The organism is uncultured Chitinophaga sp. (assembly GCF_937898475.1).
Taxonomy (GTDB): domain Bacteria; phylum Bacteroidota; class Bacteroidia; order Chitinophagales; family Chitinophagaceae; genus Chitinophaga.
This window is the reverse complement of the sequence record NZ_CALEJS010000025.1, coordinates 1-57,671: the sequence shown is the minus strand read 5'-3', so window position 1 is coordinate 57,671 and position 57,671 is coordinate 1. Positions and strand designations below refer to the sequence as shown.

Genomic DNA, 57,671 nt, shown 5'->3' with positions numbered 1-57,671 from the left:
AGGCCTTACTCATTTGGAGGCATCCTCGCTGCAACAATTGCAACAAAATAGTGAACAGGCTTTGGCAATGCTCATGAGGCATTATTATGCTGATCTCTATAATTATGCTGCAAGATTTGCCCGGGATGAGCCCCTGATAAAGGATTGCATTCAGGAAGTATTTATAAGCCTCTGGCAACGAAGAGAAACTGCAGGCTCCATCTTTTCACTGCGGTATTATCTCCTGCGGGCCGTTAAAAATAAGGTGCTCAAAGCCCTCTATTATAATGACCGCAAAACCGGCCTGGCCAACTTCCGGGATGATTATGACTTTTTCCATGAATTCTCCATTGAACGTATCATTATTGAAAGACAGATCTCCGAGGAAAAAGCCGAAAAGCTGAAACGCACCCTCGCTTTGCTTACCAAAAGGCAAAAGGAGGTGATCTACCTGAAATTTTACCAGCACCTGGACCATGGACAAATTGCCGAGCTGATGAGTGTCAGCCGCCAGTCTGTTTACAACCTGCTCCATGAGGCCATCCAGAAGCTCAGAAACCTCTGGCATACAGAGTTTATAACCCGCTGAGCACTTTCCGCAAAAAAATATTTTCAGATTAACCAGTAGATTCTGCCCGCCGGCGGAACATATATATGTAACAAGGCGCCATGAAAGATTTCCGGTTGTTCGATATTACCGACTTTGTACTTGACGAGGATTTTATACGCTGGGTGTATGAAAAAAAGGAAGAGGATGAGATCTTCTGGAATAACTGGCTGCGCCAGCATCCGGGTAAGCATCTTGTTATAGCAGAAGCCCGGCGGATACTGGAATCGCTTAAAACAGCAGAATTTGCCATTCCGGATCATGTGGTATCCCAGGAAGTGGACAGGCTGCTGCAAACCATCCGGGATCAACATGAACCAGCGCAGCTTACTGCCCGGCGCCGCCATACCTGGCGGTATGCAGCGGCGGCCGCCATCGCCATACTATTAACTGTAGCAAGTGTAAAATACATCTCCTTTGGTGGAAAAACAGGTTCGACCAGGATGTCATATGCATCGCTCACGGCCGACAGGCGCCTGATAGAAAATGTAAATACATCCAACACCCCCGTTCACCTTTCACTGCCGGATGGCAGCAGTATCGAACTGGCGCCCGGGAGCCGCATCGGTTATGTCCGCAACTTTGACAGCAGCGGTTCCAGGGACGTTTACCTCTCCGGCGAAGCCTTTTTCGACGTAGCCCGCATTCCTAACCGCCCCTTCCGGGTGTTTGCTAACGATATCGTTACAAAAGTGTTAGGCACCAGCTTCAGTGTCCGCTCTTTTGAAGCCGATACTACCATACAGGTGATCGTCAGAACAGGAAAGGTCAGCGTATCCGCCTACAATGAAAATCCGGACCATACCCCCGCAGACGCATCAGGCAGTCCCGACGAAGTGATACTGGCGCCCAACCAGCGCCTGGTATATGAAAAGACCGCACAAAAATTCCAGAAAGTGCTGCTCGAAAACCCGGTGATGACCCTGTCTGCAGAAGCAGACCGTAATATGGTATACGATGAAGCGCCCCTTGAAAAGGTATTCAGCGCCATCGCAAAGGCCTACGATATTACCATTGTATACGACACTGAACTATTACAACATTGTACCGTAACGGCAGACCTCCGGCATGAACCTTTTTACCGGAAACTGGACCTGGTGTGCAGAGCGATAGGCGCCAGCTATGAAGTGATTGACGCACAGGTAGTGATACAAGCCGGGGCCTGCGATTGAAGGCAGAAACTTGTTAAACTCGTAAACTATTTGATATGAATAACACATTCACATAATCACCTTTTGCCATTTCGTTAAAAAAAGAACCGGTATTGCTGCGAACAATACCGGCTCTGTAAGATTGCCCCCGGCGGCTAACCAGCGGGGCAAAACGTCTGTTAAAACTGATTGCTTTAATCAAACATTCCAAAGTTATGAAAAAAAGGAGACCCACTAACTTGTTATTCTACCGGGTTATGAGACTAGGGCTACTTCCATTGATACTGATACTTTGCCTCACAGGAATTATCTACGCCAAGCCGACCAGTGGCCAGGAGGTGCTGGACAGGAAAATTAACCTGATTGCAGACCAGCAACCTGTAAAATCTGTACTGGGCGAGATCAGCAAACTGGCAGACATCAGGTTTGTATACAGCGTGCAAAAGATTCCCGCCAATAAAAAGGTGTCGCTCACTGCACACGATCAGCGGCTGGGCGCCGTGCTGGATCAGCTGCTGCAACCGCTGGCTATCAACTATTATGTGTCTGGCGACCAGATCGTACTTACCTGTCAGAACAATGGTGGAGGAAACCTGCTGTCACTGCGCATTGAACCTGATAAAATGATCCCCGAAGCTTATGTGGTAAAGGTAGTCACCGGTAAGATCACCGATGAAGCCGGCGCTCCCCTGGGCGGCGTATCCATACAGGTAAAAGGTACCAACAGGGGTACCGCTACAGATGCCAACGGAAATTTTTCCATCAGTGCAGACCCCGGTGAAACACTGGAGTTTACCATGATCGGGTATAAAACATATGCTGTAAAAGTAGGAGCGGAAGCTACCCTGAACATCCGCATGGAACCTGATGTAGCCCTGCTGGAACAGGTAGTGGTAGTGGGCTACGGTACGCAAAAGAGAAGTACGCTCACCGGCGCTATTGCTTCCGTTAATTCCAAAACCATCTCTGAACTGCCGGTAGCCAGTGTTGAACAGGCGCTGCAAGGCAGGGTGGCCGGTCTTACCGTTACCAATAACGGCTCTCCCGGTACATCGGCCCTGGTAAGGATCAGGGGTATTAGCTCCATCAGCTTTGCTTCAGATCCGCTGTATGTGATAGATGGTTTTCCCACAGGTAACCTTTCCAACTTTGATACCCGCGATATAGAAGGCGTTGAAGTGCTGAAAGACGCCAGCGCCGCCGCCATCTACGGTTCACGCGCTACCAACGGCGTGATCATCATCTCAACAAAGAAAGGCAGAAGGGATGGCGGGCTGAAAGTATCTCTCGACTCTTATGTTGGTACACAAAGCGCCTGGAAGAAAATAGACCTGTTGAATACACAGCAGTACCTGCAATATGAAAGAGCGCTCAACGGCGCAGCAGGCATCGCTTTACCGCCCCGCCTGGAGCCGGCTAACTTCAACCAGCCTATCTATGAAGGTACTACCCAAACCTATGCGCAAACCAATACCGACTGGCAGGATGCTTATTTCAAAAGCGGCATCATCACCCAGCACAACCTGGCGGTGAGTGGCGGTAATGAAAGATCAAGGTTCTATTCTTCAGCCGGTTATTTCAAACAGGATGGTATTGCACAGGGCGTGGACTATGAAAGAGGAAATTTCCGTATCAACTCTGATCACAACATCAGCAAGCTCTTTACTTTCGGGCAGAGCCTGTACTTCTCGTATTCTGATCAGCGTTATGACAATACCTCCGGCAACCGTACCCGCCTGGTAAATGTAGTGCGCAGCATGCCTTATCTGCCGGTGTATGACCCTACTACCAAAGGCGGTTACCGTGGTGCAGAGAATAGTGTGGATGGGGCGGACCCTACCAACCCGATAGAGGACGCCGTTCTCCTGGGTGATGCCCATAACAAAACTTTCAAGTTGCTGGGTACCGCCTTTGTGGAACTGAATTTCACTTCCTGGTTAAAGTTCCGTTCCACCTTCGGTGTGGATTATGTAAGTCTTTATCAGCACCAGTTCGCGCCTATATATGATGATAAAGGAAGGAACTCTCCGGTAGCTGTTATTACAGACATGCGTAATAATACCACCACCAAATTGTATACGCAGCAGCTCACGTTCGATAAAACATTCGGCAAACACCATGTAAATGCAGTCGCTGTTTTTGAAACACAGGGATCAAAATATTACCAGGAAAATGCTTCCGGCAACCAGAACTCTAATGATATTGAAACCTTTGATGGCGCCAGTAACATCAGCTTTAAGTCCATCAGGGCAGAGAACTTCCTGATGTCCTACATTGGCCGCATCAGCTATGAGTTTGGAGAAAAGTACCTGTTGAGCGCTGCCATACGCCGTGACGGATTGTCTATATGGGCGCCGGGCAGAAAATATGCTGCTTTCCCCTCTGCTTCTGTTGGCTGGAAAATAGACCGTGAGCCTTTTATGAAGAATATTCCTGCCATCTCCGAACTGAAAATAAGAGCAGGTTATGGAGAAACAGGCCTGGATGCTACCAACGCTTTCTACAATGTAACCACAGGCGGTGTGTATTATCCCTGGCAGGTGGTGGTGCGTGCCAATGGCGCTACTTATCCCTTTGGAAATAACAATACCACCGGCAACGCATCCTATTACAATACACTCAGCAACCCGGACCTGGAATGGGAAAAGACCAAACAGATCAACATCGGTTTAGACCTGGGCCTGTTGGATAACAGGATCACGCTTACAGCCGAATATTTCCGCCGTAAGACAGACAACCTGATATTGAACGTACCCACACCTGGCTCTTTTGGCTTCAACGGCACAGGTTCTTATATCAACGCTGCCTCCATGCAGAATAAAGGCTTTGAGTTCCAGGCAGGCTATAATAAAACAAAAGGCGACTTTACCTGGAATGCTACCGGTAACATTACTTTCATCCGCAACAAAGTGCTGAAGATGAATACGCCGAATGCTACTATAGACCAGGGCGGCGATGCAGACTTTGGCGGTGGCGCCGCCATCACGCGTACGGCAGCCGGTCAGCCTATCCAGTCTTATTACGGCTATATAGTGGAAGGTATCTTCCAGAGCGAAGATGAGGTGCAGAGAAGTCCGGTACAGGTGCCGGGTAATTTACCCGCCAAGAGAACAGCCGCGGGAGACCTGAAATTCAGAGACCTGAACGGAGACGGTAAGATCACCGATGCCGACCGCACCTACCTTGGCAGCTATATTCCAGACTTCAGTTATGCGTTGAACCTGGGCGCTAACTATAAGAATTTCGATCTTTCCCTGTTCTTCCAGGGTGTACAAGGCAACGAGATATTCAATGCAGCCAGGGTGATCACTGAAGGGATGGCCCGCCTGTTCAACTCAGGTACTGCAGTGCTGAATGCATGGACGCCATCTAACACCAATACGGATATACCCCGTGCCATCAGCGAAGATCCCAATCAGAACGTTCGCCCCTCTACCCGTTGGATAGAAGACGGCTCTTACCTGCGCCTGAAGAACGTGATACTCGGATACAATATACCCGGCCCCAGGTTAAAAACACTCTCCGGGGGGGCTATCAGCAGCTTCAGGGTATATGTTTCTTCTCAGAACCTGTTAACATTTACCGGCTATAAAGGCTGGGATCCGGAGATCGGGTCCAAGAACACCACGCTGACCAACGGCGTTGATTATGGCCAGTACCCGGCCGCCAGATCATTCCAGGTTGGCGTGCAGGTGGGGTTTTAATGTTAACTGAAAACTTAAAAGAATCGATATGCAATACTCAAATTTCTATAAATCGCTGGCAGGGGTTGTGATGATAACGGGCACTGTTTTCCTGGCCTGTAATAAACAGCTGGATAAAACAGACCCCAGTCACCCTACACTCGAAACATTCTTTAAGAACAGTGCTGAACTGGTGGGCGGCACCAATGCCATCTATTCTATTTTTCACAGCGGCTCACTGGTGGGCAGAGAATGGTTCTTTGTGCATGATCTCAGGAGTGACGATGTGGCCAGCGGCGGTAGCCAGCTGGAACAGCCCAGGGGCCAGATATTGAATGGCGCCACCGCTACTGATAATACGCTGGTGAAAGATGTGTGGAACGGCCTGTATACCATTGTTCATCGCGCCAATACCGTGATCGATAACGGCCCGAATGTGACAGACAATACCGAGCTGCGCGATCGTTGTGTAGGAGAAGCGAAATTCTTCCGTGCATGGGCCTATTTTGAACTGGTCACCAACTGGGGAGCCGTACCGATATATACTACACAGGTAACCGCACCAGATCAGTTCCAGCCCAGGAGATCAGAAGAGGAAGTATATACCCAGATCATCACCGATCTGACAGATGCCATCACCGCACTACCCGCTACTACAGATGATCAGGGCCGCGCAACCAAGGGCGCCGCGCACGCTTTACTTGGCAGGGTACACATGCAGAAAGGAGATTATGCAGCCGCCAAAACTGCATTGCAGGCAGTGATCAGCTCTGGTTTATATAGTCTCGTGCCTAACTATACTTATAATTTCGATGAAGAGCACGAGTTCAATGCAGAATCAATCCTGGAAGCAGTGTTCTTTGACCGCGGCGATAATAACTTTAACTGGGGATACACCGGCGATGATCAGCCAAATGCTCAACCGCAAAGTACGGTGCGCAACCAGGAATATTCTCCCATCGCATGGCGTAACCTCATTCCGTCCAACCGCTACCTGAACGAATTCGAATTCCAGGATGCCGCCGCCGGAATACCGAAGACAGATCCCCGCTTCGGTATGTCTGTATACCAGACAGGAGATAAATATTTCAATAATACGTTAACATTGACAGACGCCGCCCAGAATGGTAACGCTTCTGTGGTAAATGGCGTTACCAAAAAGATCAGCTGGCGCAAATACATGCTGATCTATAAGGATAACAGCACCTTCCATCCCGGCGGTATCAACCAGCGCATTATCCGCTATGCAGATGTGCTGCTGATGATGGCGGAATGCGAAACAGAATTGGGCAGCGCCGCCGCTGTTGTTACCGGCTACCTGAACCAGGTACGCGACAGGCCCGGAGTTGAAATGCCGCATTATCCCACAGCTAAATATCCCTGCAACAGCAAGGCAGAACTGATAAGGGCCATTATGCACGAAAGGACCGTTGAGCTGGGAGATGAAGAAGTGCGCAACCGCGATATCCTCCGCTGGAGAAGAAAGGGATATTTTACAACCGATCCGCTTTCTTATTTCAGGCCTGACCGCGATGAACTGTTACCTATTCCACAGTCAGAAATAGATAACAATCCTGAACTGGGCGCGGGCGGCATCAACAAGCAGAATCCGGGTTATTGATAAACATGAACATCCGCATATTATTGATCTTCGCTGTGCTGGCTGCCGCATGTAAGCAGTCAGCACAGCATGCTTTATTTACCGCCTTACCTTCCGCTCAGTCGGGCATCCGCTTCAGCAACGTTATAAAGGAAGACGATACCTCCGCCTCATTTATCAACGAGTTTGGCTATATGGGCGGCGGCGTAGGGATAGGGGATTTTAACAACGACGGACTGAAAGATATTTTCTTTGCAGGTAACCAGGTAAGCTGCCGGCTTTATCTTAATAAAGGCCATCTTCAGTTTGAAGATATTACGGAGAAAGCAGGTGTTGGCACTGCGGTATGGGCCACCGGCGTAAGCATTGCAGATGTGAACAATGATGGCTACGATGATATATTTGTCTGCACCTTTGGTAAAGACCTGCAGCAACGCGCGCATACCTTGCTGTTCATCAATCAGCACGATCTTACTTTCAGAGAGTCTGCCCGCGAATACGGGCTGGCAGACAGCAGCTATTCTACCCAGGCGGCATTCTTTGACTATGATAAGGATGGCGATCTGGATATGTATCTGCTTAACTACATGCTCAATGGTCCCAATGCCAATACCATCTTTCCCAAAGATCTCAGCGGTCATTCTCCTGCCAATGATAAGCTGTACCGTAATGAAGGCACACCGCCCGGCGCCACGCATCCGGTGTTCAAAGATGTAACGCTGGAAGCGGGCATCAGGGAAGATGGTTACGGTTTAGGCATAGTGATCAGCGATCTGAATAACGATGGCTGGCCGGATATTTATGTGGCCAATGATTTTCTTTCAAACGACCTGCTCTGGCTGAATAATCATGACGGCACTTTTACCAACAGTATTGCGCGGTCTGTCAGGCACCAGAGCTACTCCAGCATGGGCGCCGATGTAGCAGACATCAACAACGACGGCCTTCCTGACATAGCAACCCTTGACATGATGCCCGAACACAACGGGCGCAAAAAACTCATGTATTCCTTCATGAATTATGACCGCTATGAAGCGGAACGCGCCATGGGCTATGAGCCTTCCTTTATGCGCAATATGCTGCAGCTGAACAACGGCGTTTATCCCGGCAGCCAGGTGCCTTTCTTCAGTGAGATTGGCCAGCTGGCAGGTGTTTCAGAAACAGACTGGAGCTGGAGTGTGCTGATGACGGATTTTGACAACGATGGCTGGAAAGACATGCACATCACCAACGGCATAGGCCGTGACTTCATCAATGCAGACTTTCTTGATTTTACCAATAACCTGGGCAACATCCGCGATAAACAGGAACAACGTAAACGCATACGCGACAAATTGGTTTCCCTGGATCACATCAGGCTCAGTAACTACCTGTATCTTAACAACGGCGACTATACGTTTACAGACGCGTCTGCCAAAGCTGCCATCAACCAGCCATCCATGTCTAACGGCGCCGCCTGGGCAGATTTGGATAATGATGGCGATCCTGACCTGGTGATCAACAATATCAACGATCCCGCTTTTGTTTTCATTAACAATGCCCGCCATCATTACCTGGGCATTGAGCTGAAAGGCTCACCCGCCAACCTGCGCGGCTTTGGCGCAAAAGTGTGGGTATATCGCAGGGGCGCCGCCTGTATGCAGGAGCAAAGCCCGGTGCGCGGTTACTGCTCTTCTGTAGACCAGCGCCTGCTGTTTGGCCTGGGAGATGACGATCATGCAGACTCCGTATTGATAACCTGGCCCGATAACAGCCGCCAAACGCTGCGAAACATCCGCGCAGATACGGTGCTGACCCTTTACGCAAAAGATGCGGCGCCAGGAGCGCCTGCCCTCCACTATCAGCCGCTTACCATGATGGATGATGTTACAACCGCCATAAAGGCCCTTTACAGGCACGTAGATCATCCGGTTAATGATTTTAATACCCAGCGCCTGCTGCCTCAGAAATACTCGCAGCAGGGGCCTTATATTGCAACCGGGGATCTGAACGGAGACGGGCGTACGGACTTTTTCCTGGGCGGTGCATTTAACTTTTCCGGGCAGGTGTTCCTGCAGCAGCCGGATGGTACCTTTGCAGGTAAGCCGCTGGCCGACAGCACTAAACGCCAGGAAGATACCGACTGCCTGCTGCTGGATGCAGACGGCGATAAAGACCTTGACCTGCTCATTGCCAGTGGAGATACCCGCTACCCCGAAGGTTCTCCTTATTATCGTCCCCGCCTGTATCTCAATGACGGCAAAGGCCATTTTACCCTGCAGGCGAACGCCATTCCCCCGGGAATCAGTACCATCACCGCCTGTGTAAGTGCCGGAGATTACGACGGCGATGGCGACCCGGACCTGTTCATAGGAGGGAGGGTGTCTGCCGTTTACCCATTGGCCCCCGCCAGCTATATTCTCCGCAACGATAAGGGCATCTTTACAGATGTTACGGCCGCCGTTTGCCCTGCTTTGCAACGCGCCGGGATGATCACATCTGCCATCTGGACAGACCTGGATAATGATCATCAGCCCGACCTGGTCATTGCGGGCGACTGGATGCCGCTGCGCTTTTTCCGCAATGAGCATGGCCGCCTGAAAGAGTTCAGCACCGGGCTTTCACAGGTAAACGGCATGTGGCGCAGCCTTGCTGCAGCCGATATTGACAACGACGGCGATATGGACCTGATAGCCGGTAACTACGGCCTTAATTGCGTATACCGTGCGGATTCCGCTCATCCCATGCAGCTGTTTGCCGCAGACCTGGATGGTAACGGTAGTATTGATCCCATACCTTTTTACTATATCATGGGGGATGACGGCCAGCGGCGCCCTTACCCGGCCATTAACCGCGGACAATTATCAGAACAGGTCCCCGGCGTTAAAAAGAAATTCCTCTACCACCGCAATTATGCCCGCGCCACTTTTGATGACCTTTTCAAAGGCAGGGAAGAAGGCCTGCTCAAATTCACCTGTGATGAAACCCGCAGCTGTTTCCTGGAAAACCTGGGTAATGGCAGGTTCAGGAAACATCCGCTCCCCATTGAAGCGCAGTTTGCCCCTGTAAACGCCATCCTCTGCACCGACATAGATAAGGACGGCTATACAGACCTGCTGCTGGCTGGTAATGAATACCAGGCAGACGTAATGACCGGGCGTTATGATGCCCTCTATGGCTGCCTGCTGATAGGCAGTAAGGAAAAAACATTCAGGGCAGTGCCCCCTGTAGCAAGTGGTTTTATACTGAACGGGGACGTGAAAGACCTGGCATTGATAGCCTCCCCCGCTGGCGGAAATGTAGTGCTGGCAGCAGTTAACAACGACTCTCTCAAAGCCTTTAGACTAAACCACAAAATCCAAAATCCAAATACCAAATCCCAAAATCCAAATTCCAGGCTGTAAGGTAAGCCCCTCTGCGCGCTGGAATCTGGATTTCGGGATTTGGAATTTGGAATTTGTAATCTGGATTTTTACTTCTTATTGATAGCCAGTATCACCCTTGAATACCTGGCATAGCTGATCTCTACCTCGGTACCTGCCCGGTAACCGTCCAGGGCGCCGCGGGTCCAGTAAAACAACCTTTTCCGCTTTGTATCGGGCAGCTGTACCATGAAGTTGGTCTGGGTGTTGTTATTCTCATGATAAACCGCTTCCAGCGGGGCGTTGATCAGGCCCTTCTGCAGCTTGATCAGGTCTTTGCGGATGGTAAAGTAGCGTACTTCCGTTACTTTGATCAGCGCGAAGATCAATGCTATAACAAAAGACAACAGCCAGATCCAGAACCAGCCGTTCTTATAGGAGAACATGGAGGTTTCTGCTTCATCTGTGGTGCTGTTTCTAAGGAAGATCTGTGGTATTACTACAGCTAACACCATCAGGAAAAGGCCAATAAATACGAACTTGATGACTTGCTTTTTATTCTTTTTAAGAGCATCCTGCAATAAGAAATGCTCTTCCGTGGTCATAAAAGAAAAATCTTGCATAGGAAGGTACGGGTTTTCTTATAGCTAATATATATATAAATCAGTAATTATTTTGATTTAATATATGATATTTTCTTTTTTTTAGTATATTACGCGCTTACTCGAACATGCCGTTTGTTCCCGGCGTTTTAATATCCTTCCCCTTGATCAGCATGGCTTTCTCTACTGCGGAGTGGAACATATCCAGGTACTGCCGGCGGCGGTCGTCTGTACGGTAACGCTCAAAATCGTTCATGGAGGCGAAAGACAGGACATGGATCTCGTCCGGCACCTCGGTTTCATCGGCCTTTTTATCTGTCTTCAGGCGTAATTCCAGCATACCGTTGAAGGAGGGAAGCAGCGGAAGCACTTTTCTTTCATAATCTTGGAAGGTCTCGTATTGGCCAGGTTTTACGTATACCAGTAGGGTAAAGTAGATTCTTTCGGTGTTCATAACATGGAATCGATAAATTGTCCTTTATAAATATACCCAAAATAAATGTGCCACCACGGCAGCCCGTGATGGCACATTGTTATAAAGATGTTAATGACTGAAAGGTTGTTCAGGCTTCTGCTTCTGCATAGGCGCTAACCGGCTCGCAGGTACATATCAGGTTCCTGTCGCCATGCGTATTGTTTACACGGCTTACAGAAGGCCAGAATTTGTTCAGCTTCACATACTCCAGCGGGTAGGCTGCCTGCTGGCGGCTATACGCAAAAGGCCATTCATCGGCAGTGATCACAAACTGTGTATGCGGTGCATTTTTCAGCACGTTGTGCTGTTTGTCTGCCTTGCCTTCTTCAATGGCTCTGATCTCTTCACGGATGGCCAGGAGGGCATCACAGAAACGGTCCAGTTCAGCTTTATCCTCACTTTCAGTAGGTTCTATCATGATAGTGCCCGGTACAGGGAAGCTCATGGTAGGCGCATGGAAACCGTAGTCCATCAGGCGTTTAGCCACGTCTTCTGCTTCGATACCGGCGCCGGCCTTGAAGGGGCGCAGGTCTACGATGAATTCATGTGCGCAGGTGCCGTTCACACCTGTATACAGAATGTCATATGCCTTTTCCAATCTTGCCTTCATGTAATTGGCATTCAGGATCGCGTATTCAGAGGCCTGTTTAACGCCATTGGCGCCCAGCAAACGGATATAGGCATATGAAATAAGCAGGATGCTGGCAGAACCGTAAGGTGCGGCGGAAACAGCCTGCGCTTTTTCTTTTCCGTTCAGGGATACGTGACCCGGCAGGAAAGGCGTAAGGTGTTTTGCCACGCAGATGGGGCCCATTCCGGGACCGCCACCGCCGTGCGGAATGGCAAAGGTCTTATGCAGGTTCAGGTGACAAACATCCGCGCCAATAAGGCCCGGTGCTGTTAAACCTACCTGTGCGTTCATATTGGCGCCATCCATATATACCTGTCCGCCAAATTCGTGTATAGTGCTGCAGATCTCTTTCACACTTTCTTCATATACACCGTAAGTGGAAGGATAAGTGATCATGATACCGGCGAGATCTTTTGCATGGGCGGCTGCCTTTGCTTTCAGATCCGCTACGTCTATATAGCCGTTCTCCAGCGCCTTTACAACCACCACCTTGAAGCCGGCCATTACGGCGGATGCAGGGTTGGTACCGTGAGCGGAGATGGGGATCAGCATTACGTTGCGGTGGCCTTCGCCGCGGCTTTCGTGGTAAGCTTTGATCACCAGCAGGCCGGCGTATTCGCCTTGTGCGCCGCTGTTGGGTTGCAGGCTGCAGGCATCAAACCCGGTGATCTGGCTGAGGTATTCGCTCAGTTCATCGGTGAGCTGTTGATAGCCGCCGGTTTGTGAAGCCGGTGCAAAGGGATGGATCTTGCTCCAGTGGGCCCAGCTGAGGGGGATCATCTCGGTAGCTGCATTCAGTTTCATGGTGCAGGATCCGAGGGAGATCATGGAAGTGTTCAGCGAGAGGTCTTTATTTTCCAGCAGCTTGATGTAACGCATCATCTCCGTTTCGCTGTGGTGGGTGTTGAACACCGGGTGCAGCAGGTAAGGAGAGGTACGCTCCAGCGATGCAGGAATATTGCCTTTCGCTTCAATGCTGGCAGACAGCTGACCTGCATCAAAGATCTGCAGTATATCGTTCACATCCTGGATGGTAGTGGTTTCGTCCAGTGAAATACCGATACGGTCATCACCATAGTAGCGGAAGTTAATGCCTGCTGCTTCAGCCTTGGTTTTAATGGCAGCTACCGAAGCGGAGCTTACCACCACGGTATCAAAGAACTGGTCTGCTTTCAGTGTAAGGCCTTTTGCTTTCAGCTTTTCTGCCAGTGCGCCTGCCAGCAGGTGGATCCTGGTGGCGATGTTCTGCAGGCCTTTAGGTCCGTGGAACACGGCATACATGGCGGCCATATTGGCCAGCAATGCCTGGGCGGTACAGATATTGGAAGTGGCTTTTTCGCGTTTGATGTGCTGCTCGCGTGTTTGCAGGGCCATGCGCAATGCGCGGTTCCCCTGTGCGTCAATGCTTACGCCGATAATACGACCGGGGATGGCGCGTTTGAAATCATCTTTCACTGCAAAGAATGCGGCGTGCGGACCGCCAAAGCCCAATGGAACGCCAAAGCGCTGGGCAGAACCCAGGGCGGCATCGGCGCCCAGCTCACCCGGAGGGGTCAGCAGGGTGAGGGCCAGCAGGTCGGTAGCCATGGCTACATAAGCACCGGTAGCATGTACCTTATCAATGAAAGCGCGGTAGTCTTCCACAGCGCCCAGGTCATTAGGATATTGCAGCAGTGCGCCAAAGTAAGACGCATCTGGTTGTGCAGTATGATAATCGCCTACCACCACCTCAATGTGCAGGGGAGTAGCGCGGGTAAAGATCACGTCTTTAGTCTGCGGGAACACGCTGTTGTCTACAAAGAACTTAGGACGGGCAATATGCTCATGGTCGCGGTTCAGCGCATTGAAGAACATGGTCATGGCTTCTGCCGCTGCCGTTGCTTCATCCAGCAGGGAAGCGTTGGCGATGGGTAAGGCGGTCAGGTCAGACACCATGGTCTGGAAGTTCAGCAGGCTCTCCAGGCGGCCCTGGGAGATCTCTGCCTGGTAGGGAGTATATTGGGTATACCATCCCGGGTTCTCAAAAATGTTGCGTAAAATAACGCTGGGTGTAATGGTATCGTAATACCCCTGCCCGATACAGTTGCGGAATACTTTGTTCTTCAGCGACACTTCCTTCAGGTGGCGCAGGTAGTCACTCTCGCTCATGGCAGCCGGTATGGCCAGCGGTCCCTGCATACGAATGCTGCCTGGTACCGTCTTGCTCACTAAGGCCTCCAGGGATGATTCGCCGACAGTATCCAGCATCTGGTTGGTTTCAGATTCGTTCGGCCCGATGTGACGGGAAACGAATTCATTTTGTTGAATATCAAAAAGATTCATGATATGAAGCAGGTAAATTGAAATGAATGTGCAAAGCTATATTGTTTTTGAGCAACCGCCAAACCGGTACGGGGAGTGTGGAAACTGTGGTGATAATTCTGCCGGTTGCAGGGGCCTGATTGTCATAAAATTGTCCACGTTGAAAGTCCATGGTCTATAGTCCAGGTCCATAGCCTGTGCTGTCTGTACTTTCCTTACCTTTGCGTGCACATGGACCATCCGTTATTACAGAACTGGGAGCAGAAGGCCAGGGAAAAGCAGAAGGCCAACAAACAATTCCTGCAGAAATTACAGACCAAAAGGGGCAAAGGGGTAGAAAAGCTCCTGCCCAGGCTGCATGATGAGGCCTTTAGCCATATTGACTGTTTGCAATGCGCCGGTTGCTGTAAAACGATCAGCCCCCGCTTTAAAACACCGGATATTAAACGCATTTCCAGGCACCTGGGTATGAAGGAGTCTGTATTCATCGAAACCTACCTGCGGCTGGACGAGGATGGCGATTATGTAGTGAAAAGAACGCCCTGCCCCTTCCTGGGAGCAGATAACTACTGCAGTATTTACGATGTAAGGCCCGGCGACTGTGAGAACTATCCTTATACAGACAGCTACGACTTCTTCAAGCGCCCTAATACCACCTACCTGAACAGTACCATTTGTCCGGCGGTTTATTATGTGCTGGAAAAATTAAAAGATGTAATGAAATAGCTACGCCCGCAGGTCCAGCTTTCTCATAGCCGGCGATATAATATAAGTGGTGATCACTACGCCCAGCGTCACGCATCCGCCAAACACCACTGAAGGCACCAATCCCATCAGGCGGGCGGCAAACCCGCTTTCAAATGCGCCCAGCTCATTGGAAGAGCCCACAAACATAGAACTAACGGAAGCTACCCGGCCCCGCATATCATCCGGCGTTTTCAGCTGCAGGATGGTTTGCCGGGTAATTACACTGATGCCGTCCAGCATGCCGCTGATGAGCAGCGCGAAAAATGAAAGGTAGAAACTCTTTGAGATACCGAAAACGATGATGCACAGCCCGAAACCGAATACTGCTGCCAGGAGCTTGATACCTGGTTTGGTGACCAGCGGCCGGTAGGCCAGTATGAACATAGTGGTAAGCGAACCTACGGCCACTGCCGCACGCAGGAAACCAAATTCCAGCGAGCCCACATGCAGCACGTCTGTTGCAAAGGCGGGCAGCATGGCAGTAGCCCCGCCAAAAAGTACTGCAAACATATCAAGTGCCATGGCATTCAGCACCACCTTAGTCTGCCATACAAAACGCATCCCCCTGGTAAGCCCAGCAATAAAGCCTTCTCCCTGCGATTTATAATGGATAGGTTTGGGCTTGATCTGCAGCAGGCTGTATAGCGGCGCCAGGAAAATGAGCACTACTATCAGCATAGACCAATGCACACCGAACAGGTGTATGAAAACTCCGCCCAGTGCAGGTCCGGCCATAGCCCCGATCTGCCAGGCGCTGCTGCTCCAGGTAGATGCGTTGGCATACAGCTGTCGGGGTACCAGCAGGGCCATCATCGTAAAGTTAGACGGACTGGTAAAGGCTCTTACAATACCTCCCATGAACACCAGGGCATAGATGAGGTTCAACACCCAGGCGGTTGGCAATCCCTGTACAGCGCGGTCCCAGGTGAGCAGGAAAAGACCCGTACCTAAAACAATATAGGAACTGATGCAAGCCAGCAGCATACCGCGCTTCTCCCGCTGGTCTACCAGGTGCCCCGCAAAAGGGGCCAGCAGTACAGCCGGGATCACTTCTGCCAATCCTATCAGGCCAAGCGAAAAAGGATCGCGCGACAACTCATATACTTTCCATTCTATAATGGTGAACTGCATGGTCAGCGCAAAGATGGTCGCAAAACGGATAACGAGGTAGTAATTGAATTCCGGAATGCGCAGCGAAGCGTAAGGGTCGTTCCTGGTAGGTGCCGAAGAGTCCAATCTGATGAGTTTTGATGAGCGTTACAAAGGTAATAAAGATAAGGGGTTAGTTGGTAGCCCCTAGCCGCCGGTACTCAGCGTAAAGATGCTTATATTGTGTCAAACGGTATTCAACATCTCCATAAGATGATTATTTTTATAGTCAATCACAGACAACCTTATGAATGCATTTCGTTTATTGATAGCCGTTCCTGTACTGGCCGCTGCCCTGGTATGCCAGTCAGCCATGCTTATAAAAGACCCGCCCGCCCGTAAAGCCCGTTTGCAACTGATCACCAGCGACATACTCTCACCGGTAGCACTGGGTGTGCCCGGCGATGGCAGCAACCGCCAGTTCATCTGCCAGAAAGAAGGGAAAGTATGGATTATTCAGAACGGGAAACTGGTATCCCGGCCCTTCCTGGATGTAAGCGGAGAAATGGTCAGGATCAATCCTGCCTACGATGAACGTGGCCTGCTGGGCATTGCCTTTCATCCCCAGTTCAAAAAGAACCGAAAGTTTTACGTGTACTACAGCGTGCCTTCAGATGCAAAAGGCAGCAATCACAAAAGCCGTATATCTGAATTTACCGTATCTGCAGCCAATCCCAACCAGGCAGATCCTGCCTCTAAACGGATAGTGATGGAAATAGAACAGCCACAGTCCAATCATAACGGGGGCGACATCGTTTTCGGTCCGGACGGCTACCTCTACATTGCCCTGGGAGACGGCGGCGGCGGCGGTGATAAACACGGATCCACTGGCAACGGGCAGGATCTGAATACCCTGCTGGGTAAGATCATCCGGATTGATGTGAACGGCAATCCCTATTCGGTGCCTAAAGACAATCCTTTTGTAGGGCGTAACGGCGTTCGCCCCGAGATCTGGGCCTACGGGCTGCGCAACCCCTGGCGGATCTCGTTTGACAAGGCCACCAAACAGCTTTTTGCGGGAGATGTGGGCCAGAACAAATACGAAGAGGTAGACATTATTGTTAAAGGCGGTAACTACGGCTGGCGTATCATGGAAGGCCACCACGAATACAATGTGCCCGACGGCGCCGATAAAAGCAAGCTGATAGCCCCTATTGACGAATATGATCACGACCTGGGCATCAGTATAACAGGCGGTTATGTCTACCATGGAAAGGCCATCCCTGCACTGAAAGGATTATACGTGTTCGGCGATTATAATGGTAAGTCCTGGGTGCTGCAAAAGCAGGGCAATCGCTGGGAACGGGCAGACCTCCAGCTGGAAGGCCGTCCTGCAGAGGCGTTACAGATCCTGAGCTGGGGCGAAGACGAAGCCGGGGAACTATATATGCTTACCAGCTCATCTACCAGCCAGGGATTTAAAGGCGGTGTCTATAAATTGGTAGGATTTTAGTAGTAGCAATAGCGTAATATTTTGTTAAACAAGAGTGAGTCTGAGACTACAGGTGCTATTTTTGATTTAAATTTGATAAAGCTCAATTGGATCTATATGAGAAGAATGAAAGTGATTATACCGGTTTTACTCATAGTAATATCCGGAGGTGTTCTGGCTTTCAGCAAGTTAGGCAGGGCCGAAGATCCCCCGGGACGTTATGAGATTATAATGAACCTGGTAGGACAAATACTGAAAGAAGGACATTATCAACCTAAGGCGATTGACGACGCTTTCTCCAAAGAAGTGTTCACCAAATACCTGAAAAGCTTGGACAGCGAGAAGAAATTTTTCTTTAAATCGGATATTGATAAGCTGACAGCCCTCTCCACCCACATAGACGACGAGTTGCAGGGCGCTCCGCTGGATTGCTTTAATACCCTTAACAGCTTGATCAAACAGCGGGTGAGCGAAGCGGCGCTTATTTATCCTGCCCTGCTGGCGCAGCCTTTCGACTTCAGCAAGGACGAAAAGGTGGTGCTTGATCCTGATAAGATCGACTTCCCCGCAGACGAAGCGGCACGTAAGGAAGCCTGGCGCAAGGTATTGAAATACCGTACCCTGGAAAAGCTTTCGGATCTGCAGGAAACACGCGAGAAAGAAAAAGGTAAACCCGACTTTAAAGCCAAAACAGATGCTGAGCTGGAAGCGGAAGCACGCGCTAAAGTAAAACAGCTGTACGACCGTTATTTTGACCGCCTGAAAACAAAGCAGAATGATAACGACCGCTTCAGCATGTATGTAAATGCCATCACCACCACCATGGATCCGCATACCGACTTTATGCCGCCTGCTGAGAAAAGGTACTTTGAAGAGCAGATGGCAGGTAAATTCTTTGGTATCGGCGCCCAGCTGAAAGAAGAAGATGGTAAGGTGAAAATCGCCAGCATCGTTACCGGTAGCCCCAGCTGGAAGCAGGGACTGCTGAAACCCAATGATGCCATCCTGAAAGTGGGCGAAGGCAATAAAGAAGCGGTAGACATTACCGGCTATGCAGTAGAAGATGCCGTGAAGCTGATCAGGGGCGCTAAAGGTACCACTGTTCGCCTCACCGTAAAGAGCGTGGATGGCACTATGAAAGACATTGCCATTGTTCGCGATGAGATAGTGCTGGAAGACACCTTTGCAAAATCTGCCATTATCAATGGCCAGCATAAAATAGGTTACATCTACCTGCCGGAGTTCTATGCCGATTTCCAGGACAGGAACGGCGCCCGCTCTGCTGTAGACGTGGCCAAAGAGATCCAGAAGCTGAAAGCCGAGAAAGTGGAAGGCATCATCCTCGATCTGCGCTTTAACGGCGGCGGCTCCCTGCAGGATGTAGTGCAGATGGCAGGCCTGTTTGTACCCGATGGACCTATTGTGCAGGTACGCTCCCGCGGCGGCGATAAAATAGTGCTGCCCGACCGTGACAAGAATGTACAGTATGATGGTCCCCTGGCCATCATGGTGAACGAATACAGCGCTTCTGCTTCTGAGATCATGGCAGCTGCCATGCAGGATTACAAACGTGCAGTGATCATCGGCAGTGCATCTACCTTTGGTAAAGGCACCGTACAGCGCATGTACAACCTGGACGATTTCTTCCCCACTAAACCGGAGATCGGCCCCCTGGGTGCACTGAAGCTCACGGTACAGAAGTTCTACCGTGCAAACGGCGGCTCTACCCAGTTAAAGGGTGTCAGCTCAGACATCGTACTGCCGGATCCTTACTATGAAGTAGGAGAGAAGAAAGATGAAGATGCCCTGGCATGGGATGAAATACCTAAAGCCAACTATAACGTATGGTATGATCCCGTGAACGTAGACGTGCTGAAGAAGAACAGCGCGCAAAGGGTGAGTAAGAGCGAAGCCTTCAAGATAATGACAGATAACATCACCACTATCAAGAACCTGGATAAACAGGAGTCTTATTCGCTGAACCTGCAAACCTTCAAATCAGAACAGAAAACCAATGCTGCCGCATTGAAGAAATACGATGCGGTGAACGATAAAGTAAAAGAGCTGAACATCACCAACCTGAAAACAGACCTCGACAAAATGGGTTCAGACACTGTGAAGCTGGCGCGTAACAAGGATTGGCTGCGGTTCCGTGCTAAAGACGTTTACCTGGATGAGGCCGTGAATGTGATGAATGACCTGATCGTAATGTCTTATCCTAAAATGAAAGGCAAACAAGAGAATTAAAGAATACAAGTAATAAATAAAAAGGCGCGGAGATCATCTCCGCGCCTTTTTATTTATTACTTGTTACATTAGTCAAGCATGTTGATGAGATTCTGCAATTCTTCAAACTTGTACCGTTCTTTGTCTTCCTGATAGCATTTTGACAGCTCTTCCAGCAGGAACCGGATGATCTGTTTATTGGACTGCGGCTTGTAGTAAGCCGGTACGGAAGGAACAGATACTCTTTTCAGGTAGGTCTCTACATCCTGGTGGGAATAGATCTGGCCCTGCATAGGATCTATAAAGAAGAGGATGCGGTAATCGTCTGGTTTGGGCGGTTCTGCAAAATCATAGAAAGAATCGAAGTAGGCCAGGATGAACTGGCGTGGAATATTCACGGCATACACCGGGAGGTCCAGCATGGCGCAGAGGCTCTGGTAGATAATGCCGTTGGTGATGGGGTTGCCTCTTTTGGCTTCTATCACCTGGTTAATAAAGAACTGGTTCTTACGCATGTACGCTACTTCTTCTCCTTTCAGGCCAAAGTAGTTATAGATCATGCTGTTCAGCACATTGATCTGTTCCAGCGGCGTGAGGTAATTGTTCAGCTCCAGCCATATATTACGCTTGATCCGTTCGATCTCTGTCATCACCGGGTTGGGTTGCATGTCCGGGAACTGGTAGCGGGCCACCAGTATGGCGCCCTGCAGCAGGTCGGGGCTTTCGGCCCGTATCCATTGTTGCATGGCTACCTGCAGGTCCTGGTAGTGCACGCGGTGGATCAGCTGTTCTATCCTTTCCTGGATCGATTCATCCACTGTATTTTCCCACAGGTGTTCCAGGTTAGGAATGATTTCCTTTCCGTATAACAAGATCTTGTTGGCTACCGTATCAAATACCTCCTGATCCGGGTCGTCCAGCAAATGGAATAAAGCATTAATTTCTTTTGTTTCATTCATACGCTACAATGTGCTAATGTGTCCCGTCTCTCAAAAGGGAATTACTCTTATTCCGTTTTTTTCTTCCTGGCCGGCGCTCTTTTCTTTGGCGGGTTGGCCTTGACATCTTCAATAATAGCTTTAGCCTCTTCCACAGTTATGTCGGCAGCATTGTCTATCTTTTCCTTGGGAATTTTGTAGTTCTTCAATCCCTGTTTAATGTACGGGCCATACGGGCCTTTTAATATCTGTATCTTCTCTTTCTCGAAAACCTTGATAGTACGTTCGTCTTTGGCGGCGCGTTTCTCAACGATCAGCGGCGCGATCTCATCCAGTTCTACTGTATAAGGATCCATTTCCTTTTTAAGGGAATAGAATTTCTTGTCATGCTGCGCATAGGGGCCAAAGCGTCCTATGTTCACGGTTACGTCTGTGCCTTCAAACAGTCCCAGGTTCCTGGGCAGTCTGAACAGCTCCATGGCTTCCTGCATGCTGATGGTCTCAATGCTTTGTGTGGCCTTCAGCTTGGCAAAACGGGGTTTTTCCTCGTCTTCTGCCTTGCCTATCTGGATCATGGGGCCGTAACGTCCCATGCGGGCAACCACCGGCTTGCCGGTTTCCGGGTCATCGCCCAGGAAGCGTTCGCCCTTCACTCTTTCAGCATTCTCCAGCGTATTGGCTACATCTTTATGGAAAGGCTCATAGAAGTCGTTCAGCATCTTGTTCCACACCTTCTTTCCATGAGCTATTTCGTCAAACTCTTCTTCGATTTTGGCGGTAAAGCCATAGTCCATCACAGAGTCAAAGTACTGGTTCAGGAAGTCTGTTACGATCATTCCGAGGTCTGTTGGGAACAGTTTGGACTTTTCCGCACCGGTATTCTCCGTATCAGTCAGTTTATTGATCTTGTCGCTTTTCAGCACCAGTATGCGGAACTCTCTTTTTACACCTTCTTTGTCTCTTTTCTCTACATAATTGCGCTTCTGGATGGTGGTAATGGTAGGCGCATAGGTAGACGGGCGGCCGATACCCAGTTCTTCCAGCTTTTTTACCAGGCTGGCCTCCGTGTAGCGGGGCGCAGGACGGGTAAATCTTTCTGTGGCCTTCATCTCTTTCAGGTCTACCACCTGTTTTACCTGCAGCGGAGGCAGTACGCCTTCCTGGTCTTCTTCGTCAGCTATATCCTCATCATCGCGGCTTTCCATATATACCTTGAGGAAGCCGTCAAACTTCAGTACTTCACCACTGGCCGTCAGCTCTTCGTGATTGGTGGATATATCTATTTTGGCGATCGTCTTTTCCAGTTCTGCATCGGCCATCTGGCTGGCGATGGTGCGCTTCCAGATCAGCTCATATAATTTTCTGGAATCGCTATCCTCTACTGTGGAGTTCTCCATATAAGTAGGGCGGATGGCTTCGTGCGCTTCCTGCGCCGATTCGTTCTTATTCTTAAACTTACGGTGCTGATGGTATTTTTCGCCATAGTTCTTGTCTATAGCTTGTTTGATATCTGTCAGCGCTGTATCGGAGAGGTTCACGGAGTCAGTACGCATGTACGTGATCTTTCCACTCTCGTACAATTTTTGGGCCAGCAGCATGGTCTTCGAAACGCTGTAACCCAGCTTGCGGCTGGCTTCCTGCTGCAGGGTAGAAGTGGTAAAAGGCGCGGCGGGCGATTTCTTGCCGGGTTTTACCTGTATATCCTTTACCGTATAGGCGGCGCCAATACATTGTGTCAGGAACTTTTCCGCATCTTCTACACTTTTGAACCTGGAAGGCCCTTCCGCTTTGAAAGACATGGATTTGCCCTGGGCGTCCTTGGCGGTAAAGAAGGCTTCGACCTTAAAGCTGCTTACGGCGGTAAACTGGTTGATCTCACGCTCTCTTTCCACGATGAGCCTCACCGCTACAGATTGTACGCGGCCGGCAGACAAAGAGTTGCGCATGCTCATCTTGCGCCAGAGCACCGGCGACAGTTCAAAGCCCACAATCCGGTCAAGGATACGCCTGGCCTGCTGTGCATTTACCAGGTTCATATCCAGCAGGCGGGGCTGTTGCACCGCTTTTTCTATCGCAGGTTTAGTGATCTCATGGAAAACAATGCGTTTGGTGGTATGTGGATCCAGGCCCAATACCTCACATAAATGCCAGGAAATGGCCTCCCCCTCACGGTCCTCATCCGTTGCCAGCCATACTTCGTCAGTATCTTTCGCCAGTTTTTTTAACTCCTTAACAATCTTCTCTTTATCTTCCGGAACGGCATATTTAGGTTTAAAGTTATTCTGTATGTCGATACCCATATCGTCCTTTTCCAGGTCGCGTATGTGCCCAAAACAAGATTTTACCTCAAAATCCTTTCCCAATATCTTCTCAATGGTCTTAGCCTTGGCTGGGGACTCAACTATAACTAGATTTTTTGCCATGAATGCCTTCTTTAATGCGAGCTAAATATGCAAAATTTAATATAAAAAATCCAAATACGATTTTTGCAAGTATAGAAATTAAGGCTGAGAATAAAAAATAAGGCTTTGTTTAATTGCGTTATAAGTTACCTTAATGTTATAAGTAAACCCAGGCCGGGTTATTTGCGTATATTCACATATTCAGCATTATAGAAAGGTAAAAAAGATTCAATATGGAGATTGTTATAGTAGGAGCGGGCAACGTAGCGCACTGTTTTGGCCACCTCTTAAAATTGCACGGGCACCAGATACTTCAGGTCATCAGCCGTAACAAGGACCATGCCCGGGAGCTGGGCGAGCTGTTACAGGCAAAAGCCACAGATGATTTGCTGGATATTAATATGGAGGCAGACGTATACCTCCTGGCGGTCAGCGACGACGCCATCCCGGGCCTGAACGACCAGCTGCGGCTTGGCAAGCGTATCGTGGCCCATACAGCCGGCGCCGTTTCCCTGGACGCCATCAGCCGCATATCCACCCATACCGGGGTATTGTACCCGCTGCAGTCTATCCGGAAGGAGCTGAAAAACTACCCGCCCATTCCCATTATGCTGGAGGCCAGCAATGATGAGGTGCTGCGCCGCCTCCAGTCCTTAGCCCAGAGCATAGCCTCCCAGATTGCCATCGTCAACTCGCAACAACGCCTGCAGCTGCACCTGGCCGCTGTGCTCTGCAATAACTTCACTAATCACCTCTTTGCCAGCGCCAAACGCTATTGCGAACGGGAGGGCCTGGACTTCACCCTGTTGCAGCCTATCATCCGGGAAACCTTTGACCGCCTCGAGAAATTCCCGCCCGAGGCCGTGCAAACCGGTCCGGCCATCCGCGGAGATGCCACCACCATGGACCTGCACCGCTCCCTGCTTGAAAATGATGCGTCCCTGCAACAAATATATAAGGTAATATCAGAGAGCATTTACCAGTTCCATCAGAAAGCTTAACAGTTTGAGGTTTGAGGTTTGAAGTTTGTTAGAAGTTAAAAGTTTGGGAGATGTGCCTTTGCCTCCGGGGTTGGACGACAGCGGCAAACCTGGAACCTCCAACGAACCTCAAACTTCAAACTTCAAACGGGCAAACTTCAAACCCCCAAACCCCCTCTTTTTTTATATTTTTGCGATCTGTTAAATGAGCGGCATGTATAATATTATATTCAGGTTTGAGCAGCAGGAACTGGAAACGGTGCGGGTCACCGGCGCCCCAGAAGGGGAGTCCATCCTGGAAATAGCGCTCAGGCATGATATACAGCTGCATCATAACTGCGGGGGCGTGTGCGCATGCAGCACATGCCATATATATATTGAGCAGGGAGATGGGTTACTGGAAGAACTTACAGACAGGGAAGAAGACTTTATAGACCGTGCACGTAATCCCCGGCTTAACTCCCGCCTGGGCTGCCAGTGTATACTGTTGGATGGCGAGGGAGACCCTGGCCGTTACCATTCCCGACCAGTCCCTGATCTACGGGGAATGATTTCTGTAACCTGTAATTCCTGATCAAATGCATTTTGAGCCCCCCATTTACTGGAACGACTATGAAGACATAGCCATGAAGTTGTATGAGCGTTTTGGTAACGATTTCCCCGAAAGCAGGATCTACCGCATCCGCTTTACCGACCTGATAGAATGGGTGCTGCAGATCCCCAACTTTTCAGGTAAACGGGAAGAATGTAACGAAGGCCACCTGGAGATGATCCAGTGCAACTGGGTATATGAATGGAGGGATAATCAAACACTGAAACCTTAAACATGAACGTTCTATCATTATTTAAAACTATTACCACCTTTGTGCTGGATGTAGATGGTGTACTGACAGACGGTACCGTGCAACTGCTGCCCGGCGGGGAACTGTCCCGCAAAATGAACGTGAAAGACGGATACGCCCTGCAGCTGGCCGTTAAGAAAGGCTACCGGGTAGTCATCATCTCCGGTGGCAGGTCAGAAAGCGTTATCAGCCGCTTACAGGGGCTCGGCATAAAAGACATCTATATTAATATTACCGATAAAGAAGAAAAACTGCAGGACTATGTATTGGAAAATGAGCTGCGCTGGGAAGAAGTGCTGTTCATGGGAGACGATATACCCGATTACCGCGCCATGCAAATGGTAGGCCTGCCGGTATGCCCTGCAGATGCAGTGCCCGAGATCAAAAGCATCAGCCGTTATATCTCGCCCGTTACCGGTGGTAACGGCTGTGTACGGGATATACTGGAGAAGGTGCTGAAACTGAATGGCCACTGGGGCATCGATGAGACGATCGCATCCCGCTGACCCAGCTTATCACTTAATTTTTAGTTCATTTTATGAAACTGTTGGCCGCTTTCTTAAAGCTCGTACGTTATCCTAACCTCATTTATATTGCGCTTACGCAATTCCTGCTGCAGTACTGCGTGGTGGCGCCTGTATTGGCCAGCGGCGGAGAACAGCCCTCCCTTTCTGTGCTTTGCTTTGTACTGCTATGCATCTCTACCATACTGGTAGCTGCTGCCGGCTATATCATCAACGACTATTTTGATATTAATATAGATATCATCAACAAGCCGGGAAAGATGGTGGTAGATAAGATCATCAGCCGCCGCTGGGCCATGGCCTGGCATACCATCCTCAATATGGCCGGCGTATCCATTGGCTTTATAGTGGCCTGGGAGATAGGCCAGATCTATCTGGGCTTTACACAGGTGATCTGTTCACTGCTGCTGTGGTTCTACTCTACCTCTTTTAAAAGACAGGTGCTCATCGGCAACGTGGTCATTTCCCTGCTGACCGCCCTCTCTGTAGTGGTGGTAGGCTTTTATGAGCGGCAGATCTATGAAAGCTTTGAAGCCATTCTTTCGCCCACCGGGCGCAAACTTATCCAGGTGATCGGCGTGTATGCCCTGTTTGCATTCATTATATCTATGGTGCGTGAAGTGGTGAAAGACCTGGAAGATATGATAGGCGACAGTAAAGACGGCTGCCGTACCATCCCCATCGTATGGGGAGTATTGCCTGCCAAAAGATTATGCTATTTCCTGCTGTTGGCGCTCCAGGTCTTACTGGTGCTGGTAGATCTGAGAGTAGCGATACTGGGCTGGTACTTATCTGTTGCCTACCTGGTATTGCTGGTACAAATACCTGCCCTGTACATATGGGTGCAGTTAAGAAAAGCCGCCCTGCCCGAGCACTATCATAAAGTAAGCTCCCTGATCAAGCTGGTGATGCTCACCGGTATCTTGTCTATGATATTCTTTAAATTGTACCTGTAATGTATAAAGGAAAATCCGTGATCCTGGCTTCGCAGTCGCCGAGGCGTAAACAACTGCTTGAACAGGCAGGCATTCCTTTTGAAGTGAAAGTGGTAGAAACCGCAGAAACGTTTCCCCCCGGTATGCCGCTGACAGAAGTGCCCAGCCACATTGCACTGCACAAGGCGCTGGCTGTAACACCACTGTGCAGCGCCGAAGACATCATCATTGCGGCAGATACCATTGTAGTGCTGGATAATACCATCATCGGCAAACCCAAAGACCGGGAAGACGCCATCCGTATCCTGTCTGCCCTCAGCGGCCGTACCCACCAGGTGATCACCGGCGTGGTGATCAAACAGGGCAGCAAAGAAAACATCTTTGCCAAAACCACGGATGTTCATTTTAAAACGCTCACGCCCGAACAGATCACTTATTATGTAGATCATTATAAACCCTATGATAAGGCAGGCGCATACGCCATCCAGGAATGGATAGGGGCAATAGGGATAGAGAGTATCAATGGTGATTTTTACAACGTAATGGGCCTGCCCGTAAGCAGGGTAGTGGGAGAACTGGAAGCGTTTTAGACCCAACGGTCATCTGATAAGATGGACTATCCCCGTTATTGACATGCTGACAAAGACCAGCAGGGTAGTAGGGGCTTACATACTTTTCACCCTCCAGGGTCTTAAACCCCGGAGGGTGATTATTTACTATTCCAGTACTAACAAATTCACATCCTTATTCTTCAGCCAGTTGTTGTCCTTCAGCTTTTGCAGATTAATCACGCCTACCACATACCTGTAGGAGGGAGATTCATATTTCTCTGAGATGTTATAGAAGTCGGCAAGGTCTACCTGGTCAGGTGTTCTGTAACGCAGGTATACTTTCAGCTGCACATCATTGGTAAAGGCAGGCTGGTTAGACTGTTTGATCTTCTTGTACTCGTAACGGTAGTTATACAGCAGTGCAGAAATATCAGACAATACAGCGCTGCCGGTGGCGGTACCGCCTGCGCCTTTGCCCACAAAGAACTGTTTGTCTGTAAAAGCGCTTTCCAGCAGGATGCCGTTGTACTCGTTGTATACATCGTACAGCAGGTTATGCTCTTTGATCAGGTGGGGCAGCACATAGGCAAACACGTTACCATTCTGGCGGCGGCAATTGCCGATCAGCTTAATGGTGCAGTCGCGCTGGCGGGCAAACTGTATATCAAAATCATTGAGGTGATGGATGCCAAAGTTGTATACTTCTTCCGGTTTAACGAAAGTACCGAAAGCATGCAGCAGCAGGATCACTATCTTGAATTTGGGATCGTACCCTTCAATGTCCAGTGTAGGATCTGTTTCTGCAAAACCTTTTTCCTGCGCCTGTTGCAGCGCTGTTTCAAAGCTCAGCCCTTCTTCAAATATCTTGGTGAGGATATAGTTGGTAGAGCCATTACAGATGCCTTCCACGGCATTCAGCAGGTCATTGTCATAATACTCTTCCAGGTTGCGGATGATGGGGATACTGGCGCAGCTGGAAGCCTCATACAGGAAAGGTACTTTATTCTCCACCTGCAGCTGGTACAGTGCGGGCAGGTTCTCTGCGATCATCCGTTTGCTGGCGCTCACTACTGCTTTGCCATTGCGCAGCGCAGTGCTCACAATCTCAAAGGCGGCTTCTGTATCATTAATGAGCTCTACCACCACATCAATGGTAGGGTCATTCAATATCTCGTTCTTGTCAGTGGTAAAATAGCTCATGTCTATAGGACGAGTCTTGTTAGGATCTTTAATGCATATTTTCTTGATGCGGGCATTGATGCCTTTAGTCCTGTTCAATACTTCGTAAAGTCCCTGTCCTACACAGCCAAACCCGAAAATTCCCAGGTTAATGATCTTATTTTCCATATTTATTGTAAAACGGTGGTTTGTTTTCCAGATGGTTGGTTTAATTTATCTAATGCCTGTTTCAGGTCATTGATCAGATCTTCTGCATCTTCTATACCGATAGACAACCGTATGCAGCTATCCTGCAGGCCTGCCTTTTTCCTGAACTCTTCCGGTATGTTGCGATGCGTCATAGTGGCCGGATGATCCAGCATGCTTTTCACGCCGCCAAAGCTTTCTGCCAGTTTAAACAGGCGGGTGGCATTCACAATCCGGATGGCGTTCTTTACATTGTCGCTTTTCAGTGAGAAGCTTACCAGTGCGCCATACAGTTTTTGTTGTTTGCGGGCAATGTGATGGTTCTTATGCGTTGCGAGTCCCGGGTAAAATACCTTGTCTACCGCCGGGTGTGCAGCCAGCCAGCTGGCAATGGCCATGGCATTGGCGCATTGTTTTTCCATGCGCAGGTACAGCGTTTCAATGCCCCTGATAGTAAGCCAGGCCTCAAATGGACTGAGAATACTACCGGAGATGTTCTGGTTAAACCGCAGCTGGTCTGCCAGCGCTTTGTTGTTCACCACTACCAGTCCGGCAATTACATCGGTATGCCCGGCCAGGTATTTGGTGGCGCTGTGAATCACAATGTCGGCGCCCATTTGTATGGGCTGCTGCAGCAAAGGTGTGCACAACGTATTATCTACTACCAGCAGTACATTATGCTGCTTGGCTATCTTGCTGATAGATTTGATATCTGATATTTTGAGCGTTGGATTGGTTGGCGATTCCAGCCAGATGATGCGTGTCTGGGGAGTGATAGCCGCCAGCACATTGTCTGTATTGCTGGTATCCGTAAACTTCACCCTGATGCCAAAACGTTCTATCATGTGATTGAACATCTGGAAAATGCCCCCATAGGTATCGTCTACCGCCAGTATCTCATCGCCGCTCTTCAACAGCTTCAGCACCGCGTCTATTGCCGCCATCCCGCTGGCGAAGGCAAAGCCTGCATATCCTTCTTCCAGGCCGCAGATCAGTTGCTCCAGTACCTTGCGGGTGGGGTTATTGGCGCGCGAAAACTCAAACCCTTTATTGATACCGGGTGATTCCTGCACAAAAGTGGAGGTCTGATAGATGGGCACGGAAATAGCGCCCGTCAGTTCATCTACCGGAATACTGTGAATGAGTTGTGTTGCTGTTTTCATCATCAATTAATTTTATTGGCTGTCAGCTGCCGCCAGCCAATAGCTAAAACAAAAAGGGCCCTTCCGTATAGTTGGAAGAGCCCTTTTAGAAATATCATGAAAGGAAGGAATTTCTCTGCCAACTTATCTTTCCCCGGTTTGATCCGGGGCAGGAATTAGCACCTTTTTTCTATCTGCCGGCTGGCAGACAGAATTGGTTGCTAAGGCATCGCAGGGCCAAGTCCCTCCGCCTTTCTGGATAAGTGATGTTTAAGAACTGGGTGCAAAGGTAATAGTACTTTTATCAATTTTCCAAATTTGGTGGTTCAGAAAGAGTGTTATATATTGCTAAACAGTTTAGTATTGCTGTTTTGTTGACCGATAAAAACCACCATATCAATGACCATTGCAACTATTAACCCCCTTCTCACAGAAGAGTTATTCCAGCACATCTGGCAGTTCCGCTTATTTAAAACGGCCTCCTTAGCTACTACAGACGGGGTCCCCGTGCAGATCATCCACCCCGGTATGCATAATCACCATGCAGGGCCTGATTTTACAGCGGCTAAAATAAGGATCGGCAAAACGCTCTGGGCGGGCAATGTGGAGCTGCACCTGCGCACTTCAGACTGGTACCGCCATGGGCACCAGCACAACGGGCAATATAGTAACGTTATACTGCATGTTGTATTTGAACATGATGTACCTGATTATGATACCGATAAGATGCCGCCCTGTCTTGCTTTGCAGGAGCGCATCCCTAAACTGCTGCTGCGCCGCTACGAAAGCTTCCGTCAGCTGGCCGCCTTTGTGCCCTGCGAAGATAGCGCCCGGCGCGTACCCCATCTTACCTGGCAAAGCTGGAAAGAACGCCTGCTGGTAGAGCGCTGGGAGCGTAAGATCAGCAGCTTTCATGACTGGTTACTTCAAACCGGTAATAACTGGGAAGAGGTTTGTTACCGGGCAGTGTCACAAAGCTTTGGGCTGCCCGCCAACGGTGAGCCTTTTCTTCAGCTGGCGCAATCCTTACCACATACACTCCTGGCCCGTCACCGGCCCAGCCTGATGCAGCTGGAAGCCCTGCTGTTCGGGCAGGCCGGTATGTTGTCCGGTACATTTACAAACGACTATCCCCGCCAGCTGCAGCAGGAGTACAACTACCTGCGGTACAAATACAAGTTGCGCCCCATACCTGCGTATTCCTGGAAATGGCTGCGTATGCGCCCCGCGTCCTTCCCCACTTTACGTATTGCCGCCCTGGCAGCAGTATTGCACCAGGCGCCGCACCTGTTTTCCCGTATATTGGAAACAGAGAGCGTCAGCCGCTTTGAACAGCTGCTCTCCACACAGGCTTCTGCCTACTGGCAAACTCATTACCGCTTTGATGGCCCCGTTTCTCAAACGCGCAGCCAGGGGCGCCTTGCCATTCACAACATCCTGATCAATACCATCCTGCCACTGCTATTCCTGTATGGCCGCGAGAAAGGACAGTCCTGCTACCAGGATCGCGCTCTGCAGCTAATGGAAACGCTGCCCGCAGAAGAGAATAAGATCACCACCGCCTGGGAGGAAGTCGGCATAGCACAACACAACGCACTGGACTCCCAGGCACTACTGGAACTGAAACAACATTACTGCGATGAGAAAAGATGCCTGCAATGCGCCGTTGGGGTGAAGTTGCTGGCTGCTAGCTGCTAACCGCCAATAGCTATTTCTTCTCCACCGTATCCGTCGCCAATGTCTTAACCACATATCCGCCGGAATCTATCGCCGCCTGGGGGAATATTTTTTTCAACTGCGGCCAGTCCTGCGCAGTGACCTTTGTTCTGTACAGATAGACAGACTGCAGCTGCTGCAGGCCTTTCAGCTGTTCCAGGCCTGCTGCGCTGACGGCTGTACCTACCAGGTTAAGTGATTGTAAGGCTGATAAAGGCTGTAAGAATGCAAGCCCCTTATCAGTTACACTGGTATTGTTCAGTTGCAGCACCGTGAGGTTAGGACATTGCCCTATCACCTGCAGTGTGCTGTCGCCCACACCGGTGTTGCCCATCTTGAGCCATACCAGCTGCTGCTTTAAGGGTAATAACAGCGCGGCATCCTGGTCACTGAAACCGCCCGCATTCACAAAGTTGGCGGAAAGATAATGCACATCCTGCGCTACGGGCATTACCAGCACACCTTTTGCTGCCAGTGCGGCAATGTCTTTTTCTGCCGCGGGCGCTACTTCGGCAGCAGGTACATTTGAGGGTAGCTTCTTTTCTTCCGTGGTGGCGCCTTGTAATGCCTGCAGGTAGGTTTTTATTTTCTCAGGTTGGGTGAGTGTCTGCACTTTTTTATTGAAAGGCGCACCCTGTTCTATCCACCAGTGGATCAGCGCTATCTGCGCTTCGCTCAGCTGCGGCTTCTCTTTTGGCGGCATATGATCTTCATGAGAAGGAGGGAGCAATAAACGTTTGATCATTTCGCTTTCATCCGGCTTCCCGGGGATGAAGGCCTTCGCTTCCTTACCTCCTTTCATCAGGCCTTCCGGGCTGTCCATCCGCAGGCCACCCTTTTGCTTTTGTGGCCCATGACAGCTGTAACAGCGGCTTTTCAGCATCGGAGATACTACATCTGCATACACATCAGCGGCCTGTACATCGGCTATCAGTACCGGCTTTTCATCTGTCCTATTGTTACCGTCGCCTAATCCCGCAAAGAGATAATCCCCGCCATGGGTCAGGCTGCCGCCTAAATGACCGGTGAAGGTAATGAGCAGCAGCAGCCCGATGGCCGTTGCTTTATAGATGTTGTCAAACTGTTTGTTAAATACTTTCACGGCGGCAAACATCGCCACCAGGGTAACACCAATCCCTGCCCACATATGCAGGTTCACCGTCCCTTTATCATATTCCCCGCTGAGCGACAGCAGGTATCCGGTAATGCAGGACAGTAAAGCGCTGCCAATACCCAGCAGCCAAACCACATTCAGCACGCCCGCAGCAAGGGTATATCCTTCCCTGCGGGACAGCCATTGCAGCAATGGCGCCAGCAGCAGAATGCCAATCGGCAAATGAACAAGTAAGGGATGAAACCGGCCTATAAATTCTGGAATAAACAAAAGCACTGTAATCTTTTTCTTTTATTAAGATGAATAACGTTCGCGCAGCAAGTGCAGCATGTATACATTAATGGCCCACTGGTCTGATAAGGCCTGCCGTGTATAGGGCGTGGTGGGCATATAGTCTGGCGGACCAAACTCAGTTAATATAGTCAAACGTTCGTTCTGTTTCTTCTTACGGGATACAATAGTGTCCCACCAGGACAAATGTGCCTTTACGGCGCTTTCCCATTCCGGTGCACGGGGATCATTTACCTGTGGCCCTTCCGGATGCCCTATCCTGGCGTGGATATGCCCTGTTCTTTCCAACGCCAGCGCCACATTCTCCGGCTGGTCCTGTAAGAGTGATTCGCTTACATTACACCAGTGCGATACATCGAAGGTGATGCGCAACTCCGGGTTCTTTTCAATATAACGGCGCGCTATCGGCGCTGCAAACAACATCCTGGACCGGTGCGTTTCATGGCAGATCAGCACACCGCTTTGTGCAGACAGCTGCGTAGTATGATCAATGAAGGCCTGGTTCTGTTCTTCGCTGAAGAAGTCTCTTCCTGAATGACAGTTAATGTACAAAGGTGTTTGCACTTTGTTGTTGGCCGCTGCATCCGTCATCTTTTTAAAATGATCCAGGTGCGGCTGATACTGTGATTCCTGGCCGCCGCATAAAAAGCCTGCCGCCAGGTTATACTTTTTAAGGATATTGAACAGTTCTGTTTGTGCGGCTGGTTCCATGGGCCACCAGATCTCTATGCCATCGTAGCCTTCTTTTTTCACCCTGGCGCAATACTCGTCCAGGCTACCGTTAAAGCCCCAGTTGGTGGCCAGTATTTTCAGATCAAATTTGTTGTTGTGGTTCATATCAAATGCATTGTCCCTTGCAACGGCCTGCAGTCTGGATAACATGAATGCGGTAAGGGCTGTTGCCGATGTTTTGATAAATCTTCTCCTGTCTGGCTTCATGTATTGCTGGTAATTGAGTATTAAGCGTGCCTTAAGCGATGATCTCCCGAATCACTTTACCGCCAACATCCGTTAGCCGGAAAGGCCTGCCCTGGTAATCATAGGTGAATTTTTCGTGGTCAAATCCCAGCTGATTAAGGATGGTGGCCTGTATATCAAAAGCCGTTACCTTACCGCTTACCGCACTGTAGCCGATTTCGTCTGTTTCGCCGTGGGTATAGCCTTTTTTGATACCGCCTCCTGCCATCCAGATGGTGAATGCATCCACATGGTGATCTCTTCCCTTAAAGGGATTCTGCTTACCATCCCTGTTCTCCATCATCGGTGTTCTGCCAAATTCTCCGCCCCACACCACCAGTGTTTCATCCAGCAGCCCGCGTTGTTTAAGATCAAGGATCAGCGCCGTAACGGCTTTATCCACCTGCCTGCATTTATTGATCATGCCGATGTCTATTGCAAGGCTGGCGTCGGTACCGTGGCTGTCCCATCCCCAGTCAAACAGCTGTACAAAACGTACGCCTTTCTCCACCAATTTCCTGGCCAGCAGTACATTGTTGGCAAAGCAGGCGCGGCCCGGCTGTACGCCGTACATCTCCTGTATATAGGCCGGCTCGTCGTTGATGTTCATCACATCGGGCACGGCTATCTGCATTTTGTAAGCCATTTCGTACTGGGATATACGTGAGAGTATCTCAGGATCGTTGTACTCTTTATATTCTTCTTCATTCACTTTATTGATGGCATCGATAGATGCCTTGCGCAGGTTGCGGTCCATCCCTTCCGGATCTTTAATGAACAGCACCGGGTCTCCCTCGCTGCGGCACTGAACGCCCTGGTATACAGAGGGCAGAAAACCGCTGCCCCAGACACTTTTACCCGCATCCGGAAATTTACCGCCTGATGTCAGCACTACAAAGCCGGGCAGGTTCTGGTTCTCGGTACCTAAACCATAGGTGATCCAGGAGCCCATGCTGGGCCGCCCCAGCCGCGGACTTCCCGTATGTACCAGCAGTTGTGCCGGCGCGTGGTTGAACTGGTCTGTAGTTACTCCCTTTAAAAAGCTGATATCATCTACCACACCGGAGAGATGCGGCAGGTGCTCACTTACCCAGGCCCTGCTGTCGCCGTACTGCGCAAATTTTGCCTGTGGCCCCAGCATTTTGGGTACGCCGCGTATAAAGGCAAAGCGTTTGCCCTCCAGCAGTGAAGGCGGGCAATCCTGTCCGTCCAGCTGCTGCAGTGCAGGTTTGTAGTCAAACAGTTCCAGTTGTGATGGAGCGCCTGCCATATGCAGGTAGATCACGCTTTTGGCTCTCCCGGGAAACATGGGCATGCGCGGCGCCAGCGGATGTGCAGGATCAAATGCGATCTTGTTGTTGCTGCCTTTACCAGTGCCGCAGCCGGGCAGCAAAGATCCCAGTGCCAGCGCGCCTAAACCCATTGCACTCTCCATCAGGAAATGCCTGCGTGTATACATGCGCGTAACAGCCATTTCTGCTTCCTTCAGCAAACGTTTATCGTGCAGTTCCTTTTGTATCATGTTCAGTTTTTAGTGATCAGTTCATCCAGGTTCAGCATGGCGTTGGCTACTACAACCAGCGCTGCTGTTTCCGGGTTATTATGCTGTTGATCGCTCCCGGTCATTTTGCTGGTCTGGCTGGTATCCTGTTTAAACTGACCGTAAGCGGTATCGTATAATGTTACCAATGCCTGCAGCCTGCCGGGTGTAATGTTTTTCAGCATGGCCAGCTCGTATCCCTTGCTGATCTGCTGTTTTACATCAGCGCCGCCTGCGGCCTGCTGCATGCGGAAGGCAAAGTGCCTGGCTGCATCCAGGTATACAGAATCATTAAGTGTAACCAGCGCCTGTAACGGTGTGTTGGTGCGTATACGCCTGGGGGTGCATACCTCCCTTCCTGCGCCGTCAAAAGTGATCATAGAAGGATAGGGGGCCGTACGCTTCCAGTAAGTGTACAGGGCGCGGCGGTATTGATCTTCGCCCTTGCTGGTCACCCAGTCGCCACCATTCCAGGGCGACATCCAGATGCCTGCCGGCTGCCAGGGCATTACACTGGGGCCGTACATCTTGGGGCTCATCAAACCACTGATGCAAAGGGCCTGATCACGTACCTGCTCTGCAGATAATCGTACTCTCGGACCTCTTGCATAATATTTATTGGCAGGATCTTTTTCCAGCAGTTCTTTGCTTACAACAGATGACTGCCGGTAGGTAGCAGACATCACCATTTCTTTGAGCAGCTGCTTCACGCTCCAGTGATAGTTGTGCATAAAGCGGTAAGACAAATCATCCAGCAATGCCCGGTGTGTTGCTTCTGCGCCCTGTGTACCCAGATCTTCCAGCGTCTCAACAAGGCCGGTGCCGAAAACCTGTTCCCACAGGCGGTTCACCATTGTCCTGGCCGTGAGGGGATTCTTCGGGTCTGTCAGCCACATGGCAAGTCCCAGGCGGTTTCGCGGCGCACCTTTAGGTAAGGGATTGAGTGAACGCGGCACATCCGGCTGCACTTCCTCGCCCTTCACCAGCCAGTTGCCCCTTTCAAATACATGCGTGCTGCGTTGCATATCTGCCGGGTTATCCATCATGATAGGCGTTACCGGAACCGTTTTGGTGAGCAGTTTCCAGTAGGCCTGCCGCATATTATCATAGCCGGGCAGCCCTTTGCCAGGTAATGATCTTGTAAAATAGAACCAGTCAAACTGAATAGCGCTGACGTCCGCATCTTTGATAGCAGCGTTCTGAAATGAAAGATAGAGGTCGTGTACGCCTTTGCCCGGGGGCAGATCAATGCTGCTGATGGTCCTGTCTCTGGTGGCTTTCACCGGGATGCTGGCCAGTAATGGTCCATCCGGTTTATCCAAACGGATGTTCCAGGCGCCGCCTGTTATATAACCGCTGTAACGGTAGATCAGCTGATCCACCTGTTCCAGGTTTACATGCGGCAAACGTGCCTGCGCATGATTACGGAAGGTGAGCCATTTGGTATCTGCCAGTTCGCTGTTCACAAACTGGTCTGCCTGTATGGAGTTAATGGCGGGCTGCCATGTTTTAAGAAAAGTGTATGCCGTTTTAGCTTCGTCTGCAAAGCCATGCTGCTGCAGCCATGCGGTTACCTGCTTCAATTGCGCGCTGTCTGCTGATGAGAAGTGCCGCAACAGGGGATAGTCGTCAAACGTATCTTCATCACGGCTGTTGTTGAAGAAAGCCATGAATTTATAGTACTCCTCATGCCTGAAAGGGTCATAAGGATGACTGTGGCACTGTACACAGGCAAAAGTGGTGCCCAGCAGGGCTTCCCAGGTGCTGTTCACACGGTCAATGATAGCAGCGGTGCGGTATTCTTCATTGTCGGTGCCACCTTCGTCATTGGTCATGGTATTGCGGTGAAAGGCGGTAGCGATCAGTTGCTGATCTGTGGCGTCGGGCAGCAGGTCGCCGGCCAGCTGTTCTACCAGGAACTGGTCGTAAGGTTTGTCGGCATTATAAGCCCTGATCAGCCAGTCGCGGTAGCGCCATATAGGCCTTGTCAGATCGCGTTCGTAACCTTTGGTGTCCGCATATCGGGCAAGGTCCATCCATACGGCAGCCCAGCGTTCACCATAGTGCGGAGACGCCAGCAGGCTATCTACCAATTGCTCATAGGCTTTTTTATCGCCGTTACCTGAAAGATAGGCGGCTGCTATGCCGGGGGGCGCCGGCAACCCGGTAAGGTCAAGGCTTACTCTTCTTAACAGCGTGGCTTTATCTGCTTCCGGGGAAGGTTGCAGCCCGTGCTCTTCCAGTTGCTGGTAGATAAAGCGGTCAATATTATTATGCCCCCAATCGTTATCGGGTACGGTTACGGGTTTTACGGCTACATAGGCCCAGTGATCGCCCCATTTGGCGCCTTGCTTTACCCATTTGCGCAGGGTGGCAATTTCCGCATCGCTCAATGGATCATGCTTGTAGGGCATGCGTTCTTCCGGGTCTTTCAGGGTTAAGCGCCGGATCATCTCACTGCCATCCGGGTCGCCGGGAATGATGCCGTACTTGCCTGATTTTGTCTGGCTCAGCGCTTCTGAGCGGAACAGCAGGCTGAAATCGCCCTGGCGTTTTACCCCGCCGTGGCAGCTGATACATTTTTTGTTGATGATGGGCTTTACTTCGGTATTGAAATCTACCGGCTTTTCATGGGTGCAGTAAATAAAAAGCGCCACCGCAACAACCGCAAGGGCTATTGTGAGCAATGCTTTTTTGTTCTTTAAATATTTAACCACCTCACGGTGTTTTATCATAACGCAGACGATTTAATAAATGCTACTATAGGTAAAAAGGGAGCCTTTGTACTTTTTTAACTGTCTTCTCTTAGGCTTCACCCAGGCTTCTCCTTGTTCCGGGCCGTTTTGTTAAAATAGTATTATTCCCGCGCATTTTATTTTGTTACCGTATCTTTTTCCCAACCCGTATCCTTCAATGCCGGATCATTTTCCTTTTTCAGGAAATCCGCGTCTGACAATGAAGCGGCTTCCCATTCCAGGATGGCTTCATCCGGTACTACCTGAACCGGGGTCTTCCAGGAGGTAGAGGTTTCATTATAAGCCAGGTTAGACTGGGAACAGTAACAGGAAATGAGCGACCAGCGGGGGTTTTCAGACAAGTTAGCCTCTGATCGGTGTAAGAGGTTGCTGTGAAAGAAAAGCGCATCGCCAGGGGCCAGCTCACTGTGAACCAGCTCCATGGTTTGCAGGGCATTGTTTACCATTACCATATCGGCGCCCACCTGTTCGCCGGCAAAGCCATGGTTCACCCGGCCCAGTTTATGGCTGCCTTTGATCACCTGCAGACAGCCGTTCTCCTTATTGGCGGGTGTAAGGGCGATCATCACGGAGATCAGCTGATCCGGGAACATGAACTGGTTCTTATACCAGTAGCCATAGTCCTGGTGCCATTCCCATGCACCGCCCACCCGGGGTTCTTTCTGCATCAGTTTGGAGTGGAAGTGGCAAACCGGCGCCTGGCTGTCCAGCAGGGCAGCTACGGCGTTCACCATCTTCTCACTGCGGGTAAGATAGCCAAATACATCATTGCCGGGGGTGAACCAGAGCGAGAGCCGGGTTTTTTTACCGGTTTGATCGTTCAGATCCAGTGCGTGCTGTTGCATGGCATTGTCTGCCAGGGCGGTGGCATATAATTTATTTATTTCTTCAGCAGTGCAGAAACCCTTTACCACTATGTAGCCGTCTTCGTGGTAAGCGGCTACCTGCGCGGGTGTTAAGCGGAAAGCCATAGTATGCAGTTTTTCTATGCTAAAAATCGGTATAAATGTATTGCCGGGCTACCTCAATTCTGTTCAGAAATGATGCTTTTCTAACAAATCAATCCGCCGCTTTTCGTAAATTAGGTTAGAAAAGTAGGAAAATGGAAGCGATACTGGAACATCTTCCCAAGCAGCAGGAAGAATCATTTGTGGTGAAGAGTTTTGACTACCCTTACTTCCCAACCCCCTGGCATTATCACCCTGAATTTGAGCTGGTACTGGTGACCGCCAGTACGGGGAAACGTTATATCGGCGATCAGATCAGTGATTTTGGTCCGGGTAACCTGGCATTGATAGGCCCCCATCTGCCGCATACCTATCATAATGATGAACAGTATTACCAGCCTAAGTCCAGGCAAAGGGCGCGGTCTATCGTGGTGCATTTCCTGGAAAGATCGCTGGGGGCGGATTTTCTCTCCCTGCCGGAGTCTGAGCCCCTGCGCAAACTGTTCTCCCAGGCGGCCAGGGGGCTGGATATTACAGGCAGGTCCAACCGCCTGGTGAGCGGGCGGATGAAGGAGCTGGTGCATATGAAGGGCCTGGCCCGCTGGCTTAAACTGGTGGAGATCCTGCACATCCTGGCGGAAACGGAAGAATACAGCTTTATTTCCCGGATGCCGGTCAGCGGACAGAATGAGAAGGAAGATGGCCGTATGGCCAAAGTAATGGACTATGTACTGAAGCATTTCGCCTCAGCGATACGGGTAAATGATGTGGCCCGGCAGCTGAATATGGCAGATAATTCTTTTTCCCGGTATTTTTCCCAGCGAACCCGCAAAACCTTCAGCGCATTTGTGAACGAAGTACGGCTCAATCATGCCTGCAAGCTGCTCATCGAAAACCGGCTCAGCGTGGCGCAGATCTGTTTTGAATGCGGTTTCAACAACCTCTCCAATTTCAATAAGCATTTTAAGGAGTTATACCGCCAAACTCCGCTGGCGTATCGCAGGCAGATGAACAAACTGACAACCGATAACTGAAAACTCCCCTTAATTTTCAGGCAGGTTTGTAACAATAAATTAAAACCCGCGTTTATATAGGGAAGCATACGTATAGGGGAGAGAGTTTGGGATTTTCATTACATTTGATACAAATAGCCCATTACTGTGAAAAAATTACACTTAGTCATTTTTTTATTATTTGTAGCCGGCAGCCTGCAGGCACAGTCTGATAAGGAAACCAAAAGAAAGGAACGGGAAGAAAGAAGACTGAAACGCATTTCCCTCTTCAGGGAACTGGAAGAAGGAGAGAATAATTATGAACGCGAATGGTCATTGGGCGGACGGATCAATACAGACGGTTGGGGCGGTTTTTTTGAGCTGGGCTTCCGTAAGAACCGTAAAGTGGTGAACTATTTCCAGTTTGAATTTAATGAGAAAAAGCATCCCAAGGAAGATAAGAAACCGGGCAGGTTTGTGCCCATCGGCGATTTTGCCTATTCAGAAAAGCCCTACATCTTCGGGAAACGCAATAACTTTTACCAGGCCAAGATCGGGATGGGCCAGCGCTACCTGATTGGCGGCAAGGGCAACAAGAACGGGGTGGAAGTGTCTGCCATCTACTACGGCGGCGTGTCTATAGGCCTGCTCAAACCCTATTACCTGCGGGTAGAAGATCCTACGGGTGAGGGATATTCCGTTGACATTAAATATGGTCAGAGCGGCTTCCTGGATACGGCTGCGTTCACCAACCCTTCCAAGATCATTTCCGGCGCGGGCTTTGGTAAAGGCTGGGGCGAAGTGACCATAGCACCCGGCCTCCACGCAAAAACCGGTATGCGCTTTGACTGGGCCAAGTTCAACGAGGTGGTCAGCGCCCTGGAAGTAGGGATCAACGCCGAATACTATACCAAAGAGGTGCCCATTATGGTAGCCCTGGAGCCTAAGAAGTTCTTTTTCAACGCATACCTGAGCCTGCAGTTCGGCAAGCGGTGGAACAAGCGATAATGAACAACATATAATCAGAAGTTAGTACCTTTGTTGTCCTAAAGAAAGGAGTTAGCGATGCAAGAACAAACCGTATGCGGCACACCGGCGGCAGCGCCCAGAACCAAGAAGCCCGATTGGCTGCGTGTGAAATTACCGATAGGAGAGAGTTATAAACAGGTTAGAAACCTTGTAGATACCCATAAACTTCATACCATCTGTGAAAGCGGTAACTGCCCTAATATGGGCGAATGCTGGGGAGCCGGCACCGCTACTTTCATGATTTTAGGCAATATCTGTACCCGTAGCTGCGGTTTTTGCGCCGTAGCCACCGGCCGTCCTGAGCCCGTTGACTGGGATGAGCCCCAGCGTGTAGCAGAAGCCATTTACCTGATGAAGGTGAAACATGCCGTTATTACCTCTGTAGACCGCGATGAGCTGAAAGACGGAGGTTCTATAATATGGGCCAACACTATCAAGGCGGTGCGCGCCCTTAACCCGGATACTACCCTGGAAACCCTTATCCCCGACTTCAGGGGCCAGTGGGAAAACCTGGAGCGTATAATAGAAGTAGCGCCCGAAGTAGTGTCTCATAACCTGGAAACCGTTGAAAGACTGACCAAACAGGTACGTATACAGGCCAAATACCACCGTAGCCTGGAAGTGCTCCGCCGCCTGAAAGAAGGTGGTATGCGCACCAAAAGCGGTATCATGCTGGGCCTGGGGGAAACCAAAGAAGAAGTGATCCAGGCCATGCAGGACCTCTACGATAACGGGGTGGATGTGGTAACCCTTGGTCAGTACCTGCAGCCAACACCCAAACACCTGCCTGTAGTGCGCTTTGTTCATCCCGATGAATTTGCCGAATACAGGGAGATAGGTTACAACATGGGATTGGATTATGTAGAGTCCGGACCGCTTGTACGCTCATCTTACCATGCAGAGAAACATATACACAGCGGACGTAATAAATAGAAAAAATTCGGAAACCATAGCTATCTTTGCGTAGCAATTTAGCACCTAGAACCTACCTGTAACACAGTTTGGTACCATCACCAGACGTTTTAGCAACCTTAATAACGGGGCTAATGGATACGTGCTGTCCATAAAAAATGTCGTGTAATGCGCAACATTATTACACGGTAAGTTATTATTATATGATGGACCAACGTATATACACCCCGTTGTTAAATCCTGATCGGTCAAAAGAAGCATTGATTGTCAAAAAATTTCTATGAAGAAAAGAGCATTTTTTATGGCGGCTGTGATAGGTATGACCATTCATACCTGTGTATATGCACAGCAAGCGCCAGATTCTTTACTGCCTGATGCTAACCTGCGCGACTGTATAAGGTATGCTTTAGCTCATCAGCCCGTAGTAAGGCAATCCGTTTTAGATGAAGCTATTACGGAGGCCAATATCAAAAGCCGGCTGGCAGACTGGTACCCCCAGATCAACCTGGACGCCAGCTATCAGCACAACACCCAGATCCCCACTACCTACTTTAATGGCAGCCCTATCAAAGCAGGGGTGGAGAATACCTCCGGCGCCCAATTCGGCCTTACCCAGAACCTGTTTAACCGCGATGTGCTGCTAGCCAGCCGTACGGCCAGGGATGTACGCCGCCAGGCTAAGCAAACTACCGCCAGCAACCAGATAGACGTGATCACCGATGTGAGCAAGGCGTATTACGATGTACTGCTTACCAAAAGGCAGATATCCGTGCTGGAGGAAGATATCATTCGCCTGGAACGCAGCCAGAAAGACGCTTACAACCAGTACCAGGGCGGTATCGTGGATAAAATAGATTATAAGCGCGCCAACATCGCCCTGAATAATGCCAGGGCCCAGCGTAAAGGCGCCGAAGAATCACTGGAAGGCAAATACGCTTACCTGCGCCAGTTAATGGGCTATCCCGAAAAGGGAGCGCTGAAACTGGTAGATGATACCCTGCAGATGGAAAGCGAAGTATCCCTGGATACCAGCATCACCCTTACTTACGAGAACAGGATAGAATACCAGCTGCTCCAAACGCAGAAGAACCTGCTGGAAGCAGAGCTGCGCTATAATAAATGGAGCTTCCTGCCTAATGTATCCGCCTTTGCCAACTATAACCTGGCTTACCTGAATAACGAGTTCTCAAAGCTGTATAAGGATAACCTGCCCAACTCTTACTTCGGCCTGCGGCTGTCTGTACCCATCTTCCAGGGTGGTAAACGTACGCAGAACATCCGCGCGGCAGAACTGCAGCTGAAGCGTAACGACTGGGACTTTGAATTGCTGAAGAGCCAGATCAATACAGAATATACACAGGCCATGGCCGCCTATAAGAGCAATTACACCAACTACCTGGCGCAGCAGCAGAATATGCAGGAAGCAAAGGAAGTGTATGACCTGATCTCCCTGCAGTACAAGGAAGGCGTTAAAACCTACCTGGAAGTGATCACTTCGGAAACAGACCTGCGCACAGCACAGCTCAATTATTTCAATGCACTGTACCAGGTGCTTTCCAGCAAGATAGATCTGCAAAGATCATTGGGAACATTAACAGGCAACTAGCTTTTAGCAATCAGCTGCTAGCTGCTGACAACAAGAAAAAAACCGGATTTGATAAACGATTTTCAGATGGAAAAAAATCTCTTAGTTCTTATTTGCGCTTTCGGCATTATTTCCTGGACCGCCTGCGGCAGCTCCGGTAAGAAAGCTGCAGTGGTATTGCCGCCTACACCCGTAAACGTTGCCGAAGTCAACCACGCGCCGGCTGTTTACTATGATAAATACCCTGCTACGGTGGTGGCGCTCAACAGCGTTGAACTGCGTGCACAGGTATCCGGTTTTATCACCGGCATCTTCTTTAAAGAGGGTGAAGTAGTGCAGAAAGGCAAAACCCTGTATGAAATAGACCGCCGCAAGTACGAAGCGGCTTACCGCCAGGCGGAAGCCGGTATTTTAAGCGCCCGCGCCAATTTTAACCGTGCGCAGAAAGATATGGACAGGTACCAGCGACTGGCAGAGCAGGATGCGATTGCCCGCCAGACACTGGACAATGCCACTGCCACCCTTGAAACCAACCGCAGCCAGCTGGCCGCATCAGAAGCCGCTTTGCTGGCCGCCCGCACAGACCTTGACTATTCACTCATCAAAGCGCCTTTTACAGGCCGTATCGGTATCTCCCAGGTGAAACTGGGAGCGCAGGTAAGTCCCGGTACCACGCTGCTCAATACCATCTCCAGCGAAAATCCCATCGCAGTGGATTTCGTGGTGAATGAAACAGATATCAGCCGTTTTGCCAACTTACAGGGTAAAGCCGCCGGTGCGCAAGACAGCATCTTCCGTTTACAACTGCCTAACGGCGCTTACTATAAACACAGCGGTAAGCTCATAGCGATAGACCGTGGTGTAGACAATCAAACCGGTACCATCAAAATAAGAGTGGAATTCCAGAACCCTGACGACGAACTGAAAGACGGTATGAGCTGTGTTATGAACGTGCTGAACCAGCAGTCAGGCGACAGGCTGATCATCCCCTATAAAGCAGTTACTGAGCAGATGGGCGAATTCTTTGTGTTCATTGCCAAAGACTCCATCGCCCTGCAGCGTAAAGTACAGCTGGGCCCCAAGCTCAGAGACCAGATCGTGATCATGGACGGTATTGAAGCAGGAGATAAAGTGATCACAGAAGGTATTCAACGCTTGCGCGACAGTGGTAAGATACAGGTAGGCGCACCGCCGCAGACTAAATAGTTGTTGGTTGTTAGTCACCGGTCATTAATACGGCGTGGAAGATCATCATTCGCATTCGTAGCAACAACCAGGACTAACGGCTGAAAATATAACGTGAATCAATAGAAGAAACGATCATGATTGCAGATACTTTTATACGCAGACCAGTAACCGCTATAGTAATCTCTATTGTATTGGTGCTGGTAGGCATATTGGCGATGACCACCCTGCCCGTAGGACAGTACCCGGAAATTACGCCGCCTACCGTACAGGTAACCGGTACCTACATCGGCGCCGATGCCCAGACGGTGGAACAAACCGTGGCCACGCCGGTAGAAGTGCAGGTGAACGGTACCCCGGGAATGACCTACCTGCAGAGTAACAGTACCAGTAACGGCGCCATGAGTATGACCGTTAACTTTGAAGTAGGTACAGACATCAACATCGCCGCCCTGGACGTACAGAACCGTGTAGGCATTGCACAGCCCACACTGCCGCAGGAAGTACAACGTTTGGGTTTGACCGTGAGAAAACGTAATCCCAGCATCCTGATGCTGGTGGCCATGTACTCACCCAAAGGCACACACGATATTAAATTCCTGGATAACTATACCAACGTCTACATCAGGGACGCCCTTCTGCGCGCCAAAGGTGTGGGCGACGTGTTTACCCGTGCAGACGATTTCAGTATGCGCGTGTGGCTGAAGCCCGACAAGCTCGCTGAAATGGGTGTTACCGCCAACGATGTAAGGGCCGCTATCGCCGAACAGAACGCACAGATCACCGGTGGTACAGTGGGTGCACCCCCCGCGCCGGCAGGCCAGACATTTGAATACACCGTCCAGGTAAAAGGGCGTTTGGTTACCAAAGAGGAGTTTGGCAATATCATTGTAAAAACCCGTCCGGATAACGGTAACCTGGTATACCTGAAAGATGTGGCCAGGGTAGAACTGGGTAAATTCAACTACGCCAGCAACTCCTATGTAGACGGCCGTCGCGCTTCCTACCTCCTGATCTACCAGGCCCCGGGAAGTAACGCGCTTGAAACCGCAGAGAATGTATACGCCGCTATGGAACAACTGAAGAAGCAGTTCCCCGCAGACGTGGAATATGTAGTGCCTTTCGAATCTGTTTCCGTGATCGAGGTGTCTATTCACGAAGTGGTGGAAACGCTGCTGGAAGCCCTGGCCCTGGTGGTGGTAGTGGTGTTCCTCTTCCTGCAAAGCTGGAGGGCTACACTGATACCTGTACTGGCTATCCCGGTATCTATCATTGCTACCTTTATCTTCTTCATACCCTTGGGCTTTACCATCAATACCCTGACCCTGTTCGGTTTCGTACTGGCCATCGGTATCGTGGTGGATGACGCCATTGTAGTGGTGGAAGCGGTGCAGCATAATATAGATCATAATAAGATGTCGCCCAAGGAGGCCACTGCCCAGGCGATGAAAGAGATATCCGGCCCGGTAATAGCCATTGCCCTTATTTTGGCGGCGGTGTTTGTACCGGTGGGCTTTATACCGGGTATCGTAGGCCGTTTGTATCAGCAGTTCGCCATCACCATCGCGATCTCCGTACTGATCTCCGCTTTTGTGGCCCTTTCACTCACGCCTGCATTGTGTACGCTGATCCTGCGCCCCATGCACCTGGATAAGGACTCAAAAGGTCTTAACCAGTTCTTCTACCGCTTTAACCGCTGGTTCGGGCATACTACTTCCCGATACTCCATGGGCGTTAAGAAGAGCATTCGCTGGTCGCGCTATGTGATGATCATCCTGCTGTGTATTTGTGTGGGCGCCGTGATGTTGTTCCGCACCAAGCCTTCCGGCTTTATTCCTACAGAAGATGAAGGCCGTGTGTACATCACCTTCGATCTGCCGGAATCAGCTTCTACAGAACGTACCGTAAGCGTGATGTCGCAGATGATGAAGATACTGGACAGCGTGCCCGCTATTGGTCACTACGCTGCGCTGGGTGGTTTGAACGTGGTGAACTTTGCCACCAAATCAAACAGTGCTACCATCTTCTGTCAGCTGAAACCCTGGGATCAGCGTAAAAAGAAATCAGACCAGATCTTTGGCCTGGTAGCGCAGCTGCAGCAGAAGCTGTCGCGCTTCAAGGAAGCCAATGTGGTGGTGATACCGCCGCCGGCTATCCCCGGTCTGGGTCAGACCGCCGGTTTCTCCTTTGTATTGCAGCAACGTAGTGGTACAGATATCAAGCAATTTGAAAGTGTGCTGCAGCGTTTCACGGCCGCTATTAACCAGCGTCCTGAAATTGCACGCGGCTTCTCCTTCTTCACCGCCCGCACACCGGGTTACCAGCTGGAGATAGACCGTGAAAAAGCCAAGAAACTGGGTGTACAGATCTCTGATATCGCTACTGCATTACAAACCTATATGGGTAGCGCCTACATTAATGACTTTACCGTGTATGGGCGGAACTTCCGCGTGGTAACACAGGCAGATTCCACTTACCGCGGCAGCATTAGTGACCTGGGACAGTACTATGTACGTAACCAGGCGGGCGGTATGGTACCTTTAAGCACGTTAACATCCTATAAGGTGATAGAGAGCGCGCCGGTGATCTCGCACTATAACCTGTTCCGTTCTGCGGAGATCAACGGTACGCCGGCTCCGGGATACAGTAGCGGTGATGCCATCAGGGCGTTGCAGGAAGTAGCCGCGCAGGTGCTGCCGGAAGGATACGGTTATGAGTTCTCCGGTCTGAGCCGCGAGGAGTTATTATCCGGATCTAAAACGGTTTACATCTTTGCCTTGTCTATCATATTCGTGTTCCTGTTCCTGGCAGCCTTGTATGAAAGCTGGTCGGTGCCCTTCTCTGTACTGCTGGCGGTGCCCATTGGTATGTTTGGGGCCATTCTCACGCTTACCTTACTGCCTAACCTGACCAACAACGTATACGCGCAGATCGGTATGATCACGCTGATAGGTCTGGCGGCCAAGAACGCCATCCTGATCGTGGAATACGCCAAGGAACGTGTAGACCGTGGTATGGAACTGGTAACTGCTTCTGTGGAAGCTGCGAAGCTGCGTTTGCGGCCTATCATCATGACCTCCCTGGCCTTCCTGCTGGGTATTATGCCACTGGTGCTGGCTTCCGGAGCCGGCGCAGAAGCCCGTAAAACCATGGGATGGACCGTGTTGGGTGGTATGTTCACAGCCACCTTCCTGGCCATCTTTATTGTACCGGTGTTGTTTGTGATCATCACCCGCTTTGCGTACGGTAAAGAGAAGCTGGCCAAATTAAGAGAGAGCTATAATATTTCCGGTGACGATGTTCACGGACCCGTTTGATAGATTTAAGTACCGTGTTTTAGCGGGGGGCGTCGCATAAGCGGCGCCCTTTTTTTATTGCTGTGGTTCTTCCGTTCTTCTGTTTCCTTCCTCATCAAACTCCTGCCCGAGCTTCCATTCTGTATATCCTACCATATACAGCGCGCCGATCACCACCGGGCTGATGGTCACATAAAAGAAAAGCTCTGTCTGCGAAGAAAAGAATAAGGCGCAGGCAATGCCGAACACCAGCAGCAGGATCCCTATTTTACGGGAGATATGGGCCGCATGCAGGTTGGCCGCATGCCAGGTATCAATATTCTGTGTGGAGTAAAAGCTGCGGTAGCCATACCAGGTTTTCATGCTTTTGGGGGGAAAGCGCCGGATGAAGTAACCCATGAACAGGAACACCAGTCCGGCCAGCAGGCTCGCATTACAGTACGTACTATGGATGAAGGCGGTCATGTACGTGGTGTTTTCGTGTATATAAGTTACGAAAAAAACGGGAGTGGGGCGCTTCAGGCCTGGTAAAGAAAAAGATTGCTTCGTTGCGCGCTGCGCTGGGCTCTATTGCTTGCAATGACGCGATAGCAGACCCGAATTTTCAGCGTACGTCATTGCGAGGCCCGCAAAGCCTTAGCGGGAAGCCGGGGCCAGGCAATCTTTTGAAGATCAAAAAGGTCTTCATCGTACGTCATTGCGAGAAGCAGTAAAGCCTTGGCGCGCGAGGCGCGACGAAGCAATCTTTTTGGATAGTAAATAGGTTTCGTTTGTTGCCAGCCGTTTGTTGTTTAAAAGATTGCTTCGGCCTCCCTCGCGCAGCGGCTATACACACGGCCTTGCAATGACGCGAGGATGGAAGACCTGTTTGCACCTTTGCCCTCCTTCCTCTTCCTTCTCCCCCTTCTACTGTCCCTTCTTCTTAAACAACCCATTCACGGTATTCTTCAGCGTCTGTTCCGCCTGTTTGCCCACATTCTGGGCAGGTTTTTCCTGGCCTGCAGTAGTCGCCGTATCCTTCTGACCGCTCAGTTTTTTAGCCAGTTCCTCTTTCAGTGAACTGGTTACATGCTGTTTAACCTGGTTCAGTGAATCCTTAACCGTACTCTTGGCAGAATCCACTTTGTTCTTTACCAGTGCAGTGGCCTGATCTTTCAATTCAGCGCCTGCGCGCGAAGCCGTTTCCTGGAGGTCTGTTTTATAAGTAGGTTTCATGATGTTGCCGCCTAATAACACCTGCAGGTGCACGCTGTCGCTTACATTTACGGGGATGCCTTTATTAGTGGCCTGTGTAACCAGGTTGTTGATCAGCGAATTGGCCTGTGTGCCCATTACGCTGCGGGGCAGCACCAGGTTCAGGGTATAGTCCAGCGATTGGTCAATGCCATGAGAACCGGCAATCGCCATATTTACATTCGCTACTTTCAGTTTGAAGGGATTGATCTTTACACGTCCGTTCTCAAAAGAAAAGTAGCTCTTGATATCTTTCAGCGAAATGTCTTTCAGCTGTGCAACATTCAGCTGGTTGGCCAGCTGGTCTACCGGGGCAAACTTTTTCAGGAAACCTTCTATCAGCAGCAGGTTACCGTCGCCGGTAAGGGTGTTGAGCACGGGCATCATATCCTTGCCCAGCTTACCTTGCAGGCTTAACTGGGAAGAGATCTTACCGGAGAGGAACTGTCCTATCGGCATTAGTTTCTGTACCGTGTTGAAGGCGTTGAAAGTTTGTTGTACATCCAGCTGTTGTACGTTATAAGCAAGATTGATGTCGGGGTTGTGTTTGCTTTCTTTGGTGCTGTAGCTGCCGTTTACTTCCATGCTGCCCTGCAGTGCATTGCCTTTAACATTCTGCATTAGTACGGTTTCATCTTTGATCAGCAGCTTGCCGGACATATTGGTAAGATCCAGTTTATCGTAGTGCACTTTATCTACCTGCGCGGTAAGGCCCAGATCCAGGTTGGCGGGAACGGCAAAGGGTTCCGTGTTGGCCGTATCTGCAGCTGCGGTGGTGCTACCGGTGCTGCCCGCCAGGCCCATCCACTTATCCAGGTTCACTTCATCCGCTTTCACTGCCAGCCTGCCATCCAGCGGCTGGTTCTTGAACATATAGGCCAGCAGGTTATTCACTTCACCGTTGGCCTGGAAATTAGTGCCCAGGTACTGGCCGTTAAACTGCTCTACCGTTACGTTGCGCGGGTTGAATTTCAGGGAAAGGTTGTTCACCTTTACACCGTCCGGGTAGTCTTTGCTGCGGTATAGCATGTTGTTCAGCAGCAGGGTACCGGCGGCGTAGAAGCGGTCGTACTGTTGTTTTTCTATCGCGCTCATGTTGCCTTTGGCGCTGATATCTGCATCCAGCAGGCCAGTCAGCTCAGTGCCCTGTTCCAGTTTCACGAACTGGCTTATTTTAGAGAGGTCCAGCTTTCCTTTGGCGGCGCCGTCCACATACATATCTGATACCGGTGTTTTCACCAGCAGGCGAAGGTCCAGCGGCGTATTATCCATTTCCAGGTGGGCGGCGGGCATATTTACTACCGTATGGTCGGGAACACCATCGGGGTTCTCTACGTTCAGTGTCAGCTGGATGTTCTTAACAGGTTTGGGCAGATCCGGGTACTGGAAGAAGCCGTTCTTTACAGCCAGGTGCACGCCGAAAGCAGGCATCTGTGTAGCGCTGTAGGTGCCTTTTACAAAACCGTCAAAGGCGGCGGTACCTTCTGTTTTGATCTTGCCGAAATCTTTTGAGTATACGGATGGTACCAGGGAGAGCAGGTCTTTAAAGTTGGTGGAAGGCGCTTTAAAGTTCAGATCCATACCATAGGTACTGTCGTTTATCAGCCTGAAAAAGCCTTGTACGGCCAGTTCCAGGTTATTCATCAGCACTTTACCGTTCTTAAAGGTATAGGTGCTTGTTTTGTTATCTATCTCCAGGTCTGCATCCACTTTAGCGCCTACCTGTGAAAGGTAGGGGATCAGGCCATAACGGAAGGTAATGGCGTCAGCATTGGTGCTGGTTTGCAGGGTAAAGAGATCCTGCGTAAAATCTCCCTTGCCTTCATGGTGCAGGTGATCGATGATCATCTGCATATTACCCTGGCGATCGTCGTAGTTAATGTATGCGTCTGATATCTTATAGCTTTCCAGGCGCATGGAGAAAGGCTCGGAAGCGGCGGTATCGGTAGTGCTTTGTGCGGTATCCGGTTTGGTAATGTTCCAGTTAACGTCTCCGTTGGCGGCCACCAGCGCGTTTACACGCGGCTGTTCTACTGCAATGCTGTAGATCTCCATTTTATCGCCTTTGATAACGCTCATGAGGTTCAGGGCGGCGTCTATCTTCTTCACTGCTACCAGGGTATCTCCCTCAAATGGAGCGTTGTTGATCACCTGTAATTCTTCCAGTCCTACTGCCAGCCGCGGAAAATGCCTGAACAGGCTGAGGTCAACATCCTTGAAATCAACCTTGGCGTTCAGCTGTTTGTTCAGCTCAGTTTTTACGATGGCCATGATCTTATCCTTAAAGAAGTAAGGAATGGCAAAGGCGGCCACCACTAACACCACGATAACAACCAGTAAGATCTTCAGGAATTTACGCAACATAGAAAGATAGATTAACTTATTTAATGCGGGCAAGATAGTAAATTATCATTCTTCCTGTTGCGTTTGCCTGTTTATTGTCTGGTAATTATGGCGTTACAGCCGGTTTTTCGTCCAGGATGTACCGGGTTCTCCGGCTTACCAGCGCGCTGTCTGTATGGGGTGATGGCGTTAATTCCGTACCGGTGAACTGCTCGTAGGCAGTGGTATTGCCGTTTATCTGAACCAGCTCGATGCTTTGCAGCGTCCCGGGAATATTGGCGCCGAACCAATGCTGATCTTCCTGCTGTTTCCATGTTACCAGCGCCAGTACCGCCCCGTTGGGATAGCTGCTGTCTGCCTTTGTAAGGGCGTGCTGAAATGCCTGTTCATTGCCGTACAGGGTACTCATAGTAGCCTGTTTCCTGTTGATGGATGAGGTGATCACCTTGGTGAGGCCCTTTGCCTCAAATTGAAAAGAGGAGGGGAGTGCAGCTTCGTTGTTCACCAGTTGTGCGGTATCAACAGGACGGGAACAAGCGGCGCTGAATAAGATGACCGTGACCGCTGACAGATATATCAATCGCATGGTAAATAGCTTTTAGTGTTTAATGGGTGTAGTGAAAACAAGATCGTTATTCTTCACGGGGCGGTGGCAGTTAATGCATTCTGTGGTGAAGAGGATGTTTTGACCATAAGGGGTAAGCTTAGGGCCCTTCCATCGTGCCCATCCCCATCCCTCGGTGCCGGCGTATTTTTTATCATCCTTGATCATGAATTCCACCTGTATGAATGCGCCGGGACGAACATTGCCGTCTGCATCTTCCAGGGCTGTCCACGCGGCTTTTGCAAACACGGTGCCGTTGGGCCAGGGATGAATATTATTTTCTTTCAGGGCTGTGATGGCCACATCGTTCCCGTAGATCACGCGCATGGTGCCGTTGTCTACCCGGTCTGTTGTGCTGACGGGCTGCCAGTTCTTATAATCGCCGATGTAGGCAATACCGTTTATCGTTGGCTGCACATTACTGGCATTGAAGGCGCCCGCTTTATACTGGCTGAACTGTTGTTCCGCATCCGCTGTTTTGGCGCTGTCGGCGGGTTTATGGCTTAACATTCCTGCCAGGTATTGTTTTATTACCGCTGCATCGCCGGCCGAAATAGCCGCCCCGGGGTGCAGCAGCTGATAGTCTTTCAGGGGCATGGCGCCCAGCGCTATCTGGTTAAAGCTTTCAAACAGCTTCCCTTTCTGCGCTGCCGGCGAAAGGCTTTGCCAGTTGGAGAAATTCAACACCTGCCTGCCGTCTTTTATGTGGCCGGCTACCCGCCATATAGCCGGTGACAGCTGATCATACCACCTGAGCTGTGTTTCGTTGGAGTGGCAGTCATAACAGGCCCTTTTCAGGATGGCCTTCACCTCGGGAGGAGCCTGCAGGTCGCCCGTAACAGGAGGATGGGGGATTTCAGGACGAATAAACTGGATCAGCAGCAAACAGGCACACAGCAGCACAATAACCTTAATGATCCTTCTCTTGAACAGGGGAGTAGTGGCTGATGACATGGTATAAATATTTGTTATGCAAAAGAAGACCATTACGGGGCGCCCCTTGAGCACTTTTAGCCCAAGCAGCCAATTTCCTAGTTGAAGCCGGCAGAAAGCGGGCTGAATTTTTTATTTTTATGGCATGTTTGAACAGATCGACCAATCTATCGCTAAGCATATACAGCTCACCCCCGAAGAATCAGCGCTGTTTCACTCCTTACTAAAATATAAAAAAGTCAGGAAGAAAAATTTCCTTTTGCAGGAAGGCGAGGTGTGCGATTTTGAGGCCTTTATTTTAAAAGGCTGCATCCGCTCTTATTACATTAACCAGGAGGGAACGGAAACCATACTGCTGTTTGCGGTGGAAGGCTGGTGGGTGAGTGATCTGTCCAGCTTCTCAGAACAGCTTCCTTCCAATATGTTCATTGAAACAATAGAGGATTGCGAGCTGCTGATGATAGACTACAAACATAAAATGGAGCTTTTTGAAAAAGTGCCCAAGTTCGAAAGGTTCTTCCGTATCCTGGTGCAGCGTTCCCTGGGAGTATTGCAAAAGCGATTTTATGCCTCCGTATCACAGACAGCGGAAGAACGTTACCTGGCATTTACAGAAAAGTACCCGCATATCATGCAACGGGTGCCCCAGCACCAGATTGCGCGCTACATAGGCGTTTCGCCCGAATTCCTGAGCAAGGTAAGGAGCGCTATGTATAAGAATAAGTAATTAACTCCCGGCAATACTCCAAAGATCTTGCATCAGACAGCACATCGGCCATGGTGATCAATGAATCTGCGGTTAAACTGTTTGGATTTGCTTCGCCGCAGGAAGCCATCGGTAAACGTTATAAACAATGGGGAAATGAAGGCAGGATCATCGGGGTGATCAGGGATTTTAATTTCCGTTCCTTACAACGGCCCATCAGTCCATTAAGCCTGCATATGAACCCCGAGTATGATTACCTGCTTTCCGTGAATATGTCCCCTGCCAATTTACCAGCCACCATTGCCGCTGTTGAAAGTAAGTGGAAAGCGCTCATCCCTTCCTGGCCTTTCAACTATTATTTTATGGACGAGTTCTTTGACCGGAAGTACCGTGCGGAAGACCGGTTTGGAAAGCTGTTCCTGCACTTGGCCATACTGGCCATTTTAATATCCTGTCTTGGTTTGCCGGGCCTTGCATCATACAGTACCAACCAGCGGACAAAAGAGATTGGGATCCGCAAGGTGCCGGGGGCTTCCGTATCAAATATAAGGCCCGCAATAGCCAACCCGGTAAAGCGTTTGAGAACGGAGTAAAGCTCCGTTCTCTTAAAGGGGGCTATCTTTAAACAGCAGCTTGTTCGCCTGCGTTATCTCATCCTGGTTGATGGTGTGCCCCATATGATGGTACACCTTTTCCGTAACAGCTGCCTGCATGTCTCTCATAATATTGGCCGTTGCATACACTCTTTCAACGGGTACATGCATGTCCGGATCGCTGGTGCCAATGAACACGGGCATGCCATTAAAACTGCCTTTATAATTTTCCGGGTAGATCTTGTCGCCTATCAGTCCGCCTGTAAAAGCTATCACCCCACCGTATTGTTTTGCATGGCGCGTAACATATTCCAGCGTCAGGCAGGCGCCCTGTGAAAAGCCGAGGAAATAGATATTGCCGGAGGGGATCCCTGCCCGCTCCACATCTGCTGTTACTTCCTGCAGCAGCGCGATCGCAGATGACAACCAGGGTTCGTTCTGCTGTGGCGGCGCCATAAACGAGTAGGGATACCAGGTATGATTGGTAGCCTGCGGGGCCAGTAAGGCGAAATCATCTGCAGATAAATGGGAGGCCAGGGAAAGGATGTCTGTTGCACTTCCCCCGCGCCCATGAATCATTATCAGCGCCTTGTCTGCTTCCTCCAGTTTTTTACCTGCGGTAATGATCCTTTTCTGATGCATATATCACCATTAGCTAAGTTCAGGTAATGACAGCGCTGTTCAGTTAAGCCGGATGTTGTGCTGGCTGAGCGCCGACAGGATCTCACTTTCCAGCAAACCGCTGCCACCGCCAAAATGCCTTATCACAATGGTTGCCGGACTTAACCCCGCTAAAGTTGTTTTAAGCTGTGAGGCCGTTTCTTCACAGATGCCTGCACAAAGCAGTACTATATGGTACTGCTCTTTGCTGAAGGCAGCTATCGCTTCCGCTATCGTACATACGGTAGTTCCCTTCCACTGCTCATGACCGTTTATCAAACGGTTCACTACCGCCATGATTTCTGCATTGAGCCCCACAGCTAATATGTTGAGTTGATCGATCTGCATGGCAGTAATTATTGTGCCTGTTCTACCAGTTGAATTTCAGCCAGTATGCGCACATCTTCACCTACCAGTACGCCACCGGCTTCCAGTGTGGCATTCCAGTTCAGCCCGTAATCTTTACGGTTGATTTTGGTGTCGATACTGAACGCTGCTTTGGTATTGCCCCAGGGATCACGTACGGTGCCGCCATATTCAACGGGAATGGAGATGGCTTTGGTAACATCTTTGATGGTCAGATCGCCTTCCAGGATATAATCGCCTTTGCTGTCAGACTTCCTGAAAGAGCGGGATACAAATTTCAGCTGGGGATATTTTTCGCCGTCAAAGAAGTCAGGAGATTTCAGGTGGCCGTCGCGCTGTGCATCGTTGGTATTGATACCGTCCACATCAAGGGTTACGGTTAACTGGCCATCGCTGAAATCTTCTTTACCTGCTTCCAGCTGTACATCAAATTTGGTGAACTTACCGGTAACGGTAGAGATCATCAGGTGTTTTACTTTAAAGGCCACTTCAGAGTGGGCGGGGTCTAGTACCCATTTTGATTTGTTTTGCGTTTCCATTATAAGGCGTTTTATGATGTTGTAATAATGATGTAAAGTTACGTTGAGGAGGAGCCCTCCTCCATTGAACTGGTTTAAGAGTTTTGAGGAATGTGCATCGGTACTTCCATGATCAGTACTTCGGCGTTGTCTTCATTTGCGCTGATGTTCACCGTGCTGGTTTCGCTGATACCGAGACCATCGCGGGCTTCCAGCGGCTGTCCGTCTACGGTGAAGGAGCCTTTTACAACAAAGATGTATACGCCGTTGTTCGGATCTTTCAGCTCATAGGTCAGTATTTTCCCCTTTTCAAAAGTGCCCATGTGGAACCAGGCGTCCTGGTGGATCCAGGTTCCGGGACCGGAAGGATCGGGAGAGATGATCTGTTGCAGTTTATTCTTCCTTTCTTCCAGGTTCAGGGTGATCTGGTCGTAACGCGGCTGAACGTTCAGCTTGTTGGGGAACAGCCAGATCTGCAGGAATTTCACCGGGCGGTCGCTGTTCTTATTGTATTCGCTGTGAAAAACACCGGTGCCCGCGCTCATTACCTGCACATCGCCCTGGCGGATCACTTCGGTATTACCCAGGTTATCCTGGTGTTGCAGATCACCTTCCAGTGGGATGCTGATGATCTCCATATTATCGTGCGGGTGGGTGCCAAAACCCCTGCCGGGGGCCACCACATCATCGTTCAGTACGCGGAGGGCGCCAAATCCCATTCGCTCAGGGTTATAGTAACCGGCGAAACTGAAAGTCTGGCGGCTTTTTAACCAGCCATGATCCGCATTTCCGCGGGTGTCTGCCTTATGTAAGATACTTTTAGCCATAATTGTCTGTTTTAGGTGTTGGTGCTTTCGCATTTACAGTACAAATTTCCGGCAGAAAAGGCTTTGGGTCCATTAACCTAGATTAAGAGTTTGGCTTGTCATAGTATAAGATCCCTGGGGGCGGGAGCAAGGTACCGGGGATTTAGTATTTTTGCGCCAGCCAAAAATGAACTATGACACCTGAACGCAGGGAAAGACTAATGGGCGTATTGAATAAACGCCAGCCAGACCTTACTGTAGTATTGGAAAATGTGCAGGATCCGCACAATATATCTGCTGTAATGCGTACCTGCGACGCGGTAGGCATACAGGAGATATATGTATTGAATAACAAGATACCCCGGCATAAGAAATGGGGCGCTAAAAGCTCTTCCAGCGCTGCCAAATGGCTGACCGTGCACCAGTTCTCCGATGCGGCGGAATGCATAGCCGCCCTGCGCCATAAGTATGATAAGATCATGACCACCCACCTGGCTGCCGATGCGGTGAGCTTGTATGATATTGATTTTACCGGCTCTGTAGCCCTGGTGTTTGGCAATGAGCATAGCGGGGTGAGCGATGAGGTAAGGGCCCTGGCTGATGGTAACTTTATCATTCCCCAGATGGGCATCATCCGTTCCCTGAATATTTCTGTAGCCTGTGCCGTGAGCATTTATGAGGCCTTGAGACAGAAAACAAAGGCAGGGCATTATGAGCAGAGAAGGCTGCCGGAAGAGCAGTTTGAAACCCTTTGGAAAGAATGGAGCAGTAACCGGCCGGAGGGCGAAGAACACCAGCGTTAGCATCTATTGCGCATCCGTTCTGTTGTCTTACAACACTGTTCTATAAGGTGGCGGCTCCGTTCTGTTATCTTACAATGCCGTTGTGTCAGCTTACAACACTGTTCTGCTATCTTACAACGCCGTTCTGTTATCTTACAACGCCGTTCTGCTATCTTACAACGCCGTTCTGCTATCTTACAACGC

General features: G+C 50.1%; 45 protein-coding genes and 1 riboswitch (1 of these 46 running past the window's edge). Of the genes, 24 read left to right on the top strand and 21 right to left on the bottom strand.

Annotated elements, in window-relative coordinates:
* The 5 genes from Q0577_RS16415 to Q0577_RS16395 all read left to right on the top strand — a co-directional run.
* Positions 1-568, top strand: the 3' portion of a protein-coding gene (locus Q0577_RS16415) for a sigma-70 family RNA polymerase sigma factor (RefSeq protein ID WP_298738101.1). 23 nt of this gene lie to the left of the window's left edge; the window shows 568 of its 591 coding nt (coding positions 24-591); its start codon lies off the left edge, out of view; its stop codon occupies positions 566-568.
* Positions 569-648: 80 nt separating this feature from the next.
* Positions 649-1,758 (top strand): FecR family protein, encoded by a 1,110-nt coding sequence (locus Q0577_RS16410; protein ID WP_298738099.1) that lies wholly within the window; start codon positions 649-651, stop codon positions 1,756-1,758.
* Positions 1,759-1,994: 236 nt separating this feature from the next.
* Positions 1,995-5,441 (top strand): TonB-dependent receptor, encoded by a 3,447-nt coding sequence (locus Q0577_RS16405; RefSeq protein WP_298738097.1) that lies wholly within the window; start codon positions 1,995-1,997, stop codon positions 5,439-5,441.
* A gap of 28 nt (positions 5,442-5,469) precedes the next feature.
* Positions 5,470-7,041 carry a RagB/SusD family nutrient uptake outer membrane protein gene (locus tag Q0577_RS16400; RefSeq protein WP_298738095.1) on the top strand — a complete coding sequence of 524 codons (1,572 nt, stop codon included), beginning with the start codon at positions 5,470-5,472 and terminating at the stop codon, positions 7,039-7,041.
* 5 nt (positions 7,042-7,046) lie between these two features.
* Positions 7,047-10,403: a VCBS repeat-containing protein gene (locus Q0577_RS16395; RefSeq protein WP_298738093.1), complete on the top strand. Its 3,357-nt coding sequence runs from the start codon at positions 7,047-7,049 to the stop codon at positions 10,401-10,403.
* Positions 10,404-10,471: 68 nt separating this feature from the next.
* Here Q0577_RS16395 and Q0577_RS16390 read toward each other — a convergent pair whose 3' ends face one another.
* From Q0577_RS16390 to gcvP, 3 genes are all read right to left on the bottom strand, one after another.
* Positions 10,472-10,984, bottom strand: coding sequence for a hypothetical protein (locus Q0577_RS16390; protein ID WP_298738092.1), 513 nt, complete (start codon positions 10,982-10,984; stop codon positions 10,472-10,474).
* A 97-nt stretch (positions 10,985-11,081) separates the two neighbouring features.
* On the bottom strand, positions 11,082-11,417 hold the full coding sequence (locus Q0577_RS16385; protein WP_298738090.1) for a hypothetical protein: 336 nt from the start codon (positions 11,415-11,417) through the stop codon (positions 11,082-11,084).
* A gap of 109 nt (positions 11,418-11,526) precedes the next feature.
* A complete protein-coding gene (gene gcvP, locus Q0577_RS16380; RefSeq protein ID WP_298738089.1) occupies positions 11,527-14,391 on the bottom strand; it encodes an aminomethyl-transferring glycine dehydrogenase in 2,865 nt (954 codons plus the stop codon).
* Positions 14,392-14,601: 210 nt separating this feature from the next.
* On the opposite strand from gcvP, the gene Q0577_RS16375 reads away from it, so the two are divergent.
* A complete protein-coding gene (locus Q0577_RS16375) occupies positions 14,602-15,096 on the top strand; it encodes a YkgJ family cysteine cluster protein (protein WP_298738088.1) in 495 nt (164 codons plus the stop codon).
* Here the strand turns inward: Q0577_RS16375 and Q0577_RS16370 are convergent, their stop codons facing one another.
* A complete protein-coding gene (locus tag Q0577_RS16370) occupies positions 15,097-16,353 on the bottom strand; it encodes an MFS transporter (RefSeq protein WP_298738087.1) in 1,257 nt (418 codons plus the stop codon). It abuts the gene before it with no gap.
* 160 nt (positions 16,354-16,513) lie between these two features.
* On the opposite strand from Q0577_RS16370, the gene Q0577_RS16365 reads away from it, so the two are divergent.
* Together Q0577_RS16365 and Q0577_RS16360 are read left to right on the top strand one after the other, a co-directional pair.
* On the top strand, positions 16,514-17,719 hold the full coding sequence (locus tag Q0577_RS16365) for a PQQ-dependent sugar dehydrogenase (RefSeq protein ID WP_298738086.1): 1,206 nt from the start codon (positions 16,514-16,516) through the stop codon (positions 17,717-17,719).
* 96 nt (positions 17,720-17,815) lie between these two features.
* Positions 17,816-19,945, top strand: a complete 2,130-nt coding sequence (locus Q0577_RS16360; protein WP_298738085.1) for a carboxy terminal-processing peptidase — start codon at positions 17,816-17,818, stop codon at positions 19,943-19,945.
* A 68-nt stretch (positions 19,946-20,013) separates the two neighbouring features.
* Here Q0577_RS16360 and Q0577_RS16355 read toward each other — a convergent pair whose 3' ends face one another.
* Positions 20,014-20,883, bottom strand: a complete 870-nt coding sequence (locus Q0577_RS16355; protein WP_298738083.1) for a transglutaminase-like domain-containing protein — start codon at positions 20,881-20,883, stop codon at positions 20,014-20,016.
* A gap of 47 nt (positions 20,884-20,930) precedes the next feature.
* Positions 20,931-23,285, bottom strand: coding sequence for a type I DNA topoisomerase (topA, locus tag Q0577_RS16350; protein ID WP_298738081.1), 2,355 nt, complete (start codon positions 23,283-23,285; stop codon positions 20,931-20,933).
* 212 nt (positions 23,286-23,497) lie between these two features.
* Between topA and Q0577_RS16345 the strand changes: the two genes are divergently transcribed.
* The 6 genes from Q0577_RS16345 (at position 23,498) to Q0577_RS16320 (ending at position 27,135) form a co-directional block, all read left to right on the top strand.
* The gene (locus Q0577_RS16345) at positions 23,498-24,265 is read left to right on the top strand and encodes a DUF2520 domain-containing protein (RefSeq protein WP_298738079.1); all 768 of its coding nucleotides are present in this window, start codon (positions 23,498-23,500) and stop codon (positions 24,263-24,265) included.
* Positions 24,266-24,458: 193 nt separating this feature from the next.
* Positions 24,459-24,818, top strand: a complete 360-nt coding sequence (locus tag Q0577_RS16340; RefSeq protein ID WP_298738078.1) for a 2Fe-2S iron-sulfur cluster-binding protein — start codon at positions 24,459-24,461, stop codon at positions 24,816-24,818.
* Positions 24,819-24,822: 4 nt separating this feature from the next.
* A complete protein-coding gene (gene iscX / locus Q0577_RS16335) occupies positions 24,823-25,068 on the top strand; it encodes a Fe-S cluster assembly protein IscX (protein WP_298738076.1) in 246 nt (81 codons plus the stop codon).
* 2 nt (positions 25,069-25,070) lie between these two features.
* On the top strand, positions 25,071-25,592 hold the full coding sequence (locus Q0577_RS16330; RefSeq protein ID WP_298738074.1) for an HAD hydrolase family protein: 522 nt from the start codon (positions 25,071-25,073) through the stop codon (positions 25,590-25,592).
* Between the two features lie 32 nt (positions 25,593-25,624).
* Positions 25,625-26,566, top strand: a complete 942-nt coding sequence (locus tag Q0577_RS16325; protein ID WP_298738070.1) for a geranylgeranylglycerol-phosphate geranylgeranyltransferase — start codon at positions 25,625-25,627, stop codon at positions 26,564-26,566.
* Complete coding sequence (locus Q0577_RS16320) at positions 26,566-27,135, top strand: Maf family protein (RefSeq protein WP_298738069.1); 570 nt, start codon at positions 26,566-26,568, stop codon at positions 27,133-27,135. Before Q0577_RS16325 ends, Q0577_RS16320 begins: the two co-directional genes overlap by 1 nt.
* Before the next feature lie 126 nt (positions 27,136-27,261).
* Here Q0577_RS16320 and Q0577_RS16315 read toward each other — a convergent pair whose 3' ends face one another.
* Together Q0577_RS16315 and Q0577_RS16310 are read right to left on the bottom strand one after the other, a co-directional pair.
* Positions 27,262-28,443: a homoserine dehydrogenase gene (locus Q0577_RS16315; RefSeq protein WP_298738054.1), complete on the bottom strand. Its 1,182-nt coding sequence runs from the start codon at positions 28,441-28,443 to the stop codon at positions 27,262-27,264.
* A gap of 2 nt (positions 28,444-28,445) precedes the next feature.
* Positions 28,446-29,624: a PLP-dependent aspartate aminotransferase family protein gene (locus tag Q0577_RS16310; RefSeq protein ID WP_298738052.1), complete on the bottom strand. Its 1,179-nt coding sequence runs from the start codon at positions 29,622-29,624 to the stop codon at positions 28,446-28,448.
* A 120-nt stretch (positions 29,625-29,744) separates the two neighbouring features.
* Positions 29,745-29,869, bottom strand: a riboswitch (SAM riboswitch).
* Between the two features lie 133 nt (positions 29,870-30,002).
* Here Q0577_RS16310 and Q0577_RS16305 point away from each other — a divergent pair.
* Positions 30,003-31,301 carry a DUF2851 family protein gene (locus Q0577_RS16305; protein ID WP_298738050.1) on the top strand — a complete coding sequence of 433 codons (1,299 nt, stop codon included), beginning with the start codon at positions 30,003-30,005 and terminating at the stop codon, positions 31,299-31,301.
* A 10-nt stretch (positions 31,302-31,311) separates the two neighbouring features.
* Here the strand turns inward: Q0577_RS16305 and Q0577_RS16300 are convergent, their stop codons facing one another.
* From Q0577_RS16300 to Q0577_RS16280, 5 genes are all read right to left on the bottom strand, one after another.
* Positions 31,312-32,655 carry a c-type cytochrome domain-containing protein gene (locus Q0577_RS16300; RefSeq protein WP_298738048.1) on the bottom strand — a complete coding sequence of 448 codons (1,344 nt, stop codon included), beginning with the start codon at positions 32,653-32,655 and terminating at the stop codon, positions 31,312-31,314.
* Positions 32,656-32,727: 72 nt separating this feature from the next.
* Positions 32,728-33,663, bottom strand: a complete 936-nt coding sequence (locus Q0577_RS16295) for a TIM barrel protein (RefSeq protein ID WP_298738046.1) — start codon at positions 33,661-33,663, stop codon at positions 32,728-32,730.
* A 31-nt stretch (positions 33,664-33,694) separates the two neighbouring features.
* The gene (locus Q0577_RS16290; RefSeq protein ID WP_298738044.1) at positions 33,695-35,203 is read right to left on the bottom strand and encodes a DUF1501 domain-containing protein; all 1,509 of its coding nucleotides are present in this window, start codon (positions 35,201-35,203) and stop codon (positions 33,695-33,697) included.
* Positions 35,204-35,205: 2 nt separating this feature from the next.
* Positions 35,206-37,956 carry a DUF1553 domain-containing protein gene (locus tag Q0577_RS16285; protein WP_298738042.1) on the bottom strand — a complete coding sequence of 917 codons (2,751 nt, stop codon included), beginning with the start codon at positions 37,954-37,956 and terminating at the stop codon, positions 35,206-35,208.
* Positions 37,957-38,093: 137 nt separating this feature from the next.
* The gene (locus tag Q0577_RS16280) at positions 38,094-38,948 is read right to left on the bottom strand and encodes a phytanoyl-CoA dioxygenase family protein (RefSeq protein ID WP_298738041.1); all 855 of its coding nucleotides are present in this window, start codon (positions 38,946-38,948) and stop codon (positions 38,094-38,096) included.
* A 131-nt stretch (positions 38,949-39,079) separates the two neighbouring features.
* Here Q0577_RS16280 and Q0577_RS16275 point away from each other — a divergent pair, with 131 nt between their 5' ends.
* The 6 genes from Q0577_RS16275 (at position 39,080) to Q0577_RS16250 (ending at position 47,944) form a co-directional block, all read left to right on the top strand.
* Positions 39,080-39,958: an AraC family transcriptional regulator gene (locus Q0577_RS16275; RefSeq protein ID WP_298738039.1), complete on the top strand. Its 879-nt coding sequence runs from the start codon at positions 39,080-39,082 to the stop codon at positions 39,956-39,958.
* Positions 39,959-40,084: 126 nt separating this feature from the next.
* Positions 40,085-40,924, top strand: a complete 840-nt coding sequence (locus tag Q0577_RS16270) for a hypothetical protein (RefSeq protein ID WP_298738037.1) — start codon at positions 40,085-40,087, stop codon at positions 40,922-40,924.
* 57 nt (positions 40,925-40,981) lie between these two features.
* Complete coding sequence (lipA, locus tag Q0577_RS16265; RefSeq protein WP_298738035.1) at positions 40,982-41,878, top strand: lipoyl synthase; 897 nt, start codon at positions 40,982-40,984, stop codon at positions 41,876-41,878.
* 259 nt (positions 41,879-42,137) lie between these two features.
* Complete coding sequence (locus Q0577_RS16260; protein ID WP_298738033.1) at positions 42,138-43,463, top strand: TolC family protein; 1,326 nt, start codon at positions 42,138-42,140, stop codon at positions 43,461-43,463.
* A 66-nt stretch (positions 43,464-43,529) separates the two neighbouring features.
* Complete coding sequence (locus Q0577_RS16255; RefSeq protein ID WP_298738031.1) at positions 43,530-44,648, top strand: efflux RND transporter periplasmic adaptor subunit; 1,119 nt, start codon at positions 43,530-43,532, stop codon at positions 44,646-44,648.
* Positions 44,649-44,764: 116 nt separating this feature from the next.
* Complete coding sequence (locus Q0577_RS16250; RefSeq protein ID WP_298738030.1) at positions 44,765-47,944, top strand: multidrug efflux RND transporter permease subunit; 3,180 nt, start codon at positions 44,765-44,767, stop codon at positions 47,942-47,944.
* Between the two features lie 54 nt (positions 47,945-47,998).
* Here Q0577_RS16250 and Q0577_RS16245 read toward each other — a convergent pair whose 3' ends face one another.
* The 4 genes from Q0577_RS16245 to Q0577_RS16230 form a co-directional block, all read right to left on the bottom strand.
* Positions 47,999-48,388, bottom strand: coding sequence for an SdpI family protein (locus tag Q0577_RS16245; protein ID WP_298738029.1), 390 nt, complete (start codon positions 48,386-48,388; stop codon positions 47,999-48,001).
* Between the two features lie 441 nt (positions 48,389-48,829).
* Complete coding sequence (locus Q0577_RS16240) at positions 48,830-51,520, bottom strand: AsmA-like C-terminal region-containing protein (protein ID WP_298738028.1); 2,691 nt, start codon at positions 51,518-51,520, stop codon at positions 48,830-48,832.
* A gap of 85 nt (positions 51,521-51,605) precedes the next feature.
* Entirely contained in the window at positions 51,606-52,085 is a 480-nt protein-coding gene (locus tag Q0577_RS16235; protein ID WP_298738027.1) for a cytochrome P460 family protein, read from the bottom strand.
* Positions 52,086-52,097: 12 nt separating this feature from the next.
* Positions 52,098-53,057, bottom strand: a complete 960-nt coding sequence (locus Q0577_RS16230; protein WP_298738026.1) for a heme-binding domain-containing protein — start codon at positions 53,055-53,057, stop codon at positions 52,098-52,100.
* A 124-nt stretch (positions 53,058-53,181) separates the two neighbouring features.
* Between Q0577_RS16230 and Q0577_RS16225 the strand changes: the two genes are divergently transcribed.
* A complete protein-coding gene (locus Q0577_RS16225; RefSeq protein WP_298738024.1) occupies positions 53,182-53,763 on the top strand; it encodes a Crp/Fnr family transcriptional regulator in 582 nt (193 codons plus the stop codon).
* 50 nt (positions 53,764-53,813) lie between these two features.
* The gene (locus Q0577_RS16220; protein ID WP_298738022.1) at positions 53,814-54,335 is read left to right on the top strand and encodes a hypothetical protein; all 522 of its coding nucleotides are present in this window, start codon (positions 53,814-53,816) and stop codon (positions 54,333-54,335) included.
* A gap of 12 nt (positions 54,336-54,347) precedes the next feature.
* Here Q0577_RS16220 and Q0577_RS16215 read toward each other — a convergent pair whose 3' ends face one another.
* From Q0577_RS16215 to Q0577_RS16200, 4 genes are all read right to left on the bottom strand, one after another.
* A complete protein-coding gene (locus Q0577_RS16215; protein ID WP_298738021.1) occupies positions 54,348-54,977 on the bottom strand; it encodes a dienelactone hydrolase family protein in 630 nt (209 codons plus the stop codon).
* Positions 54,978-55,016: 39 nt separating this feature from the next.
* Entirely contained in the window at positions 55,017-55,343 is a 327-nt protein-coding gene (locus Q0577_RS16210; protein ID WP_298738020.1) for a hypothetical protein, read from the bottom strand.
* A gap of 8 nt (positions 55,344-55,351) precedes the next feature.
* Positions 55,352-55,900, bottom strand: coding sequence for a YceI family protein (locus Q0577_RS16205; protein WP_298738019.1), 549 nt, complete (start codon positions 55,898-55,900; stop codon positions 55,352-55,354).
* A gap of 74 nt (positions 55,901-55,974) precedes the next feature.
* The gene (locus Q0577_RS16200; protein WP_298738018.1) at positions 55,975-56,706 is read right to left on the bottom strand and encodes a pirin family protein; all 732 of its coding nucleotides are present in this window, start codon (positions 56,704-56,706) and stop codon (positions 55,975-55,977) included.
* Between the two features lie 173 nt (positions 56,707-56,879).
* Between Q0577_RS16200 and Q0577_RS16195 the strand changes: the two genes are divergently transcribed.
* Entirely contained in the window at positions 56,880-57,488 is a 609-nt protein-coding gene (locus Q0577_RS16195) for an RNA methyltransferase (RefSeq protein WP_298738017.1), read from the top strand.
* The last annotated feature ends 183 nt before the right edge of the window (positions 57,489-57,671 follow it).

Bases quoted from the DNA above. Each gene is read 5' to 3' on its own strand.
- Q0577_RS16410 (WP_298738099.1), top strand. From the start codon at position 649: ATGAAAGATTTCCGGTTGTTCGATATTACCGACTTTGTACTTGACGAG.
- Q0577_RS16405 (WP_298738097.1), top strand. From the start codon at position 1,995: ATGAGACTAGGGCTACTTCCATTGATACTGATACTTTGCCTCACAGGA.
- Q0577_RS16400 (WP_298738095.1), top strand. From the start codon at position 5,470: ATGCAATACTCAAATTTCTATAAATCGCTGGCAGGGGTTGTGATGATA.
- Q0577_RS16395 (WP_298738093.1), top strand. From the start codon at position 7,047: ATGAACATCCGCATATTATTGATCTTCGCTGTGCTGGCTGCCGCATGT.
- Q0577_RS16390 (WP_298738092.1), bottom strand. From the start codon at position 10,984: ATGCAAGATTTTTCTTTTATGACCACGGAAGAGCATTTCTTATTGCAG.
- Q0577_RS16385 (WP_298738090.1), bottom strand. From the start codon at position 11,417: ATGAACACCGAAAGAATCTACTTTACCCTACTGGTATACGTAAAACCT.
- gcvP (WP_298738089.1), bottom strand. From the start codon at position 14,391: ATGAATCTTTTTGATATTCAACAAAATGAATTCGTTTCCCGTCACATC.
- Q0577_RS16375 (WP_298738088.1), top strand. From the start codon at position 14,602: ATGGACCATCCGTTATTACAGAACTGGGAGCAGAAGGCCAGGGAAAAG.
- Q0577_RS16365 (WP_298738086.1), top strand. From the start codon at position 16,514: ATGAATGCATTTCGTTTATTGATAGCCGTTCCTGTACTGGCCGCTGCC.
- Q0577_RS16360 (WP_298738085.1), top strand. From the start codon at position 17,816: ATGAGAAGAATGAAAGTGATTATACCGGTTTTACTCATAGTAATATCC.
- Q0577_RS16355 (WP_298738083.1), bottom strand. From the start codon at position 20,883: ATGAATGAAACAAAAGAAATTAATGCTTTATTCCATTTGCTGGACGAC.
- topA (WP_298738081.1), bottom strand. From the start codon at position 23,285: ATGGCAAAAAATCTAGTTATAGTTGAGTCCCCAGCCAAGGCTAAGACC.
- Q0577_RS16345 (WP_298738079.1), top strand. From the start codon at position 23,498: ATGGAGATTGTTATAGTAGGAGCGGGCAACGTAGCGCACTGTTTTGGC.
- Q0577_RS16340 (WP_298738078.1), top strand. From the start codon at position 24,459: ATGTATAATATTATATTCAGGTTTGAGCAGCAGGAACTGGAAACGGTG.
- iscX (WP_298738076.1), top strand. From the start codon at position 24,823: ATGCATTTTGAGCCCCCCATTTACTGGAACGACTATGAAGACATAGCC.
- Q0577_RS16330 (WP_298738074.1), top strand. From the start codon at position 25,071: ATGAACGTTCTATCATTATTTAAAACTATTACCACCTTTGTGCTGGAT.
- Q0577_RS16325 (WP_298738070.1), top strand. From the start codon at position 25,625: ATGAAACTGTTGGCCGCTTTCTTAAAGCTCGTACGTTATCCTAACCTC.
- Q0577_RS16320 (WP_298738069.1), top strand. From the start codon at position 26,566: ATGTATAAAGGAAAATCCGTGATCCTGGCTTCGCAGTCGCCGAGGCGT.
- Q0577_RS16315 (WP_298738054.1), bottom strand. From the start codon at position 28,443: ATGGAAAATAAGATCATTAACCTGGGAATTTTCGGGTTTGGCTGTGTA.
- Q0577_RS16310 (WP_298738052.1), bottom strand. From the start codon at position 29,624: ATGAAAACAGCAACACAACTCATTCACAGTATTCCGGTAGATGAACTG.
- Q0577_RS16305 (WP_298738050.1), top strand. From the start codon at position 30,003: ATGACCATTGCAACTATTAACCCCCTTCTCACAGAAGAGTTATTCCAG.
- Q0577_RS16295 (WP_298738046.1), bottom strand. From the start codon at position 33,663: ATGAAGCCAGACAGGAGAAGATTTATCAAAACATCGGCAACAGCCCTT.
- Q0577_RS16290 (WP_298738044.1), bottom strand. From the start codon at position 35,203: ATGATACAAAAGGAACTGCACGATAAACGTTTGCTGAAGGAAGCAGAA.
- Q0577_RS16285 (WP_298738042.1), bottom strand. From the start codon at position 37,956: ATGATAAAACACCGTGAGGTGGTTAAATATTTAAAGAACAAAAAAGCA.
- Q0577_RS16280 (WP_298738041.1), bottom strand. From the start codon at position 38,948: ATGGCTTTCCGCTTAACACCCGCGCAGGTAGCCGCTTACCACGAAGAC.
- Q0577_RS16275 (WP_298738039.1), top strand. From the start codon at position 39,080: ATGGAAGCGATACTGGAACATCTTCCCAAGCAGCAGGAAGAATCATTT.
- lipA (WP_298738035.1), top strand. From the start codon at position 40,982: ATGCAAGAACAAACCGTATGCGGCACACCGGCGGCAGCGCCCAGAACC.
- Q0577_RS16260 (WP_298738033.1), top strand. From the start codon at position 42,138: ATGAAGAAAAGAGCATTTTTTATGGCGGCTGTGATAGGTATGACCATT.
- Q0577_RS16255 (WP_298738031.1), top strand. From the start codon at position 43,530: ATGGAAAAAAATCTCTTAGTTCTTATTTGCGCTTTCGGCATTATTTCC.
- Q0577_RS16250 (WP_298738030.1), top strand. From the start codon at position 44,765: ATGATTGCAGATACTTTTATACGCAGACCAGTAACCGCTATAGTAATC.
- Q0577_RS16245 (WP_298738029.1), bottom strand. From the start codon at position 48,388: ATGACCGCCTTCATCCATAGTACGTACTGTAATGCGAGCCTGCTGGCC.
- Q0577_RS16240 (WP_298738028.1), bottom strand. From the start codon at position 51,520: ATGTTGCGTAAATTCCTGAAGATCTTACTGGTTGTTATCGTGGTGTTA.
- Q0577_RS16235 (WP_298738027.1), bottom strand. From the start codon at position 52,085: ATGCGATTGATATATCTGTCAGCGGTCACGGTCATCTTATTCAGCGCC.
- Q0577_RS16230 (WP_298738026.1), bottom strand. From the start codon at position 53,057: ATGTCATCAGCCACTACTCCCCTGTTCAAGAGAAGGATCATTAAGGTT.
- Q0577_RS16225 (WP_298738024.1), top strand. From the start codon at position 53,182: ATGTTTGAACAGATCGACCAATCTATCGCTAAGCATATACAGCTCACC.
- Q0577_RS16220 (WP_298738022.1), top strand. From the start codon at position 53,814: ATGGTGATCAATGAATCTGCGGTTAAACTGTTTGGATTTGCTTCGCCG.
- Q0577_RS16215 (WP_298738021.1), bottom strand. From the start codon at position 54,977: ATGCATCAGAAAAGGATCATTACCGCAGGTAAAAAACTGGAGGAAGCA.
- Q0577_RS16210 (WP_298738020.1), bottom strand. From the start codon at position 55,343: ATGCAGATCGATCAACTCAACATATTAGCTGTGGGGCTCAATGCAGAA.
- Q0577_RS16205 (WP_298738019.1), bottom strand. From the start codon at position 55,900: ATGGAAACGCAAAACAAATCAAAATGGGTACTAGACCCCGCCCACTCT.
- Q0577_RS16200 (WP_298738018.1), bottom strand. From the start codon at position 56,706: ATGGCTAAAAGTATCTTACATAAGGCAGACACCCGCGGAAATGCGGAT.
- Q0577_RS16195 (WP_298738017.1), top strand. From the start codon at position 56,880: ATGACACCTGAACGCAGGGAAAGACTAATGGGCGTATTGAATAAACGC.